Raw genomic sequence first — 57,671 nt, 5'->3', positions numbered from 1 at the left:
ATGGGGCATTCGACTATCTGGTCAAACAGATTGATGCTACCAAACTGGAAGAGGCTATCCATAGACTTACCGTAGAGATGAATAGAAAACGGGAGGCTTACGAGGAATATAATTTGTTGCAGGGAGACTTATTTGAGTGGCTGAATCCGGCGAATAAATTCACAATCGAGGATTTTCAGGTTAACCAGGAAGTCACCGGAATGCTTCCGGATTATCGCTTCATATGCTGCCTGTATCCCGCAGACTCTAGTCCTGGAATAGCGGAAGGGAGGCATCAATATCCCCATTTGAGTGTCACCTCCTTACGAACGGGTTATGATAAAATTTCGCTGCTGCTCAATTATGACGAGCATATGGAGCCTTTGGAGCTACTCGATTTTATTACCAATGAATTGTCCGATGCCAGGTATATCGGGATAAGCGCTATAGGGGGAGCTACCACGCCAATCTCCAGGCTGTATCAAGAATCGGAGATTGTGATGTTCAGCGCATGCTTTCATCAAACCGAACAACTCGCGCATTACAAACCACCTGTTATCTCCACGCTGATTAGAAAATGTCTATTAAAGCTGGAGCAATCCATTAAGGAAAAGGATAACATTCAAGTGGAGGTTCTGCTGGAGCAGATCAGCGAGGAATGCCGCCATTCCCTTATATACATTGATCAGATTGCAATCATCTATAATCAGGTGATCTCCATTATTCATAAGTATCATCATCAATTAAGCCCGGACAATGAGCTGGAATTCTTATCGTATGAACAGATTATTCGAATGTATCATACGCCGGAACAGCTGTTTACCAGAATGAAGTCGTTGCTGGAGCAGTTGAGTGAGCAAGATATCCACGTTTCCAATGAGGCTGTCGAGAAGATTATCGCCTATATCAACAGCAGGTATATGCATGATCTGTCGCTCAGTGAAATCGCCAAAATGTTTCATCTCAGCCTGGGCTACTTAAGCACGTTGATCAAGAAGGAGACGGGAGTCACCTATTCGGAATACATCATGCATAAGCGCTTGAGTATGGCTAAGGAACTACTTGGAGATTCCTCCCTGTCTGTGGCAGAGGTGGTCGAGCAAATTGGCTATAAGGATTATTACCATTTCAATAAGCTGTTTAAGAAGAACTTTGGAATCACGCCTAGCCAATACCGGAAAATATAACGTTGAAAGAAGAACAGAACACCAAAATAGAAAAATTCAGACATCTTCTTCCTCATGAATCTGAGCTACGATAAAGATGTTCCAAACACACAGATTAAGGGAGGTCACAAAAGGCTATGAAACTAAAGTATATGATGGCTCCGGTTCTGACCCTGGCTTTGGCACTAACGGGGTGTGGTTCAACGAGCAAAAATGAAACCGCTAACAAACCGGAAGGGACACAAAATTCGGCACCAGCTGTAAGCAAAGCAGTGTGGTTCTCGACAGTGGATTTCTGGAATCCTCCATCCACATGGAGCACCGATCCCGGCACTGTTCAAGGTATAATCACCGAGAAGACCGGTTTAACCTTTGATTTCAACATACCGGCACAAGACGGAGAGACGAAGTTGAATTTGATGCTGGTTTCCTCGGGTGAAAACTTCCCGGATTTGCTGACCATTACAAGTGATGTGCTGGGGAAAAAGCTGATTGAGGCTGATAAAGTGTGGAAACTGGATGAATTTTTGCAAAAATACGATCCGGATTCTCATCTGCTGAAGGATTTTCCGGCGGATGTGAAGCAGACGATCATTGACCGGGATGGCGGCTTCTATGCTTTCCCAAGCCATATCAACTCAGAGGATGCCAGAAAGCAATATCCTCCTTCCGGACAATTCTATATCGATACTATAGATTACGCAGATAACAATGGGATTGTGGTGAATGGAAATATTCTCAAAGAGGCAGGTTTGACCATTGATGACATCAAGACGGAATCCGGTCTGCTTGCCGCTTATCAAAAGATTAAAGATATGAATTTGAAGGTATCCGGGGCTGCGGTGATTCCGCTACTGGTCGATGGCAAAAGCTATCAGGAGCCTACATTCGACTTCCTGAAGAATACCTTCGGGGTCATGCCGGTAGATCAGAATGGTAACTATAGAGACCCGTTACTGGCACCGGAAACGAAAGAGGCCTTGAGCTTCTTGTATAAGGCTATGCAGGGAGGCTATTTTGAACCCGGACAAATGACGGTGGATAATGCTGCAGTGAAGGCCGATATGGCATCGGGCAGAGTCTTTACTTTTATCGGTAATATGGCCAATACTTCCTTCCAGCTCAATAATTACTGGACATCCTCCGGTCCTATTCTTTCGGATAAGGGAACGAAGCCTGTACTTGCGAAGAACCAGCGGGCAGGCGGTGGCTGGATGCATACCTTTGTCTCGAAATCTGCCAAAGAACCGGAGAAGCTGGCTAAATTCATAAGCTTCATGAGCAGTAAAGAAGGTATGCTATTGCACAACTACGGTATTGAAGGTGTTCATTATAATCTGGACGACCAGGGACATGTGGTTAAGACCGAGCAGGGGCTCAAGGATGCGACCCAGTATATGACAACGGGCGTGAGTGCATTCTGGCCATTTAATAATACCTCCTTCTCCTACAGTCTGGAGTCTGCTCCGACCGAAGAAACAGACATGGCGGCTGTAACTGCCAACCGGGTTGCTTCGGCTTATGGCAAATCTGAGGAAATCCAGATCTATAATAATGCGGCACTCAGTCTGCCGCAGGATCTATTCCCAGCCGACAGTCAATTTGCCAATGATGATTTGCAGATTAAGAACTACAAAACTGCCCAGATCGCTAAAATAATCATGTCGGAAAATGATGAGAAGTTTGAGCAGCAATATAATGAAATGATCGCACAATTAAAGAAGCTTGGTATTGAGGCTTTGGATAAAGAGCGGGATAAATATTTTAAGGAAAAGAGTAAGCAGTATGGAATAGAGATTAAAGGGATCAACTCCTGATTGCCAGAGGATGAAGGGTGCCAAAGCACGTGCAAAAACATGATGCTTTGGCATTCTTAATGTAGAGATAGGAGGGAAAGTATGCCATCCAAGCGTAGAAAAGGATACAGACTGGGATATGATTTCAAAACGCAGTTTGAACTCAAATTAATGCTGTTTCCAGCAGTGGTATTGATCTTTGTGTTTAACTTTACTCCGTTATTTGGTCTTCTGATGGCTTTTAAGAGCTACGAACCCGCTATGGGCATCAAGGGAATCTTTACAAGTGACTGGAATCATTTTCAGCATTTCACCAGGGTGTTTCATAATTTTCAATTCTGGCCGATGGTACGGAACACTTTGGGGATCAACCTGCTAAGCGGTTTAATAGGAATACCGGTAACGCTCTTTTTTGCCCTGATTCTCAATGAAATACAGTCTCCCAAGTTCAAATCCTTGGTTCAGACCATAACCTATTTACCCCATTTTCTCTCCTGGGTTATTTTTGGCGGACTTTTTATTACACTGTTGAATACTGACGGTATAGTTAATTACTTGCTGCTGGAGTTCCATCTTATTGACAAACCGCTGCAGTTTTTGGCGGAACCGAAATACTTCTGGGGTATAGCCATTGGAACCGGACTGCTGAAGGATCTCGGCTGGGGTGCCATTCTGTATCTTGCGGCCATTGCCGGTGTCGACCAGAGTCTATATGAATCGGCTGCCATCGACGGAGCGGGCCGTTTGAAAAGAATGCTTCATATTACGATTCCCGGAATCATGCCTACGTTGATGGTTTTGGTCATATTTGCCGTAAGCGGCATGCTAAACAATAATTTCACCCAGATTTATGTTTTACAGAATACATTGAATTTACCGGCAAGCCAGGTTATAGATACTTATGTTTATCAAACGGGAATGCTGCAATTCCAATTTGCCTCGGCGACGGCAATAGGGTTGATGAAGACTGTGTTTGCCCTGTTGCTTCTGGTTGGTGCAAATACTGTCTCCAATAAATTGACTAAGACAGGGTTGTTTTAAGGAGGACGTTGTATGGTTGGAGGGAAAAGTTTAGGAGAACGTACGTTTAATTTGTCTACAATCATCATTATGGTGATTCTTATGGCTGTAACTATCTACCCGTTCTGGTTCTCCCTCATCAGTTCCCTGAACAGTGGAGAGGATCTGCTTCGCGGTCCAATCTTCTTATGGCCGAGAGAATGGACATGGGCCAGCTGGGAAAAGGTGTTGATTGATCCGGGAATCCTTCAGGCAGCTTGGATTACGGCGTCGCGGACGATTATTGTTACGGTTGTATCCATGCTCTATACATCGATGTTCGCGTATGCATTCTCCAGGTCTTATCTAAAAGGGAAACAGTTCTACGTGGTGATTGGCTTTGCCAGCATGTATTTCAGTGGCGGATTGATTCCATCCTTTATGCTGATGAACTGGCTGGGCTTATACGATCATTACCTCGTCTACATTTTGCCGAGTATTTTTGGAGGCTTCTATAACGTCATCATCTTTAATGCGAATTACAAGGGCATCCCGGACTCTTTATTTGAGTCGGCGAAGATGGATGGAGCCAGTGAGTTCAGAATCTTTTTCCGGATTGTCTTACCGCTATCGAAACCGGTCATGGCAGCACTGTCCGTATTTACAGCAGTGAATATATGGAATGATTACGGTACAACACTTTATTTCACACAATCCAACCATTTGCAGACTTTACAGTATGTCATCCTCAGATTAATTCAGTCGAATCGCGCGGTTGAGAACATGATGAATACGGTGGACGGCTCCAACCTTGCGGTAGCACAATTACTGAATAATACCGGAGGACAAGGCTTGGTCACGGCTCATACCATTGAGCTTGCCGCTATGGTCATTGCGTCCATTCCGATGATCATCTTATATCCGTTCGCGCAGCGCTTTTTCATTAAAGGAGTGTTGTTGGGATCAGTTAAAGGATGAATGGATATTGACTGGATAAGACAACAAGTAGGGTGCAGGAGCGCTCTTCTTGTTCTTGGGGGGTTCTTATGGATACACTAGCTTTTTTGCCAGGCAAGCAAGCTTTACATGCTTATCTGTTTGCCCATTTCATTGGAGAACAAGAGGACGGCGAGCAGATCTACTTTGCGGTTAGCCAGGACGGTCTGCATTGGCAGGATTTAAATCACAAACAACCCGTACTGTACTCTACCGTTGGAGAACGGGGGGTACGGGACCCATTTTTACTTCGGAGTGCGGATGGCAGCTGCTTTTATTTGTTAGCAACCGATCTTAGCATTTATCACCGGGGAGGGTGGACAGATTCGAATGCAACGGTTACTGGAAGCCGCTCTATTATAGTCTGGGAATCTCCCGATTTAGTGAATTGGTCGGAGCCCCGGAGGGTGGAGATTGCTCCTAAGGAAGCAGGCTGCGCCTGGGCTCCAGAAGCGATCTATGATGAGGAAGCAGAGGATTATCTGGTGTTTTGGGCTTCCAGCAGAGAGGCTGCTGACGGTATGGGCAGGGGGCTGCATATTTACGCCAGCAAAACACAAGATTTCCGCACGTTCACGGAGGCAGAGCTGTTTATCACCCGGGGGGAACATCAGACTGTTATCGATACGACAATCATCAGAGCCGAGGGCAGATATTACCGTGCTTCTGGCGATGGTCATATCACGATTGAGTCGAGCGATCATCTTTTGGGAGAATGGAAGATCATCTCAACTTTGGAGTCACTAGGGCTTGGTTTGACCGGCAAAGATGTGGAAGGACCGGAGTTCTTCAAGTTCAACCACGATGAGCAATGGGGGCTGCTTGTAGATCAATACGCCACAGAACAGGGCTATCTGCCGATTCTTACATCGAATATCGGTGACACTACCGGAGACTGCTGGCGCATACCTGCACCGGAAGAGTATTCCTTCGGCCAGCTGAAGAAACGGCATGGCACAATTCTGCCCATTACCCAATCGGAGTACGAGGCAATATTGGACAGGTGGGGGAAAGAGTTCCCTCCTGTCCGTTCTGTGAAATCATGAATCCATCCTAGTGAAAGGCGGCTATCTGCTATGAATCATCCTCACATTCGAAATTGGGGTTTCAGCGACACTCCCTTATTGCTGCCCTACTATCTGCCTCCCGGCACGGTGCTTCCCTCCACCATTAGCGGACAAGCTGTGGAATGGAAGTCTTCGCAGCCGGATGTATGGGCCGGGCCGGGGAGACTCGTCTCACCTGTAGATGAGCTGGGTCCGGAAATACAGCTGACCGCAGTTACATTGAAGGAGTCTTACACTTACAAGGTGCGCATGCTGGGAGAACGCAGTTGCTGGCTGGCCGGTTACACACGTGAGCCGGATGAGAATGCCAATGTATACAGCCTTTTTGTTGCGAATAGCCTTCATCTGGCGCTTGACATGACAGGGGAAGGCTATGAAGCTCTTAACGATAACTATGGCGTACTATTCGCCAAAGCCGATTATTATCATTCAGTACAGGGGGAAACCAGGCTCCTAGGTATGCCGCGGTGCTTCCGGCTTACCGATGGGGGTTTTGGAATTTTAGCGACTCCGCTTAATCATGAAGGGAAGGGAGATCGGCCAGGAGAGCTGCTCTACTTTGAAACCAAAGACTTCGTTCATTATAAAGAGAAGGAACACATAGTTTTAAGCTCCAAGGTTATCCTGGATTATTCTTGTGAACTGGATGCTGCTACTAGGTTATACCGGATTGGATGGAAAGATGAAGGCGGCGAATCTTATTTTGGAATGACGAAGGATTTTATCACCCTAGTTGATTGTCAGCCGGGAGAGAGGTTTCCGGTGCTGCTGCAGGAACTGAGTATGAAGGGTGCGCTAACAGGACAACGGATTGCACTGACTCGATCAGAAGCGATCTATCTTAAAAACAAGCTGGGACGGGTATGCAATGTATCGGTGAGTGTGCCGGTTATTGAATTGCAGGCGGGAGATCCGCTGCCGGACCATTGGCGTGTGACAACCGTATATTCCGACGGCAGTGTCAATGAGAAGCGGCTCATCATTGATCCTGCTGCACTTGCCACCGTAAATTTGTCACAGCCCGGTACTTACAAGCTGGATGGAGAAGTGCTTCGTCACCGCTTCCCGTACCCCATGATGATGACACGGCCAGATCCGCAGATCATCAGGCTGAATAACCGGTATTACTTCATTTCTACGGATGATGACGGACAGCGAAGAATCTATATCCGCTCCGCAGACACCCTTGAAGGGCTTCAGGATGGACAGGCTGCAGAAACTCTATTATGGGATGGAACCCTTCCAGACGGCGAGCGGAGAGGGGAACACTGGGCGCCTGAATTGCATCTTATTCATGGAAGATTGTATTGTTTTTTGGCGATAAGTGTCAATAACAGCTGGACAGGTGTTCAGGCGCATGTAGCGGTGCTTACCGGGAATGATCCGCTAAACAGAGACCATTGGGAGACACCGTTACGAGTGCTGGACCGACATGGAAGGGTATTAGGTGATTTGGCGGAACGGGAACGCAACATTAATCTGGACATGACTTATTTTGAATATGGCGGACAATCTTATGTCTGCTGGTCGCAGCCGAAGTGGCACAAGGAAGTTCAAGAGCTGGCCTCTCTGTATATCGCCACAGTGGACCCGGACATGCCATGGCGGTTGACCAGTAATCCCGTGAAAATATGTCAAAATGAATATGGCTGGGATCGTAACGGTAAGGTAGCCTCTGGTGTAGCGGAAGGGCCCTATGTGCTGAAACACGAGGATGCCGTATATATGGTATATTCCGGATCAAGTGTAGGGCCTACCTATACGGTCGGCATGCTGGAACTGATGAAGGCTGGCGATCCGCTGAATCCGGCAGCCTGGCGGAAGTCTAATTATCCATGGATGCATTCACTGAGCCACCCGGGCCAGTATGGCCCGGGGCATAATTCGTTCGTACAGGACGAGGATGGTAATTGGTTCAACGTGTACCATGCTTGTGAGGTTAACGGCGGGTTCCGGCATGCAAGCATACGTCCTGTACATTTCCGCTCTGACGGTTCACCGGTGCTTGATATGACAGAAGAAGAGGAATTGCTTCCGGAGTATGAACGGTTAACCATAATTGTTGTTGTACAGTAACACGGGATGATGACAGACCCACAAGCAGAGTGAAAATAAAGCTTATATTGGTACTTCGCTCTTAAATGCCAAAAAATCGCGGCCCCAAAGCCGCGAATCTTAATTAGTTATGGTCGAGACGACAGGATTCGAACCTGCGGCCTCTTACTCCCGAAGCAAGCGCTCTACCAAGCTGAGCTACGTCTCGACGCTATGAATAATTAAATTATACGCCTGAGTGTAAGCGCTGTAAATAACCTTTTTCATAGCGATTATGGGCTTCTGTTGCGGCAAATTGCGGCCTGTGATTGACAGATATCCACCCGCTGGCTATACTTGAAATGTTAAAAAGCAAATCGGACAAAGCGTTGATGAAAACAAGTACGCCGGAGAATGCTTCATCAGAGAACAGGTTCCTTTGCGGATGGTCCGCATCGGGTGTGAGAACCTGGGAGACAGACCGGCCGAAAGCTGATTTCGGAGTGCGGGGACAATCCCGCCGGGGGCACCCGTTAACAGCCGCACAAGGCGATCGTCTGCAGTTGTCCGTGTTCACGGATTAAGGCGATAACCAGGGTGGTACCGCGATAATCATCGTCCCTGAATTTCATTCAGGGGCGTTTTTTGTTTTTGATTTTTCGTGTAACGGTTACGGCAACAATGTGTTTTCCGGCCAGCGTGCCGCATTTTAATGAAGAGACGGGAGCTGTACATGATGAAAGCAAGTGAAATCCGTTCCAAATGGCTGCAGTTTTTTGAGAGCAAGAACCACCGTATTGAGCCGAGCGCCTCGCTCGTTCCGCACAATGACCCTTCGCTGCTGTGGATTAACGCAGGCATGGCGCCGCTGAAGGCCTACTTCGACGGCCGGGAGATTCCAGAGAATCCCCGCCTGACCAATTCGCAGAAATGTATCCGCACCAATGATATTGAGAACGTGGGCAAGACGCGCCGTCACCATACGTTCTTTGAGATGCTGGGTAACTTCTCCATCGGCGATTACTTCAAGGAAGAGGCCATTACCTGGGCCTGGGAATTCCTGACCGGCAAGGAGTGGATCGGCTTCGACGGCGACCGGATTTCCGTTACCGTGTATGCCGAGGACGAAGAAGCGTTCAAGCTGTGGAATGAGAAGGTCGGCCTGCCCGCAGAACGCATCATCAAGCTTGGCGACGAGAACTTCTGGGATATCGGCGAAGGCCCGTGCGGCCCGTGCTCGGAGATTTTCTATGACCGCGGTGAAGCGTACGGCAGTGATATGAGTGATCCGGAGATGTATCCGGGCGGCGAGAATGAGCGTTGGCTGGAGGTATGGAACCTCGTATTCTCACAGTTCAACCATAATAAGGACGGCAGCTATACGCCGCTTCCCAACAAGAATATTGATACCGGCGCAGGTCTGGAGCGCTTCGCTTCGATTCTGCAGGATGTTGACTCCAACTTCGATACCGATCTGTTCCAACCGATTATCCAGAAGACCGCCGGGCTTGCCGGTGTAACCTACAAGGATAATGTTGAACAGGATATCGCGCTAAAAGTCATTGCTGACCATGTACGTACCGTTACATTTGCTGTGGGGGACGGCGTGCTTCCTTCCAATGAAGGACGCGGCTATATTATCCGCCGTCTGCTCCGCCGCGCCGTACGCTACGGCAAGACGCTGGGACTGGACCGTCCGTTCCTGCATGAGCTGACTGAGACCGTTGGAGAGATTATGGGAGTCTATTATCCTTCCGTGGTCGAGAACCGCGATTATATCGCCAAAATCATCCGTCTGGAAGAGGAACGCTTCCACGAGACGCTGTCCGATGGTCTGGCGATCCTCGGGGAGATCAGCGCCAAAGCCAAAGCGGACGGCCTGAGCACCATTGCCGGTGCCGATGCATTCAAGCTCTATGACACGTATGGCTTCCCGTTTGACCTGACTGAGGACTTTGCATCCGAGCAGGGGCTTGCCGTTGACCGCGCCGGCTTCGATGCCGCGATGCAGGAGCAGCGTGACCGGGCGAGAGCTGCCCGTCAGGACAGCGCCAGCATGAAGATTCAGGGCGGTGCCCTGGCCGAGCTGACGGTTAAAAGTGAATTTGTTGGATATAATGACACGGTAACAGAGTCCAAGGTGCTGGCAATTGTGGTAGACGGTGCGCTTCAGGATACAGTAAGCGAAGGCGCTGAGTGCCAGGTCATCCTGGAGTCAACACCGTTCTATGCAGAGAGCGGCGGCCAAGTCAGCGACACCGGCGTTCTGAGCGGCGGATCGGTGACAGCTAAGGTAACTGGGCTATTCAAAGCACCGCACGGACAGCATGTTCATCTGGTTACGGTGGAAGCAGGCGATCTGAAGGTAGGCGATACCGTCCGTGCCGAAGTGAACCGGGCGGAGCGCGAGGATATCGTGAAGAACCATACGGCTACCCACTTGCTGCACAAGGCGCTGAAGGAAGTGCTGGGCAGCCATGTGAATCAGGCAGGCTCTTTAGTAGAAGGCTCACGCCTGCGGTTCGACTTCTCGCATTTTGGAGCCATCACTCCAGAGGAGCTAAGCGATATCGAGCAGCGCGTGAACGCCCAGATCTGGCGCAGCCTTCCTGTAGTCATTGAGAATAAGCCGATAGATGAAGCCAAAGCCATGGGAGCGATGGCCCTCTTCGGAGAGAAATACGGCAATGTTGTCCGTGTCGTTCAAGTCGGCGACTACAGCCTGGAGCTGTGCGGCGGATGCCATGTGTCTAATACAGCGCAGATCGGAATCTTCAAGCTGCTCAGCGAGAGCGGCATCGGTTCCGGGGTGCGCCGGATTGAAGCTGTGACTGGCCGTTATGCCTATCAGTTCACGGAGAGTCAGCTGGACCTGCTGAAGCAATCGGCAGCCCTGCTGAAATCGTCGCTGACCGATGTGCCGAAGCGGATCGAGGCGCTGCATGCCCAGGTACGCGAGCTGGGCCGTGAGAATGAATCGCTTCAGTCCAAGCTGAGCGCAACCTTCGCAGCAGAGCTGACCAGCAGTGTAGTCACAGTAGGCGGAGGAACGCAGCTTCTTGCGGTCTCTGTGCAAGCCGGCAATATCGATGCTTTGCGCTCGACAGCGGACGAACTGAAGTCCAAGCTCCCGGAGGCCATATTGGTGCTCGGTGCTGCAATGGAGGACAAGGTGAACTTCGTGGTCGCCGTGCCTCAGGAGCTGGTGAAGAAGGGCTTCCACGCCGGCAAGCTGGTGAAAGAGATCGCTGCCGTCTGCGGCGGCGGCGGCGGCGGACGTCCGGATATGGCGCAGGCCGGAGGCAAGGACGCTTCCAAGCTGGGCGAAGCCCTGAAGAAGGCAGAGGAACTGGTAGCCGCACAGGCTTAAGCAGTATGCAGTGATTCTTGTCTGTAAGAAACTGTGGATTTCTATCAAGGGTTGGGAAGCAGCGGTACTGAGGGCATTTCCTCGGTGCCGCTGCTTTATTCACACAATGTATATTTTTTGGGGTTATTCATTATTGACCCAGGGCTTGCAATAGCTTAAAACCCAAAAAAACATCTGGTTTTGTAGACAAAATGCCAAAAAAAGCGCTTTAACCATGGCAGGATTTCCTCGTTGGGGCATGAATATGTTATGATGAGGGCAGCAAGTGAGCTGTACAGCAGCAACTTTGCGAAGCCGCCCGAATCAGGGTGATTTTGCAGAAGGAAGGTGTCACCACATGGACTCCATGGACAAAACGGTCAAATTCAATGTGAAGGGCGACGAAAAGGAAGCCTCTCCCCAGGAAATACTGCTCGCCGTGTACGACGCGCTGGTGGAGAAAGAATATCATCCGATCAATCAGATCGTAGGATATCTTCTTTCAGGAGATCCGGCTTACATTCCACGCCACAACAATGCGAGAAGTTTGGTCCGGAGGAAAGAGCGTGATGAGCTGATCGAAGAACTGGTCCGTTTCTATCTGGCCAATCATCGGGTGGACCAGCCCAAATGATGAAGAAGCTGGGACTGGATTACGGCGACCGCAGAATCGGTGTCGCCACAAGCGATATTTTCGGATGGACAGCACAATCTCTGGAGACTATTGAGCGGCGTGGAAACGGCAATGAATTCGAACGTATCCGTGAACTGGTCAAGGAGTACGAAATCGGCGAGATTGTTGTCGGGCTGCCGAAGAACATGAACGGCTCCGTAGGACCCCGTGGTGAAATTTGCATCGAATTCGCAGATAAGCTTCGGGAGCAACTCGATTTACCCGTACACCTTTGGGATGAGCGTCTGACGACGGTATCTGCTGAGCGGGTGCTGATAGACGGGGACGTCAGCCGGAAGAAACGCAAGGGGCTGGTGGACAAAATGGCCGCAGCGCTGATTTTGCAAAATTTTTTGGATGCTAACAGTAAAAGGTGAGGGGTGTGCGGATATGACAAACGAACAGATCGGCCAAGAAGAGGAACCGGAAATTATCTATATTCCCGATGAGGAAGGTAATGAAGAGGAATTCGAGGTCATCATGAAGTTTGAAGTGGACGGATCGGATGCCAAGTATATGATGGTGGTTCCGCTTGATTCCGAGGATGAGGAGACAGATGAGGTCTACGCGTTCCGTTACGAGGAAGACGGCGACGATCTGCAGCTCTTCATGATTGAGAACGATGAGGAGTGGGCCATCGTAGAGGAGACCTTCAATACCTTGGTTGACGAGCTTGATGGAGGAGCAGAGAATGACTGAGTTTTCCGCTGATCAGGCGGTATGGACTTCTAAGCTCAAGGAAGTATATGGAGAAACAGTAGAACTGGAGGATGAGCAGGGCAAGTCTTCCGTTTACGATATTATTGCAGAATTTGCTGTGGGTGACCGTGCTTATGCCGTTCTGGCCGGATCGGGAAGAGCTGCGGAGCAGGAAATTCTGCGCATCGTAGTTTCTCCGGACGGACTTCCGGAACTGGAGAGCATTATGGACGATGAAGAGTGGGAGGATATTTCCGAGCTGTACGATGAGCTCACCTTCCCTGCGGATAGCGAATAGGCGTCTGTAGCAACTTCATGTATGGCAGATACGGAAGAGGGCGGAATTTTTCCGCGCTCTTTTTGCTTATGAGGAGCGAAAGGATCTTTCCGTTTGCCTGAAAAAAGCTTATGCTATAAAAATAGGTTGAATTTTGGACAATACAATTTTATACTTTATAGTCGGAAAGTGAGGCGTAACATTTGAAAGCCGTGATCCGCACTGTGCTTATCTTAATTCTGGTCCTGGCAGCAGCTGCAGGAGGAGGAGCATGGTACATCTGGAATGGAATGCAGCCGGTCAAGCCCGCAGGGCCGGCCGTAACGGTTACGATAGAGAAGGGTATGGGAAGCTCGCAAATCGCCGACCTGCTTGAGCAAGAGGGCATTATCAAGCACAGCCTGTTCTTCAAAGGCTATCTGAAATGGGTCCAGGAAGGCTCCAGCTTCAAGGCCGGCACGTATCAGGTAAGCCCCGGCGACTCCTACGATACGCTGATCAGCCGGTTGAATGCCGGAGATGTTGTGAAGGAAGCTACCGTTACTTTTACAATTCCTGAAGGGTATACTGCGGTCCAGGTGGCAGAGAAGCTGGCCGCTGCATGGAATCAGAAGCCGGAGGTCTTCCTTGCGCTGATTGATTCCGGTAAGGGCATGGAAGCCGTAAGCAAGCTGGAGATTCCGGACAATCCGCTGCTGCGCCACCGGCTGGAGGGGTATCTTTTCCCGGAGACCTATGAACTGGCTAAGGACAGCACCCCGCAGGAAGTCATCGGGGCGATGCTGGAGCAGCTGGTGAAGAAGCTGGATACGATTCCAGAGTGGAAGGCCAAGCTGGCGAACCGCGGGCTCTCCCTGCATGAGCTGCTGACCGTAGCTTCACTGGTGGAGCGTGAGGTGGTAGTAGACAAGGAACGTCCGCTGGTGGCCGGTATTATCTATAATAGACTGGATAAAGGGCAGAAGCTGGAGATCGACGCTACCGTCCAGTACTTACTGGACAAGCAGAAAGAGCGGTTGTATGAGAAGGATTTGAAGGTGGATAGTCCTTATAATACGTATAAGCAGGCAGGCTTGCCGCCTGGACCGATCAGCAGCCCCGGGCTGGCGTCGATTGAAGCAGCTATGACGCCGGAGGTCTCGGATTATTTCTTCTACGTCACTAAGAAGGACGGCTCACAGGGGCATTTATTTGCCAGAACCTACAAGGAACATTTAGCCAATATTCAAAAAAGTAAACAAAATCCGTAAGAACCCGCTACAATAGTAAGGATGAGCAACGCACAGGAGGTAACACAATGAATAACACACCGGAGCTGCTGGCGACAGCGGCTTCTCTGGAAGAAGCGACAGCGCTGCTGGATGCAGGAGCGAGTGCGCTGCTGGTAGGCGATGACCGCTTTGGTATGCGTCTTGCCGGACATTTTACACTTGAAGATACGGCCGAAGTAGTTAAGCTGGCACATGCCCGGGGCGGTAAGGTATATGTAAGCATCAATGGATTGATTCCAAATACCATGCTGGAGGAGCTTCCGGCTTATGTGAAGGCGATCGGCGAGCTGGGTGTGGATGGGGTAGAGTTCGGTGATCCCGCCGTACTGGCGGCCGTCAAAGCCGAAGCGCCGGGAATGAAGCTGCACTGGAATGCGGAAATGACCTCGACCAACTATGCTACAGCCAATTACTGGGGCCGTAAGGGAGCCACGCGGGTCGTTCTGGCACGCGAGCTGAATATGGATGAGATGACCGAAATGGTCCCTCATCTGGAAGTGGAAGCCCAGGTTCAGGTACATGGCATGACGAATATCTATCATTCCAAGCGCAAGCTGGTTGCAAGCTATATGTCCCACCAGGGCCGTCCAAGCGATGGCGGAAGCCTGGGCAAGGAGCGCGGGCTGTTCCTGATTGAAGCGGAGCGCCCGAATGAGAAGTTCCCGATCTATGAAGACGAGAACGGCACGCATATTATGAGCTCGGATGATATTTGCATTCTGGAGGATCTTCATTTCTTGTTAAAAGCTGGCGTACACAGCCTGAAGATCGAGGGTCTGCTGAAGCCGGTGGCTTATAATGTGGCTGTCGTCAAGGCTTACCGTCACGCCATGGACGTCTACGCCGCTGATCCGGCTGAATATGCATTCGAGGAGTCTTGGCTGGAGGAGGTCCGTGCCTTGCAGGACCCTGAGCGTGAACTGTCGTTCGGCTTCTTCTATAAAGAGCAGGTATATTAATATATAAATAAAAGGTATTGTCTCAGCTCTTGTAAGGTTTATCCCATCATCATTGGGTTCAGCGGCGGAGGGGAATTTGGAACTGCAGGAGCGGGTAGCGTCCGCCTTTAGGTTTGGATTTCAACTGCGGACCGCAGCTTAAATGAAGAAATCCAAACCTAACAGCGGCCGAAAGTCCAAATTCACCGCAGCAGCGTGTACCACCCGATGTATGCTTTAAAATCTTGCAGAAGATGAGACAACGAAAGGAGAACAGGAATGGGAACCATGACCAAGCCCCAGTTCAAGGGCAAGCGTTACCGTCTGGACAGACCGGAGCTCCTGGCTCCGGCAGGAAACTTAGAGAAATTGAAATTCGCCGTGCATTATGGCGCGGATGCAGTCTATATCGGAGGACAAAAGTACGGCCTGCGCTCAGGCGCAGATAATTTTACCTTCGAGGAAATGCGCGAGGGCGTTGAATTTGCCAAGAAATATGGTGCCAAAGTATTCGTAGCCACCAATATCTATGCTCACAATGAAGATGTCGCGGGGATTGAAGAATACCTGCGTAATTTATATGAGGCCGGAATTGCAGCGATTATCGTAGCCGATCCGGTGATTGTCGATACTGCCCTGCGCCTGGTGCCGGGTCTTGAGGTGCACCTAAGCACCCAGCAGTCCACGCTCAACTGGCAGGCAGTGTCCTATTGGAAGGAGGAAGGTCTGCCGCGCGTAGTATTGGGCCGGGAGACTAGCCTGGAGGAGATCGCCGAGATCAAGCAGCATGTGGATATTGAGATCGAGAGCTTCATCCATGGTGCGATGTGCTCCTCGTACTCCGGACGCTGTGTGTTATCCAACCACTTCACCGACCGTGACTCCAACCGCGGGGGCTGCTGCCAATCGTGCCGCTGGAAGTATGATCTGTTCGAAGATGCCCGTCCCGAAGGGAACTGGGTATCCGAAGAGGAACAAGCTGAAGCGCCTCAGGCCTTGCAGCCCGGAATTACCCAGCTGCCGCTGCATCAGCCCGAGGACAACCCGTTCACTATGGGATCGAAAGACCTGTGTATGCTGGAGAGTATTCCCGACCTGATTGAAGCCGGGATCGACAGCTTCAAGATTGAGGGCCGGATGAAATCGATTCACTATGTGGCGACCGTAGTGAATGCCTACCGCAAAGCCATAGATGCTTACATGGCCGACCCGGAAGGGTATGTACTGAAGCCCGAATGGCTGGAGGAGCTGCAGAAGGCGGCTAACCGTCCGCTGAATACTGGCTTCTTCTACGACACACCGGACCATGAGGACCATATCTATGAACCGGAAGAGAAGGCGGCTCCGTATGATTTCGCGGGATTGGTGCTGGAGTATGACGCAGAGAGCGGGATGGCGCTCGTTCAGCAGCGCAATAACTTCAAGCCGGGACAGGAAGTTGAATTCTTCGGCCCGGATGACACCTTCTTCAAGCAGACTGTTGGAGAGCTGTGGGATGAGGCCGGCAATCCGCTGGATGTGGCCCGTCACCCGCTTCAGCGTGTGCGGATGAAAGTAGATCAGCCTGTTGCTTATTTCGATATGATGCGCAAGCGAAAATAATGGCTTTACAAACTAAGGGATGCCCGTTTACACAAGGGCATTTCTTTTTTTTGCGTGCTAAAAAAGGAGGTGTTTTGGGGCCCCCGCAAAGTATCTGATTAAGCATCGAAGCTAAAGCTCCACTTTGTGGGGTTATTTTGCATCAAATTGCCTATGCAATTCGACAAAAATATATGAGTATTGAAGCAATTTGCAAATAATGCTAAGAAAAATGAGACTTTGTGCCGATATATAGGGCAGGTAACGCTTACATATATCTTCCATTCTAGGCGATAGGCAGGTGATGGTTATGGGAGCTCCCAATCCGGACAAAAAGACAGATAAAACGAAGGAGAGTAGGGTAAAAGTGGCGAAAAACAGTAAAAAGCCAAAGAGCACACAAAAGGCTAAGGCCCAGAAGACAGAAGCTTCACAGACAACAAGTACTATGGCAGAGAAGAGAAATTACAAGACAGTATTGAACGGCTCACTACGCCAGGTAAAGAGGGTGAACCCGACCAAATCCGTTGGGGTGAAGCTGTTCCTGATCTTCTTATCTTCTATCGTGGTGGTGGTCCTGTTCTTAGGACTTCTGTCTTACAACAAAGCGAAGAATACAATTAAAGATAATGTGTCTGAAGCGAACCGGCAGACGATTATTCAGACCTCAGAGAAGCTGGACATTACCTTGAAGCAGTATGAGAGTCTCGCACTTCAGTTATATTTTGATACACAGATGCAGGCGAATCTGACAGAGCTGTCTTCGGCGAAGAGCAGCTATGATAAGTTCGTGGCTACGGATGCGATCAGCAAGAAGCTGTCCAGCCAGACTACAACAGATGCCAATATCGTCGCCATATCACTTATTCCGGAGGACCCTGAGATGGGGATCGTCTCCAGCGGAAGCACCGGTCTCGCAGGCGATGATGTGAGAGCACAGGAATGGTACAAGACCGTGGTCAAGAATTCAAGCTCTTATGAGCCTTATTATACGGCAGAAGCCAAATCCGCCCAGAACTACTGGTTCCCTACAGCCGTTGAAGGCAGCGGCGGCAAGAATCTGGCCATGGTCAGAACGCTTAAGAATCTGGGCTCCAATGCCTCATATGTAGTCATGCTGGAGCTGAAGAGCACCCTCCTGGAAGAAGCCTTCAAGAGCGTAGAGCTTGGCGATGGCTCGCGGATTCAACTCGTTGCCCCGGATGGAACGGTAGTAGCTTCCTCACAGCCTGAAGAGGACGGCAAAGCCACCGTACTGAATTTCATCAAGGACAGCAAGGTGAACAATGAAAGCACGGAAGCGAAGGATGAGAACGGCCAGGATATCCTTGCTGTATACAACCCGATGCAGAAGGCAGACTGGAAGCTTGCCGGTGTAGTTCCTACCGGAGAACTGGTTCAAGCTGCCACGCCGATTCTGTTTACCACCTTCCTTGCTGCCGGAGCGGCAGCCCTGCTTGCTATGGTTGTCGGCTTCTGGATGGTCCAGATGATCGCCAAGCCGCTGGCACGCTTGAAGGACCTGATGCTGGAGGGAGCCGAAGGTAACCTGAGTGTCCGCACGCAGTATGTCTCGAAGGATGAGATCGGCCAGCTGTCGGCCTCCTTCAATATGATGATGGGTAAGATTACGGAGCTGGTCGCCCAGACTACAGATACAGCCCGCGAAGTCCTTGAGACTGCGGGTGAGCTGGGGGATGCCTCGCGCAAGACGGCGATCTCCGCCAAGGAGATTGCTGCGGCCACGGAAGAGATTGCCGGTGGTGCGGGAAGTCTGGCCCAGGAAGCCGAGCGCGGCAATGAGCTGACTGACCTGATTGCTACGCAGATGCAGAGTGTTATTGCAGCCAACTCTGAGATGGATCAGGCAGCCCGTGGAGTTGGGGAAGCCAGCGGACAGGGTGCTGTACAGTTGGAAGAGCTGCTGGATCAGACCGGACGCACAGGTGAAATGACCTCTGCTCTGGTGGATAGAGTCAATAACCTCAAGGAAACGGTATATTCCGTAATCAAGGTGCTGGATGTGATGAAGAATATTACCCAGCAGACGAACATTCTGTCTCTCAATGCAACGATTGAAGCAGCGAGAGCAGGCGAAGCCGGCCGTGGCTTCATGGTAGTCGCAGGGGAGGTCCGGCAGCTTGCCGACCAATCCAAGCAATCCATTGCTCTGGTCGCCGGAATTACAGATAAGATCGTAGCTGAGATGGATGAGACGGTTGCTGTCCTGTCTGAAGTGGCTCCGCTGTTCAAGCAGCAGATGGTGTCCGTGAAGAGTACCAGTGAGATCTTCGTGTCCGTGAAGGGTCAGATGGAAGACTTCATTATGAGTCTGGAGTCTGTAACAGGGGCCATCGACAGTCTGAACCATTCACAGGGTGTGCTGTCCGATGCTATGGGGAATGTGAGTGCGGTAGCGCAGCAATCCTCGGCAACCTCGGAAGAGGTAGCATCCCTCAGCAGTGAGCAGCAGAATGTCAGTGATCATCTGGTAGCCTTGTCGAACAAGCTGCAAGGGGCTTCCACCCAGCTGGAGAGCAAGCTGTCGCTGTTTACGATCAAATAAACATCAGAACCGTTCCGGATCTGAAGCAAGGGCGTCACGCAAGCCGATATTTGGCTGCGTGACGCCCTTTTCTGTATATTGGCCTTGCAGGGTTATAGGTCCTTGTACATCCTTAAGCGAATGCGTATAATGGTTTTGTTAGGGTTTTGTTATTGTTGTTTGCTGGATTAGTTATGTAATTTGAACCTGGGAGAAGGCCGAATGAGAGCAGCACGCAATCACAACTGGTGGTCTTATATCGAGGACATGTCCATGGAGCGCAAGCTGTTCCTGGTATTTCTGGTCATTATTACGCTCCCGCTGTCCTTCATCAGTGTGATCAGCTTCAAGAGCTATTCCGAATCCATCCAGGCGAACACGATCGCCTATTCCGAGAAGCTGATTGATCAAATGATGGATTCCATCGATGATTACATAGAAGATATGAAACGGATTTCATCCATGCCCGCCTACGTCAATGAGATTAAGCAGAACCTGATCCGCTCGAATCGCTATTATGAGCAAAAGCAGATGATGGAAGGCAAGCAGGACACGGCTCAGGTGGCTCCCGGTGATTTGGATCTCCTGCTGTCCATTCAGCGCGGCATCGAAGAGAATATATCATTTATTAACAATATTAAGCGGGGAACCAATTCGGTCTATATTTTTGATGCCTACGGGAATGGTTATTATTCTGCCAAGGATGGGGGAGTCCGGCTGGATCTTCAGCAGAGCTACAGGTTCTGGAGCGAGCAGGTAAAGGGCTCCGGCGGAGAAGCGACCCTGCTGGGAACACAGGCATATACAAGCAATTTGCAGAGTACCCGATATGCTTTTACGGTGGTGCGTCCCATTCTGGACGGGCTATGGAAGCCAGCCGGCCTGATCGCAGTGGAGGCTAACTTCAGTAATCTGGAGAATCAGGTGGCGGAGCTGGACAAGGTGACCCGGGGGAAATCTATCCTTGTGGATCAAGCGGGCAAAGTCATCTATGACAGTGAGCAGAAGCTGCTGACTGCGGATATTTCCCGGTCCTCCTTATTCCGTGCTGCGGAAGGGAGCTCCGGGAGCTTTTATGACACCGTATCCGGCAAAGACCGGCTTAATATTTATTCAAGCTCAACCAAGACGAATTGGAAGGTGATTATTTCCATACCGGTGGACGAATTGACCCGTGGAGTGAAGCTGACCCGCAATGCAACTATAGGTGCTACTCTAATCATCATTGTGCTGGCCCTGATCATCTCGCTCATTCTGTCGTTTGCCCTGACCAAGCCGCTAACCCAGATGATCCAGCTTATGAAAAAGGTACAGAACGGCGACCTTGATGTGACCTTCCGCATTAAACGCCGTGACGAGATTGGTCTCCTGGGGCATCAATTCAACCGGATGCTGGCCCGTATTCGTCAATTGATTCAGGATATTTATCAGATTGAGGAGCAGAAGAAGGAGGCGGAGCTGCAGGCGCTTCAGAGCCAGATCAATCCGCATTTTATCTATAACACGCTTGAAACCATCCGGATGACCGCAGAGATTAATGATGATGTGGAAGCCGCTGACATGATCTCCATTCTGGGGAAGCTTCTGCGCTATAGCACCAGTGACTTGAGCGGCTGGGCGACGATGAAGCAAGAGCTGCTGTATGTGCGTAACTACGTGGAGCTGCTGGGCAGCCGGTATCCTGGCAGATTTGAGCTGACGATTGATGTTCCAGAGGCGCTTGACAGCTATTCCATGATTAAGCTGGTGTTTCAGCCGATTATTGAGAATGCTGCTTATCACGGGCTGGATGATACCAAATCCCGGATGCAGCTGAGCATCAAGTGTGAGTATACAGAGCAGAAGCTTCTGTTCCATATCCGTGATAACGGCTGCGGAATGGATCAGGTTACACTAGATAAGCTAAGGGAGCGGCTCCGGCACGAGCTACCCCCGAAGAAGAGCATTAATGGAGGGATTGGCATGGCCAATGTACACCAGCGCCTTCAGCTTCATTACGGTCCGGCCTATGGGATTGAGGTGTTCAGCAAGTCGGGCGAGGGGACGGATGTAATCTTGTCATTACCGCTGCCGGGGCTTGCCGCCGGGAATGGAAGGGAAGATCCTTTTAAGGAGGAATGAGCTTGAGATGGAGGATTGTACGCTTTCCGGTGTATACTGTACTGCTGCTGATGCTGCTCCTGCTGGCAAGCGGCTGTAGCAGTAGAGGGTCGGCATCGGTCCCGGCGGCTTCTGCCGGAGAGGAAGCGGCTTCGGGGCTGTCCGGGACCATCGTGATGCTGACGAACCGGATTGACCTGATTGAGAATGGGACCTTCAGGGACTACGCGGATGAATTCAGGAAGCGGTATCCTGAGGCGCATGTGGAATTCGAGGGGCTTTCTAACTATGCCACGGATATCCTGGTCCGCTTGTCCACCAAGGATACAGGGGATGTGCTGTTGCTGCCGGTCAATCTGCCTGCGAAGGAGCTGGAGCTTTTCTTCGAGCCTTTGAGCGGGGAGCTCGCGGCGCAGGAGCGATTCACGACCTTTGCAACCTTTGGCGGCAAGCGGTACGGTCTGTCTACAGGTACGACTACGAGCGGAATCGTCTACAACAAAAAGGCTTTTGAGCAGGCGGGAATTGAGCAGGTACCGCAGACGCTGGATGAGTTCTACGCGGCCTGTGCCAAGCTGAAGCAGGCGGGCATTATCCCGCTGTATATGAATTACGGGGCAGTCTGGCCGCTGCGGGAGTGGGGCAATAACCTGGTTAATTATATGACGGGTAACCCTGATTATTTGAATGATATGGTCCATGAGGACAGCCCTTGGCAGATCGGTAACGAATGGGGGCAGGCTCTGGGAATTGCCAGGACGATGCTGGCCAAGGGCTATGTCGAGGAACAGCTATTCTCCAACAGCTGGGAGATCTCCAAAGCCAGGCTGGCCAAAGGAGAAGCGGGCATGTATCTCCAGGGGAACTGGACCATCCGGCAGATTATGGATGCAGGTGCTTCACCGGAGGATATCGGCTTCTTTCCTTTTCCCTATGATAATCACCAGGTCCACTATGCTGCGCTGAATCCCGACTGGTTCATGGGGGTTAGCAGGTACAGCCGCAATAAAGAGCTTGCGATGGCTTGGCTGGAGTATTTCATTACAGAAACGTCGTATGCGAGAGATTGGGGATTTCTTCCGGCGAAGGGTTCGGACGAACCCGCTTTACAGCAATACAGCGAGTTCCTCTCCTATCACCCAAAGCTGGTTGAGGCTACGGTGCAGACGGATGCTTTCATTGATCTGGCGAACCGGACGAAGCTGAGCTTCTGGTCGGGCGATTATATTCAGGATGTGCTCGCGGCACCGGATCTGCAGAAGTCCTTTGACCAGTTGAATGCGAAATGGAAGGAAGCGCGCATGAGTCAGCAGTCTGTCCCGTAACCGCCGGGGTCTGCACAGTAAGCAAGATCAAATTCTGGAGGTAGTGTTGTGGCCAAAAAAGTAACGATGCAAAAAATAGCCGATCATCTTGGGGTCTCCAAGTTCGTCGTATCCAAATCGCTCTCCGGCAAGGAGGGGGTCAATGAGACCACCCGTGAGCGGGTGATTCAAGCTGCCTCTCAGCTTGGATATTTCACCCAAAAAAACGCCTATGTGCAAAGTCCCAAGCGCCGTTCTCTGTCTGGAGAGCAAGACCGCAATAAGCAGTCCGTGCTGGTGCTGATGCCCAATATCCGCTCTCAGACCCAGGATTCACTATATTGGGGCAAAATCGTAGATGGCATTGCGCTGGCGCTGGATCAGGAGGGGCTGGGCATGGTGATCATCTCAGAGCACCGGGCCGATAATTTCGTAAATGTCCTTAATCCGGACGGCCTGCTCGGTCTGATCGGAGTTGGGCAGATCTCCACCTCACTGCTGCTAGAGGTGCATCGGATCGGGCTTCCGCTGGTCATGATCGACCATGAGGATGCTTTAATTCCGTGTGATACGGTATTTGCGAATAACATCGATTCGATGACCCGGCTCGTCAATCATCTGATTGGCACCGGACATACGTTATTTCACTTTGTCGGCAGTATCCGTTACTCCTGCAGCTTCCGTGACCGCTGGATAGGGTTCCGCAGCGCGCTGGAGGAGAGTCAGCTGAAGCCCCCGGCTATCGATGATGAGCTGCTGCTGGAAGGGATGTATGACGAAGCGCTCCGTGAAGAATTCAGACGCTGGGTCGCCGCACGACAAGAGTCGGATACCTTGCCCACTGCGCTCGTATGCGCGAACGACTTCACCGCTCTTGCTGTTAGCGAAGTGTTGCGGGAAGCCGGGCTTGCTATTCCCGCTGACATTTCGGTCACAGGCTTTGACAATATCGAGGATTCCCTGCGGGGGGTTACTCCGCTTACAACCGTGCATGTTCCTAAGGAGGCTATGGGCCGGGCAGCTGTAGAGAAGCTGCTGAACCGTATCCAGAATCCCGCTGTACCGCTGGAGAAAATTCTGATCTCCGCAGATATCGTCCACCGCGACTCTGTGGGAAATCCCCGGGCTTGAAGCAGCAAAATAACCCCACAAAGTGGAGCTTTAGCTTAAATATAAGAATTTATATGTTGCACACGATAACTTATCCTTCTATTTCTCGCTAAAACGGTACCGTCCTCTAAAAGGACGGTACCGTTTCCGCTTGTTTGCGTTATTTCAATTGCAGGTTCCGTTCGATCAAAGCGATACGCTGCTGTACGCAAGCATAGGAACGAAGCGGATCTTCAGGAGTATTCACGACATAATCCAGCAGTTGATCTATGGTAGTGGTGGCTACATGGATGCGGGTATCGGAGGAAGCGTAATAGATGAAGACCTCGCCGTTATCACGGGCGATTATACCGTTGCAGAAGACAACGTTAGATACGTCACCGACGCGTTCTTCGCCGTCCGGAGCAATGAAATGCCCGCCTGGGGCATGAGTTACGCGGTTAGGCTCTGCAAGATCAGACAAGAAGGCATACAGCACATAGCGCAGTCCGGCAGCGGTGCCCCGGACACCATGGGCGATGTGCAGCCAGCCGAGCGGTGTTTTGATCGGGGCCGGCCCTTGGCCGTTTTTGACCTCTTTGATGGTATGGTAGTAGCGCTGGTCTATAATCGTCTCACGGGTGATAACAGCGTTCTCAATCTGCTCCGATAAGCCCCAGCCGATGCCGCCGCCGGAACCGGCGTCGATGAACCCGTCCTGCGGGCGCGTGTAGAAGGCATACTTGCCGTCAACGAACTCTGGATGCAGGACCACGTTGCGCTGCTGGGCGGAGCTGGTCTTAAGATCGGCGAGACGCTCCCAGGTCTTGAGATCCTTGGTGCGGGCAATGCCGCACTGGGCAACTGCGCTGGACAAATCACCAGGGGGAGCGTCCGGGTCCTTGCGTTCGCTGCAGAACAGGCCGTAGATCCAGCCGTCTTCATGCTGCACAAGGCGCATATCGTAGACGTTAATATCCGGGTCTGCGGTCTCGGGAAGCACTACCGGGTGATCCCAGAAGCGGAAGCCGTCCACCCCGCTGCTGCTCTCGGCAACAGCGAAGAAGGATTTGCGGTCATGGCCTTCCACACGGGCAATGATGTAGAATTTGCCGTTCAGCTCAATGGCGCCGGGATTGAATACGCCGTTCACTCCGATTCTCTCTGCGAAATAAGGGTTGCTCTCTTCATTGAAGTCGTAACGCCAGATCAGGGGGGCGTGCTCCGCAGTGAGCAGGGGATACTTGTAGCGGTCATAAATACCGTTGCCGTAAGGCAGCTTCTCATTGGTGCGGCCGATGAGAGCTTCATAGCGCTGCGTCAACGCCTGCTTCCGTTGTTCAAAGATTGTGCTCATTAAATAATCTCCTCTACATGTAATGGTTCGCCAAGCCGTCTAATCATCTCGAAGCAGGCCCGGCTGTTATGATAGGGACATTTCCAGGCGCTCACCTTGGGAGTATGAGCCAGCGGCTGCAGGGATTCATCTACACCCCAGTGCCATTCGCCCAGCTTATGATCAATAATATATTTCTCTGTGAAGCTCCATGAGTTCTCAGCGGCTTCCAGGAACCGCGAATCTCCGGTTAACTGATACGCATTGTAGAATCCGACCATGGCTTCAGCCTGCGGCCACCAGTCCCTGGACTCATGGGCTTTATCGATGAGTCCGCTACGATAGGCCTCATTCCAGATTCCGCCATCCACTTCAATCCCCTCTGCCAGCGCAGCTTCGGCCATCGACAGGGATGCCTTGCGCACACGCCCAAGCAGCTCCTCGTCCCCAAGGGTCTCCGCAGCTTCATAGAGCAGCCAGCTTCCTTCTATGTCGTGGCCGAAGGAGATAAGCTCTGACTTCACCCGCCACTCTTCATCCATGAACAGATGGAAGTGCTTGCCGTCCGAATCCAGAATATGCTCCAGCATGGTTTCGATCAGCTCAGCTAGCTTGTTACGAAGAAGCTCTGACTTCCACACCCGGTACAAGCCGGTGTACCCTTCCAGTACATGCAGATGCGTATTCATGGATTTCTTCTCATTCATATCCTTCGAACTGAGGCTTAGGGAGTCGGTCATCTCCCACTCCTGTGACAAGGCTTCGATATACCCTGTGTGAAGAGGGTCATAACCGTACTTCTCAATCAAATGGAACAATTGGGTTGCTTGGCGCAGGACGTCTTTCCGGCCGGTGGCATGATGGTACTCAGCCAAGGCATAGATGACAAAAGCGAGTCCGTAGATTTGCTTCTTAGGCTGGGAAGCAGCGCCGTGCTCATCCACCATCCAGAAGAATCCGCCAAATTCGGGATCTGTGAAATACTGAATGAGATAATCATAGGCGCGTTCCGCCATAGTCAAATATTCTGCCGTTCCATAGATTCTGTAAGCACTTGCAAATGTCCAGAGAATCCGTGCATTCAGTACAAGGCTTTTGTCTGCACCGGGTATCACCTGCAGCTGGTTGTTCATCTCACCGATAAAGCCGCCATGAGTTTCGTCGATGGTCTGCTTCATCCAGAAGCCGAGAATGTTGTCTAACAGCTCAGCTTCCAGCCGGGTGCGCCACACTTCGGTTGCATTGTTCATCCTGTTCTGTTCACTCCTTAATATTGCTTGCTGGTATGGGAGTTGTCTTTTTTATAATTGTTATTATTATGTTAGTGTATAATAATAACTATATATAACCATGTTATAACCCTTTTCGGGCTGGAATTCAAGCGGGAAATGGATGAAGTAAATTGAAGACTATAAAAGTGGATATGGACACATTTTCTATTGGATCTGTAAAGTTTATAATTATTGATAACGCTATCATAGCGGCTCAAATGACGGGGGCGATAAGGTGGTAATCCGGATCATGATTGCGGATGATGAGGAAGTGATCCGCCGCGGGCTTGAGAAGATTGCTTCCAGAATGGATGTGGAAGTCAGGGTAATCGGCTCATACGGCAACGGGCTTGAGGCCTGGAACCATCTGCAGGAGCTAAGCCTGGAAGAGATCGATCTTCTTATTACAGATATCAAGATGCCAAGAATGGATGGATTCAAGCTGATTGAAGAGGCGAGAGCGCATCTCAAGCAGTTGCCAATAGCTGTACTGAGCGGCTTCAGTGAATTCGACTACGCCCGTAAGGCGATGCGCTTCGGTGTGCTTGATTATTTGCTTAAGCCGATCGATAAGGCCCAATTATATGATCTGCTCAAAAGCGTAGAAGCGACTAAGCAGACGCCTGCGGCTGCTCTCCCGGATGAAGTACCGCATCAGCCTTCTGAAGGCGGGGAGCATTATGTGGTAGAGCAGATGAAGAGTATTCTTCAACTGGAATACGGGCTTAATTTCGAGCTTGAGCGGCTGGCTGAGGCCGTGGGAATGAATGCGAGTTATATCAGCAGGCTGTTCAGGCATAAGACAGGGCAGACCATTACGGACTACCTGATCGGCATCCGCATTGTGGAGGCCAAGAAGATGCTGCTCCATCATCCGGACCTGAAGAATTATGAGATTGCTGACAAAGTCGGCTACAGTGATCCGGTCTATTTCAATAAGCTGTTCAAAAAGATGTGCGGCATGACGCCCAAGGAGTATAAAGGCCGGTACAGATCATGATATGCGTCTCTTAGAATGATACGAACACATTTGCACTGCCCTTCATCTCCCCAGAGGTGATTGAGCAGTGTTTTTCTTTATTGTATTTTTTATATAACAAAAATAACAAATTGAAGACTAGAAAAAGCAATTGAAACCATCGTTTTGAGGGGTTATACGGTCTATAATTGCGATGTAAGCGATAACAACAGCGAATCCAAGGTGAATACAGGTTGATTTAAGTTCTGTTTATTGGAATGACGGATCGTATTGTTATTGTTTTGTTATTAACCTATTTCGTTCCAAATGAAGAGAGGGGTCAGAAATATGATGAAAAAAACCAAAGCAGTTACCGGGTTGGCAGCGCTGACACTGATGGCCGGGCTGTTCTCCGGCTGTGCATCTGACAACAATAACGCCACTAATGCGGCAGCAACCAATGCAGGCGGCAACACAGGTACCACTGCGGAGGCAACAGCCGCTCCAGAGGGAGATGCCGCCAAGGATCTCAAGGGTGATATTACGGTGATTACGCAGCGGACGGATATCGTGGATACCGTGTTCAAAGACTACGCCGCCAAGTTCAATGAAAAATATCCGAATATCAAAGTGAATTTCGAAGCCTTATCCAACTATGAGGATCAGATCAAAATCCGCATGAGCACCAGTGATTACGGGGATGTTCTGCTGCTGCCAACCAGCGTAGCGATTAAGGATCTGCCGGACTTCTTCGAGCCGCTGGGTAAAAAGTCTGACCTGGAACAGCAATATACAGGCCTGGAAGAGCGGACAGTAGACGGGATTTCCTACGGCATTCCAATTACGGTTAATTTCTCCGGCGTGATCTACAACAAACAGGTCTTCAAGGACGCCGGAGTGACCGAGGTTCCAAGAACCTTTGACCAGTTCTCTGCCGCTCTGAAGAGCATCAAGGAGAAGACGGATGCCGTCCCTCTCTACACGAACTATGCTGCGGGCTGGACGCTGACCCAGTGGGAAGCGGATCTGGCTACCGTTGCCGGAGACCGTGAATATGTCAATATCGGCCAGGTGGCCTCTGACGATAACTTCGTTCCAGGCCAGCCGCACTACGAGCTGTACAAGGTAATGTACGATGCGGCCAAAGACGGTCTGATTGAAGAGGACCCTACTACAACAGACTGGGAATCCTCCAAGGCAGATCTGGCAAACGGTAAAATCGGTACCATGATGCTTGGCTCCTGGGCGATCGGTCAGATCAAAGGGCTCGCTGCCAGCCCGGATGATATAGGCTTCATGCCATTCCCTACCAACGCCGACAAGATCCTGGTGCCTCTGTCTGACGACTATAATCTGGGGGTTAGCATTCACAGTAAAAACAAAGAGGCCGCCAGAGCCTGGGTAGACTGGTTCATCAATGAATCCGGTTACCCGACTACAGAAGGCGGGGGCATGAGTCCGGTAAAAGGAGCCGAATTGCCTGAAATTCTCAAGCAATTTGCAGGCACTGACATTACCTTTGACACGCTTGCTCCAGCCAAAGCCGGTGAAGAGGGCTGGGTGGATGCCATTGATAAAGAAGCTGAAATCGGTCTCTGGCAGCCTGACTTCAAGAAAGTAATCATCGAGGCGGCAATTGGCAACCGCAAGCAATCCTATGATGACATTATGAAAGAACTGAATGATAAATGGAAAGCAGCCAGAGCCAAAATTGTGACTGCCAAGTAAATTAAAGAACAAAAGAAAGGGGAGATGCCGGTAACGGCATAGTCCCCTTCACTTTTGCAGGGATGGAAGCGGACTTAAGAGCAGTAAGTTTTCTGGAGGTGTGGAGAGTGCCCAAATTGTCTAACATGAGCTATAAAAATCAACGGATTTTGATCATCTTTTTATTTTCGCTAGTACCCGTAGTTCTGCTGCTGACGTTCTCCTATTTACCTGTGTTTAAAATGTTTCAGTACAGCTTCACCAGCTGGAACGGGCTAAGCAAAAATATGGAGTATATCGGCTTTGACAACTACAAGACGATCTTTACCAAGCCGGAGTACTTCGCCGTATTCAAGGTCAGCTTGTATTACTTTTTTGCCACCTTTGTCCAGATGGGGCTGGCGCTTTATTTTGCCACGATTCTGAGCTTCAATGTCCGGATGAAGAACTGGTTCAAGGGGATTCTGTTCTTTCCGACCTTGCTGAATGGTGTGGCGATTGGGTTCATCTTCCTGTTCTTCTTCAAGCCGGAAGGCACTCTTAATACCATTCTTGATCTGCTTGGACTCGGGGCGCTGCAACAGAAATGGCTGCTGAATCCGCAGCTCATTAACATCTCTCTCGCTTTTGCCTCGGTATGGAGGTATATGGGGATGAACTTTATTATCTTCCTTGGCGCAATTTCCTCGATCGGCAGCGATATCTATGAAGCCTCGGAGATAGACGGCGCTAACCGCTGGCATCAGTTCCGGCATATTATCATCCCAAGCATCAAGCGCATCCTGCAGCTCAATCTGATCCTCGCAGTCAGCGGGGCCATCGGTGTGTTTGAGATTCCGTACGTGATGACCGGCGGCTCCAACGGCAGCGGCACTTTTGTCATCCAGACCGTCGATGTGGCCTTCAAATACAGCAAGCTGGGGCTGGCTTCTGCAATGGCTGTGGTACTGCTGGGCATCGTTGTTCTGGTTACCATTCTGCAGCGCATTCTGATCAAGGAGGAGAAATAGAGCGATGCATACTTTGAAATACAACGTGGCGGCTTTCTTCAAATATCTCTCCCTGGTGCTGGGTGCGCTGATGGCGCTGATCCCGATTGTCGTTGTCTTCTTCGCTTCCTTAAAGACCAATGCTGAGTACGCTTCAACCGGTCCGCTGACCCTGCCCGAGAACTGGCTGAATTTCACCAATTACACCAAAGCCTTCGTAGACGGAAACATGCTGCTCGGCTTCATGAACACACTTATTATCGTCCTGATCTCCATTGCGGGCGCTACGCTTACCGGTTCAATGATGGCTTATATTCTGGCCCGCTTCAAATTCAGAGGCAGTAAGGCGCTGATGGGGGCTTTTCTGCTGGCTACGCTGATTCCCGGAGTAACGACGCAAGTAGCGACTTTTCAGATCATCAATGCTCTGGATTTGTTCAATACCCGCTGGGCGCCGATTCTGATGTATCTGGGGACCGATATTATCGCTGTCTATATCTTCATGCAGTTCCTGGACTCGATCTCTGAATCGCTGGATGAATCCGCAATGCTGGATGGTGCCTCCTACTGGACGATCTACTGGAGAATCATTCTTCCGCTGCTGAGTCCGGCCATTGTGACGGTGATTATCGTGAAGGGTGTTAATATCTACAATGACTTCTATACCCCGTTCCTGTATATGCCAAAAAGCAGCCTGCAGGTCGTATCTACCGCATTGTTCAAATTCAAAGGACCCTACGGCTCCCAGTGGGAGGTTATCTGCGCCGCGATTATGATCGCCATCATTCCGACGCTGATTGCGTTCGTAGCGCTGCAAAAATACATTTATAACGGCTTCGCCCAAGGGTCGGTCAAATAAAGCGGCAAACCGGGGAGCAACACACCACCGCAGCGGCTGCTGCAACTATCATTGGAGGGATTCTATTATGAGAGAAGTTAAACTGACGGCCAGCCAGAGTCTGCCGAATATGCCTTGGCAGGACAGACCTGCCGGGAATGACAATCCGGTCTGGAGACATAGCGATAATCCGGTGATCAAGCGCAATCCGGCGAAGGGGGTCGCCCGTATCTTCAACAGCGCGGTGATCGCTTACGAGGGCAGCTTCCTGGGAGTCTTCCGTGTGGAGGATCACACGACCCGCCCCCATCTGCGGATGGGCCGCAGCGCGGACGGCTTGGACTGGATTATTGATGAGCAGCCGATCCAATTCAAGGACGAGGCGGGCCATCCGTATATGCCGCGTTACGCATATGATCCCCGTCTGGTGAAGGTGGAGGATACGTATTACATCATCTGGTGCACGGATTTCTACGGGGCAGCGATCGGCGTTGCCAAGACACAGGACTTCAAGCACTTCGTCAGTCTGGAGAATCCGTTCCTGCCGTTCAACCGTAACGGTGTACTGTTCCCGAAGAAAATAGGCGGCAATTTCGTCATGCTCTCCCGTCCAAGCGACAGCGGACATACGCCGTTCGGCGATGTCTTCCTCAGTGAGAGCCCGGACTTCGTGTATTGGGGCAAACACCGGCATGTTATGACCAAGGGCGGACAAGGCTGGTGGCAGAGCACCAAGATCGGCGGCGGACCTGCGCCCATTGAGACCTCGGAAGGCTGGCTGATGTTCTACCATGGGGTTACCGGGACCTGCAACGGTCTCGTCTACAGCATGGGCGCTGTGATTCTGGATGCAGATGAGCCTTCGAGAGTGAAATACCGCTCCCGGAACTTCGTGCTGACCCCGGAAGAATGGTATGAGGAAAGAGGCTTCGTCAACAATGTACTCTTCCCTTGTGCTGCGCTCAGCGATGCGGATACCGGCCGGATTGCCATCTATTACGGGGCTGCGGACACCTATGTCGGCGTTGCCTACACCACTGTCCAGGAAATCGTCAATTACGTTATCGAGACTCATGAAGAGGTTGGCGATGATGCCGGTCCTGGCAGAATCTAAGCCGGAATCCTCTGCCCGCCATCGGCGGCATTTGCCGCATACAACAAAATCACAGCCACCAAGGAGCTGATGGTATATCATGAATAGGGTCATGAATACCAAGAATACATAGAATCTGGCGGTGGTTTTTTGAGCAGGTCAACAGTTCGGAGTACCTCTATTCTTTCTCGGCTGCATCCCTCCAAGTCGCTGGGGATGCGGCTCTTTCTGGTTTTTTTCATCGCGACCATGGGAATTGTGCTGTCTCTGGGTTATATTTCTTACGCTGTGGCCAGACATACGATTGAGAACAATGCATTGTCTGCTAATCAGCAGACTGTGGAGCAGACGGCTGAGAAGCTGGATGTCGTCCTGCTGCGCTATGAAGATAATCTGGGTCAGCTGTTCTACAATGAGGATATTCAGCAGGCGGTCGCACTGGCAGTTCCTGCTGCAGCAGATCCTGCGAAGCGTACAGAGCTGTCCACGGCGATTAACGGGGAGCTCGATCAATGGCTCTCGGCTGTACCCGGCGTGCAGGCAGTGTATCTGGTTCCGCTGGATGAAGCGTTGCCCGCAGCCGGAGCTGGTGAAGTGGATAATGATTTCCTGGCGGCTATCCGTGATGCAGCATGGTACAAGCAGCTGCAGGAGAAGCCGCAGAGCCGGTGGATTACCGAAGCGTTGAAGCAGGGAGAGGCTGAAGGAGTGGTGCGTTTCGCTAAGTCTGTGGCGGCGGAAGCGGGTCACACCGGTTATCTGGCGGTCTGCGATATTAAGAGTACAGAGCTTGACAGCCAGCTGAAAATGGTTGATCTGGGTCAGGGTTCCTATATCCAGTTGCTGACTGCCACAGATGAGCTGATTGCCTCTTCCCAGCAAGAGGAGACGGACACCTATCTGCGCCTGGGGGGAACCCTGTTCAAGGGATTAAGCGACACCTCCGGCTCCCTGCCGACCAAGGATGAGAAGGGCAAATCCATTCTTGCGGTCTACGGTACGCTGCATACCTCCGGCTGGAGACTGCTCGGTGTGGTGCCTTCCGGCAATCTGACCAGGGATGCGGGACGGATCCTTAACACGACCTACATAGCGGTGGCCGCCGCTGCTGCCGTTGCCGTACTGATAGGACTCTGGATGGTACGGATGGTCTCACGTCCGCTCTCACGTCTGCGGGATCTGATGGTCAAGGGGGCAGATGGGGATCTGCGCGTACGCACCGATGTCGTCACCCGTGATGAGATAGGCCAGCTGTCCGGCTCCTTCAACCTGATGATGGAGCAGATTACAGAGCTGGTCGTCCACACCAATGAGACCGCGCGTGAGGTTACGGAAGCAGCGGAAGCCCTTGGCAATGCCTCGCGGGACACAGCGGTGGCAGCGAAGGATATTGCCGCAGCCACGGAAGAGATTGCCGGCGGTGCCGGCAGCCTCTCACTGGAGGCGGACCGGGGTAATGAGATGACGGCTCAGATCTCGGAGAAGATGGAAGCTGTCATTGCAGTAGCCCATGAGATTGGCGGAACTGCGCATAGCGTGGAGCAAGCCAGTGCGGAAGGGGTAGTCAAGCTGCAAGAGCTGCTGGGCAGAACGCAAGAGACTGGCGACAGGACAGGCAAGCTGGTCCTTAAGGTGAATGAGCTTAAGGATACCGCCTCATCGGTCATTCAGGTGCTGGAGGTCATGCAGAGCATCACCCAACAGACCAATATCCTGTCGCTGAACGCCACTATTGAAGCGGCGCGGGCAGGCGAAGCGGGCAAGGGCTTCACGGTTGTCGCCGATGAAATCCGCCAGCTGGCGGAGCAGTCCAAGCGTTCCATTGCCGTGGTGGGCGAGATCACGGACCGGATCATGAGGGATATGCATGAGACGGTAGACGCCTTGTCCGAGGTTGCGCCGCTGTTCGGGGAGCAGATGGACTATGTTCAGAACACCAGTGAGATCTTCATTAGTGTACAGGGGCAGATGCATCAGCTGATTACCAGGCTGGATTCGGTATCTTCTTCGATTGACGGCCTGAACCACTCGCAGCAGGTCCTGTCAGAGACGATAGGTAATGTCAGCTCATTCGCCGAAGAATCCTCGGCCGCCTCTGAAGAGGTAGCCTCCCTTACCGGAGAACAGGAGAATGTAAGCGAATATCTGGTTACCCTCTCCAGTAAGCTGGAGAATGCCTCCTCCAGACTGCGGGAGCGATTATCCAAGTTCAACGTATGAGCCTAACTTCTTCAGACCGCTTTCCTTTATGGGAAGCGGTTATTTTGCTTTTAGAGCTGGGTATACTAGTACAGCATCAGATTTAAAATGGAGGACTCGGTGTAACGAACGAGGGAGCTCATATTCTGGAAGGAAGCCACCTTTAGCAAGTAAAGAACCCCATGGATTAAACTAAATATTCAGTTTGTAACGAACCATGAGAGATAAGTGTATTCGGTGCAACTAAAAACAGTTAAAAGGAAGGCCTGCCTCTCCTAACTGTATTCCATACAACTAAATTTGCCCGAATGGGCGAAAATCCAGGTATAGAGGCATTTTAATTGCACGAAATACAACTAAACAGAGATTCGGCGGCATATCCGGCGATTTAGTTGTACAGATTGCAATTAAGCCTCCCCCTTGGACCCTAATCGGGGCGTTGCTAGCCCTCAGCAAGCAATTAGTTAAAGTGATTCTCACACTTTTAAATCTGATGAGCTGCTAGTAGCCAAGGTATTTCAGCCCATTGGATGGAGGAATAGCAATTTGCACAAGCTGATTCATACACGCATATTTTGGGGTTGCCTGATCCTGTGTATGCTGCTGGCGGGCCTGATGATCAGGCTGGCCTGGGTACAGCTGCTGCTGAAGGATAGTGTAGTAAGCGGCACCCGTTACACAGTAGCTCAGATGGCAGAGCTGCAAAGTGAGCGGGAGACGGTGCTGGACAGCGGAAGAGGACGGCTGTATGACAAACACGGAAGGGCGCTGGCTGGAGAGACGGTCTGGACCGCTGCACTGTTCCCGCCGGAGGAAGAGCTTCAACGGCATCATGGTGCAGGTGAATATAACGATGACCAGCAGCTTCACCGTCTGGCGGAGATTCTTGGCGTCAGCTACAGCCAGCTGCAGGCAAGACGGCTGGGGCTGAAGGAGCCGTTGCTCTGGCCTTCCGGCCAAGGCACGGGGCCGCTGGCCCTGACCCTGCCGCAGGCCAGAGAAGTGGAGGCGCTTGCGATTGAAGGTGTCCGGGCGCTGCCTTTTGCCCGCAGATATAACGGCTCTGCATCCGGCCGACAGTGGCTCGGTTATCTGTCTGAAGCTTCAGGCGAAGCTGTCACTCAATCCCCTACAGGGCTGAGAATTCCAAGAACCGGCACAGACGGGCTGGAGAAGACGCTGGAGCCGCTGCTGCAGGGCGTGGGGCACACGGAGGCCGTTGCCCAGGTTGATGCGCGCGGCAAACGGGTTCCGGGAAGCCCGATCACAGTCAAGGCGCCGGGTAACCCCTATTATCCGCTGTCACTATATACCACGATTGATCTGAAGCTTCAGGAGAGCATTGAGCAGCTGGCGGCGGAAGCCGGGGTGAAGGAAGGGGCGATTGTGGTAATGGACAGCCGGAGCGGTGATATCGCAGCGATGGTCTCCTTGCCGTTCTACAATCCGCAGCAGGTCTCACCGCAGGGTGGAGAATGGAACAACCGTGCTCTTCAAGCGGCCGCCCCGGGCTCCATCTTCAAAATTGTTACGGCCGCTGCCGCACTTGAAGCCGGGCTCACCACACCGGAGGAGCCTTTCTTCTGTGCTGGGGCATATGGGAAATACGGATTGTCATGTCCCCACGGCAAAGGACACGGCGCCCTTACGCTTAAGCAAGGGTTCGCCGTGTCCTGTAATACTGTATTTGCTACGCTGGCCGAGCGGCTGAGCGGTCTGAAGCTTCAAGCTACCGCCCTTGCCCTTGGACTGGGCCGGAGCATTGGGTGGCAGGCGGAGAATACACTCGGTCTGCCGCTGCTCCGGCCGCTGGCCGGAGAGCAGCCGGGAACCATTTTTACCACGCTCCTGCCGGATGACGGCGGGGCGAGAGTCCAGACGGCGATCGGCCAGCGCGATGTGCGAATCACTCCGCTGCAGGCGGCGAATCTGGTCGTCACACTGCTGCATGGCGGTGAGGTGAGAGCGCCGCGGATTCTGGAGCGGGTTGCTTTTGCCAATGGACAGACGCTTAAGGAGCTTCCGGGACATCTGGCGCCAGCGCCGGAGGGGCGGATCGCTCCGGCCACTGCCCGTGTGCTGCTGGGCATGATGCGCAGCGTAGTCACAGAGGGCACAGGCCGGATGCTGAAGCCTGCCGCTTGGCCGCTCGCCGGCAAATCAGGCACGGCCCAGACGCTGGTGCATGGCACGCCGCGCAACAATCAATGGTTCATCGGCTATGGTCCGGTTGACCATCCGAAATATGCGGTGTCTGTGGCGATAGAGAATGTGGCTCCAGACAGTCCGCAGGCCGCCACCCGCCTGTTCGGTCAGGTGTTCGAGCTGTTGTCGGGGCTGGAAGGCGGATCAACCGGGGCCTGAGGGCCTGGACCGGCAGGCTGCGCATTAGACTCGGCATTCCCGGCCGGACTGCTGCTTACGGAAGCGCCTGCCGTAGAGGTTCCCGAGGCCGCGAAGGGCGAGACGACGAACTCCTCCTGCGGCAGATAGATCCACTGCTGGAGATATCCCTGCTGGAGCAGCTCCTTGAGCAGAATCAGCAGAATCGGCGACAGAATGAGTCCTGCTATCCCGAACAGGGAGGAGGACAGAATCACGAAGGAGAGCATCAGGAAGGCAGAGGAGACACCGATCGAATTCCCTGTGATTTTGGGCTCCAGCAGCTGTCTAACCACCATTACTACAGCCAGCAGAACGATGAGCCCGATAGCAAGCGAAGTATTTCCAACAATGAACAGATAGATGATCCAAGGGATTAGCACCGCAGGTACCCCGAGCAGCGGCAGCAGATCGACCACGGCGCAGACCAGCGCGATGGTGAGTACATTGCCCGTCCGAAGAATCAGCAGGCCAGCAAGAATAATGACGAAGGTGATGCTGATCAGGATCATCTGTGCTTTGATATAAGAACCGATAGCCTTGAATACATTTCCCTGCAGGAAGGCGTAGGCCGTCTTGAACGTCTTGGGCAGCTTCTCGTGGGCAATTCGGCGCCAGTCCTTAATCTCCATGCTGAGGAAAAAGGCGAGAATGATCGCAATCCCGAAATTAGCCATAAAGGAAGAGAAAGAGCCAAGCACTCCGACCATATATTTGAAGAAGGCGACCATCCACTTCGAGAGAATATTGGTGGCATCTGTGAAATAACCGTTCAGCTTATCTGTCACATCGGATGGAAGCGAATCGATTTTGTGCTGAAGATAGGTCGTAGTCTCTGCGAAATGCTGCTGGACCACGTATGTATATTTGGGCAGATTATTCTGGAGGTGAATCGCCTGAGTCGTAATCAGCAGTCCGGCACCGAACAGGACGCCCAGCAGGATGATCAGGAAGAGCACCACGGAGATCGCAGAGGCGAAGGGCTTGGCCATTCCCTTGCGGTTCAGGAAGCGGGCCAGCGGCTCAATCAGCAGAAATACAAAAAAGGACAGGAACACCGGCGCAGCCAGCTGGTACAATTTACTGAAGCCGAGCATCACTAAATATACGGTTAGAACAAGCAGCCCAATGTCGAAAAAGGTGCGCCAATATTTTCTGTACAGCGGCAGCATAGATTTAAACGACCCCTTTGTGAAGATGAATTTGTAACCTGCACTTCAACTCATTGTACACGATTTTAATAAAAAACGTCTATTTCTTTGGCAGCTGTGTTAAACTAGGAGGTGATGTTTTTTAAAGCTGTCGCTTCTACTTACTCTACTTGGCCGTATCACATCTATCTCCTAACAGACGTAAGGCGAGCCAAAGTCAACTCTGGAAAAGCGGTGATTGTACATGCAGACTTTGCTGCTCTGGCTATTTTATATCTCTACCTTTTATGCTTTTATTCCCGGTATGATCAGCCGTTTATTTGGTTATCGTGTCTTCCGTAAAGGAATTGGGCGTACGGATTACGGCCTGACCTTTGATGACGGGCCAGACCCGCATTATACACCGCTGCTGCTCGATCTGCTTAAGCGCTACGATGCGAAGGCGACCTTTTTTGTCGTTGGCTCGCACGCGGAGCAGCACCCCGAGATCATCAAGCGAATGCATGACGAAGGGCATTTGATCGGAATTCATAATTATGTGCACAAGACGAACTGGCTGATGCGTCCCGCCACGGTGAGGAAGCAGATTGACCGGACGGACGAGATCATCTTCTCCATTACCGGCGAGCGCAGCACGTATTACCGTCCTCCTTGGGGAATCGTGAACCTGTTCGACTTCTCCAAACGCCGTCAGGTGCAGATTGTGCTGTGGTCGGCGATGTTCGGCGACTGGAAGGAGAAGCTTGGAGCGGAGAAGCTGACCGAGAAGCTCATTGCGAAGCTCGGCCCGGGGGAGGTGCTTCTGCTGCATGACTGCGGTACGACGATCGGCGCTGATCCGAATGCACCGGAGCATATGCTGATTGCGCTGGAGCGGATGCTGGCCGAGGCCGAGCGGCGCGGACTGCACAGCGTCCGGATTGACGAGATGATCAAGGCGGTGCAGCGCTCCCCGATCACGCATTTGTCCTTCGGCAAGCGGCTGCTTGTCGGTTTATGGCTGGGCTGGGAGAAGCTCTTTCAGCTGCTGTTCCAGATCAAGACAATCTCGCAGGAAGACCCGTTCCTGCATTACCGGCTGCGCAAGTACCAGGGCAGAACGGTCCACATGGATAATGGCGAGACCTTAAGCAAGGGCGACAAGGTGATCGAGCTGCATTTCGATAACAGGCAGCTATTCGAGCTGGGAGTTCATTCCCGTTCCACTGCCCAGCTTGCGATCCGCCTGATCCGCCGGATGGAGAAGGATCTGCCGGTGCTGGCCGAGCGGATTTGCGGTGATGTGGAGCTAGCTGAAGCCAAAGCGCTCTACGGAGTCAGCATGATCAACCGCGGGCCGGAGAAGTTCGGCTTCATCGTACTGGATCTGCCCAGCGGACTGTTCGCCAGCAGCACCAAGTTCTACCTTAGTATTCTCATGAGTGTGATTCATCCGTCAGGCGGCGCAAGACTTAAGGAACGGAGTGACCAACTGGTGCCTAAGATGATACTGATGCCGGTATCGCAGCTTCTGGACCAGATGAACCGTCAGCTTCCGCACAAGCATGTGGAGCGGGTACACGAAGAGGAACGGACGCTTGAAGCTGAGCTTCCCGGAGCAACGGTAGTTCATTGAAGACGAAGCATACGCAGTTTAATGCACTTATATTGATTACAATCTCCGCTGGCCTATTTTGGGCTGGCGGTTTTTTAGTTCCTGCACATGATGCAACATCCTTCTCCTCAAAGCTGCAATTCCTGCAGCAAAAAGAGCAGCTCCAACCGAATTTGCGGTTGGAGCTGCTCATATCATCATTACATTTGCTTAAGGCTGCGGCTCTAACGATTAGATCTTCAGCACGCCGCCCTTGCTTGCATTGGTAACCAGCTTGGAGTAACGGGCCAGATAACCGGTCTTCACCTTCGGCTCGAATTCTTTCCAGCCCTGGCGGCGGACCGCCAGCACTTCCTCGTCAACCAGCAGCTCGATCTTGCGGTTGTTGAGGTCCAGCTCAATGATATCGCCATCCTCTACAAAAGCGATCGGGCCGCCCTCAGCCGCTTCCGGCGAGATATGGCCGATGCTGATCCCGCGGGAGGCACCGGAGAACCGTCCGTCCGTGATCAGGCCGACCTTGGCGCCCAGGCCCATACCGACGATCTGCGAAGTCGGCGCCAGCATTTCCGGCATGCCCGGTCCGCCCTTCGGACCTTCATAACGGATAACGACTACATGGCCTTCTTTGACCTTGCCGTTCGCGATACCTTCCAGTGCTTCTTCCTGAGAGTCGAAGCAGATGGCAGGTCCTTTGTGATAGCCGCCAACAGAAGCATCCACGGCACCCACCTTGATGATGGAGCCTTCAGGAGCCAGGTTGCCGTAGAGTACAGCCAGTCCGCCAACTTGGGAATAGGGGTTGTCGATGGTATGAATAACAGATGTATCCTGGATCTCATGGCCGGTTACATTCTCGGCCAGTGTCTTGCCGGTAACCGTCATGCAATCGCCGAAGATTGCGCCCGGCTTCTTCAGTAATTCGTTCAGCACGGCGCTTACGCCGCCCGCCCGGTCCACATCTTCGATGAAGATATCGGAGGCCGGAGCCAGCTTGGCCAGGTAAGGAACCCGGTTGGCTACTTCGTTGATGCGTTCCAGCGGATAATCGATTTCGGCTTCCTGAGCCAGTGCCAGGGTATGCAATACGGTGTTGGTCGAGCCGCCCATTGCCATATCCAGCGCGAAGGCATTGTCCAGCGATTCCTGGGTTACGATATCACGCGGCTTCAGGTCCAGCTTGATCAGCTCCATGAGCTGGGTTGCTGACTTGCGGACGAAGTCTCTGCGTTCTTCGGCTACGGCCAGGATGGTGCCGTTGCCCGGAAGCGCAAGGCCCATAGCTTCAGCCAGACAGTTCATGGAGTTGGCAGTGAACATGCCGGAGCATGATCCGCAGGTAGGACAGCCGTATTGTTCGAGTTCGAGCAGCTCAGCATCGTTGATCTTGCCGACCTGATGCGCGCCAACGCCTTCAAATACAGAAGTGAGGGAGAGCTTCTTGCCTTTGCTGTCTACGCCGGCCTTCATCGGCCCGCCGCTGACGAAGATTGTCGGGATGTTGACGCGCAGTGCGCCCATCATCATGCCCGGGGTGATTTTATCACAGTTGGGAATGCACACCATACCGTCGAACCAGTGCGCGGATACTACCGTTTCCAGAGAGTCGGCAATGATCTCGCGGCTTGGCAGCGAATAACGCATACCGATATGACCCATGGCAATCCCGTCGTCAACGCCGATTGTGTTGAATTCGAATGGAACCCCGCCGGCTTCACGGATGGCTTCCTTCACGATTTTGCCGAATTCCTGCAGATGCACATGACCCGGAACAATATCGATATAGGAATTGCAGACCGCGATGAACGGTTTGCCGAAATCCTCTTCTTTAACGCCTGCTGCCCGCAAAAGGCTGCGGTGAGGAGCGCGGTCGAAGCCTTTTTTGATCATATCTGATCGCATTTTCTTGTTTGCCATGATGACTTTTCCCCCTAACAGTATTGGTGAAGCGAATATAGTGCCGCATTAACGCATTGCAATCCCGAAATATACGTATCTGCGGTGATTGGTTACGAACGTTAATAGAGAGTCTATCACAAAAATCCTGTTTTTTCTACCGGGCAGTGTGAAGTTTGTCGGGGGGGCACGCATGTAAAGTCTGGGCTAATATACAGAAAGAAGCCTATTCCGTATAGGATAGACTTCGGCAAATTGATATAGCATGGCAGCTTCATTCTATAGAGAGCGCCGGATGGCGGCACGCTGCAGGGAGATCATCCACTCTACGGACGGCTCCACGAGCGGGTTCAGCAGCCGTCTGACCGCAGGCTGGGCGAGCAGCACCGTACATCCTACTGCACTAGCGAGCAGCAGCGCTGCTCCGGCCGGGTTGCCGATATAAGTATACAATCCGGAAATCACCGCCGTGCGGACCACAAAGCCATGCAGCAGAAAAACATAGAGGGTCCGGCGTCCCAGGCCGGTCATGCGGCTTAACCCGTAAGGCACCAGGCCCAGAAATGCCAGAGAAGCGATGAATTGCAGGCCATAGACCGCGAGGCGGAACAGACCCGCGTACCATTCATGGGCGCCAAGCTGCATATAAGTCATACTGCCGTATAGCCAGCCTATGGGGAGATTACTGCCAAGCAGGCCGATAGCAAGGAGCAGCAGGAGAGAAGCGGCGGCGGCAATGCTTTTGACATACCGCTGATACAGCTTCACGAAAGCCCCGAAGGAGAAATGGTACCCGATCACAAAAAAAGGCAGATACACAAAGGTGCGGCTGATGCTGAACCAGATCCCGTCCAGTTGCAGATAACCTACGGCCACCCCTGCGGTAAGAGCGAAGGCCAGTTGGGCGCTGCGGGTCCAGCGGCTTATGCCCAGCATCAGCAGGCGCCAGCAGATGTGGCTGGCCAGGAACCAGAGCAGCAGATAAGGAGCGAAGAACGAATGCTGTATATTATTCACATGAAACAGGGAGGCGTCAAGTAGGGAGTAGAGGCTCTGAAAAATAACATATTGCAGGGCAAGCTGCAGGAGGATTTTGCGTCCTGGCGCTCCATGCAAGCTTGAACGGGCAAAGTATTCGGTCACCAGTACAAACAGCGGCATATGAAAACTGAAGATCCACTGGTAAAGCGTGTGAAGTCCGCTCATTTCTTGAATCAGGGGTTCGATCGCATTGGCCACAAAGACAGTTACAATAAGCATGAAGCGCAGATTAAGAAAAAAGGTCTCTCCGCGCGTGTTAAGCGGGCTTACCCGGGTCATGACGTAACCTCCAATGAAATTAGGGTTTGCGTAGGGTTCGATACTTTAATTTTAAAATACATGATTTCCGGACAATAAATTGTGAAATACATCACAATAGTAAGCGCTATCATTGGAAGTGGATAGGGCCAGATGTGGCGAAGTCTTGAAGGTTGTTTGAATTCACCGATTCCCTTATAATTTTCAGTATGCAGGAATCGGGAGTGAACACTAATGAAAAAGAATATAATCAGACGCCGTGTGCTTATTGGAGTGGTGTTGGTTCTACTGGTGGCGGGGGTGTTTATATGGAGATATCTGACCCCGTATAAGCCGGAGGCACGGGCTGAAACCGCTCTGATTTCTGCCGGGGGAGTCACTGTAGAGCAGAATGACAACTGGATCTCGTTCGAGCCCTCAGTGGTGCTCGGCACCGCCGTAATCTTTTATCCGGGAGCACTGGTCAAGGCAGAAGCATACGCGCCGCTGGCCCGTAAAGTTGCCGCTGCCGGTCACCCGTTCTACATTGCCAGAATGCCGCTTAATCTGGCTGTAATCAAAGGGGATGCCGCCGAAGAGATTATCCGCGTGCATCCGAAGCAGTCCTTCGTCCTGGGCGGACATTCGCTCGGCGGCGTAATGGCTTCACGCTTCGCTGCGGATCATGCCGGCCAGCTGGAAGGCGTTTTTTTTCTGGCCTCGTATCCCGATGAGAAAGGCAGCCTGAAGGACACCACGCTATCCGTCTTGTCTGTGCTTGGCACGCAGGATGAAGTCGTAGATCAGAAGAGCTATAACAAAGGGCGTTCCTATCTGCCGGGCAATACCGTATATGTGTCGGTTGACGGCGGTAACCATGCCCAATTCGGCAGCTATGGCGCGCAAAAGGGTGACGGGACCGCTACGATTACCGAAGATGAACAGCAGACCCGGACCGTCCGGGCGATGCTGGACTGGCTGGGGAATCTGCGCCAGAGTAAATGAACAACGAATACCTGAAGTAATATATCTTATGCAAAGGAGCGCTGGAATGCCTGTATTGCACATCAATGAACTCTCCGTTCCCGTAAGCGGCATCCTGTTCGATAAGGACGGCACGCTGCTTGATCTCCTGGCCACCTGGGGCAGCTGGGCCGAACTGGTGCTTGAGGGGCTGGGCAGCCAGCTGACTTTAATGGGCAGCAGACCCGTTACGGGAGCCGATCTGGCCCCGGTGCTGGGGACGACGCATGATGCTTCCGGACGAATTACCGGTTATGATCTCGCCGGTCCGCTCTCGATGGCAACGGCTGAGGAATCCACCGGAATTCTGGCCTGGCAGCTCTATACAGCAGGTCTCCCATGGAATGAGGCGGTGACGCGCGTGAATGCCATCTCCAAGGAGGCCATGAATGAGCTTCGCCGCCGCCGTACGGCTGTACCCATGCCGGGAGTATTGCCATTCCTGGAGCAGTGTGCCGCCGCTTCCCTGAAGCTTGGCGTTGTGACCTCTGACAATCTGTCCACTACCCGTGAGCATCTGGAATGGCTTGGCATCTCCGGGTACTTCGGGGCGGTGGTTACCCGCGACAGGGTAAAGTACGGCAAGCCTGCACCGGAGATGGCCGAGAAGGCCTGCCGGGAGCTGGAGCTGCGTCCCGAAGACACAGTGATTATCGGTGACAGCAATGCGGATATGCAGCTGGGCCGTGGGGCGGGACTGCGCCTTGCAGTCGGGATCTCACCGGACGGAAGGACAGACCATCTGCTGGATGCGGATATTGTGGTATCCGGCTATCCGGCGCTCCGCTTAACAATCTGAATGCATTACGAATGAGGTACAGAGAGGACAGGTGTAGATCATGGAACAATTACAGCTACTGGCTTCCTGGATTCAAAAAAGCAATAATATCGTCTTTTTCGGCGGTGCCGGAACATCGACGGAGAGCGGCATCCCGGACTTCCGTTCGGCAGCCGGTCTGTACCAGACACAGCACAACTCCCCTTATCCGCCTGAGGTGATGCTCAGCCGCAGCTTTTTTATGTCCTCGCCGGACATTTTTTTTGATTTCTACCGCAGCAAGATGATACATCCGGGAGCGAAGCCGAACGGGGCCCACCGGCTGCTTGCGGAGCTGGAGGAGAGCGGGAGGCTGAAGGCGGTCATTACGCAAAATATCGACGGCCTCCATCAGATTGCCGGCAGCCGCCGGGTTCTGGAGCTGCACGGTTCTATCCACCGCAATCACTGCATGGGGTGCCAACGCTATTACGGCCTGGAGGAATGGCTGGAGCAGGAAGGCTCTGTGCCGCGCTGTGAGGACTGCGGGGGCATCATTAAGCCGGATGTGGTGCTCTATGAGGAAGCGCTCGATCATGAAGTGCTGGTTGAAGCCGTGGATGCCATTGCAGCGGCGGATCTGCTGATCATCGGCGGTACCTCGCTTACGGTTCATCCTGCCGCAAGCCTGGTTACTTACTTCAGGGGACAGCATACTGTATTGCTTAACGGCGAGCCTACCCCGTATGACGATCAGGCAGATCTGATTATAACAGAGCGGATCGGAGAGGTGCTGGGTAGAGTGCAGGGACTGCTGGGCTAACGCCCAGTCAGTCTTTTTTTATAGAACAAGATTACTTATGAAGCCATGAGTTTAAAGAAGGGTATTCACAAAAGAGATACGAGAGGCAGGGATATAACATGGTATATGTGGCTAGTGATGAACGGTATGAAGGAATGCGTTACAACCGCGCCGGCAGGTCAGGTCTCAAGCTTCCAGCCATCTCACTGGGCCTGTGGCATAATTTCGGCGGCATTGATGCCTTTGAGAATGGCCGCGGGATGATTACCCGTGCCTTTGATCTTGGAATCACCCACTTCGACCTGGCGAATAACTACGGGCCTCCGGCCGGATCGGCGGAAGAGCTGTTCGGCAAAGTGCTGGCCCGGGATCTCGCGCCGTACCGTGACGAGCTGGTGATCTCGACCAAGGCGGGATATACGATGTGGCCCGGCCCTTACGGGGACTGGGGTTCACGTAAATATATCCTGTCCAGTCTGGACCAGAGCCTGAAGCGGCTGGGACTGGACTATGTGGATATCTTCTATTCCCACCGTCCGGACCCGGACACCCCCATGGAAGAAACGATGGGAGCGCTGGATCATGCTGTACGCTCCGGCAAGGCGTTGTACATCGGCTTGTCCAACTATACGGCGGAGCAGACGCAGCAGGCTATTGCGATCCTGAAGGAGCTGGGCACCCCGCTGCTGATTCATCAGCCGAGGTATTCCATGCTGGACCGCTGGATTGAAGGCGGGCTTCAGGATGTGCTGGAGGAGCATGGGGTGGGCAGTATTGCCTTCACTCCGCTGGCGCAAGGTCTGCTGACGAATAAATACCTAAACGGCATTCCCGGAGATTCCCGGGCAGCCGGACCTTCGGCTGCGCTGAATGAGAGCCGGATTACGCCGGAGGTGCTGCGCAGAATCCACGCGCTGAACCAGATGGCCGTAGCGCGCGGCCAGAGTCTGGCCCAGTTCGCCCTGCTCTGGACGCTGCGCGGCGGCCGGATCACCTCGGCGCTGATCGGCGCCAGCCGGGTCAGCCAGATCGAAGAGAATATCGCCGCGCTGTCCCACAGTGACTTCACTCAGGAGGAGCTGGACCGGATCGAAACGATCCTTAAGACAGAGGAGTGAAGCTTAAGGCGCTCAGCCTAAGAGTTGCCATAAGGTCCGGCTTCCATAAATAACAATGCAAGCAGCCCGCTTCCTGTTCAGGAGACGGGCTGTTGCTCTAGGTGATACAGCTATTTCTCTCCAGGGTTCACTGTGGCCTGGCGGTAAGCGGTGGGGGACTGGCGGTAGAAACGCTTGAATTGCCGGGAGAAATACAGGGCATCGGTCAGTCCGACCGATGCCGCTACCTGCTCCACGGACAGCTCGGGACGTTCACGCAGCAGCTGGCGCGATTTCTCCACCCGCAGCTTCAGCAGGTAAGTGACCGGAGAGAGCCCCGTCTCCTGCTTGAAGATGCGGGAGAGGTAAGCACGGTTATACCCCAGAGAGCCGCACATCTGTTCAATCGAGACCGGATGGGCATACTGAGAAGCCATGTAGTGAATCATCTGCTTCACCGTCCGCTTGATCTGTGATTCCGCACCCGGTAGCCGGGTGGAGGAGACCAGCAGCTCCGCCGCTTCGCCGGCGATAAGGTACAGATACCCCAGAGAGGTCAGGGCGGCACTCTCCTTATTGGCATAGAAGGCGGACATCATCCCGGCAAGCGCTCCGGGTATTACACTGCCGCCTGCGGTAGACAGCACCGGGGCGAGCGGCGCGAAGCCCGCCTGCTCCGCAAGCTGTTCGGCATCGGCGCCGGTGAAGGCAGCCCAGCGGTAGCGCCAGGGCTCCTGCTGATCCGAGATGTAGCTGACCAGCTGGCCCGGGTGGATCAGGAAGCAGTCTCCGGCTCCCAGCTCGTACGTATGCTCCTCTGTCCGGAAGACCCCGGAGCCTGATTCAATATAATGGAGCAGATAGTAATCGTAGATCTTGGGACCTGCCTGATGCAGCGGGAGGGTCTGGCTCTCTCCCGCAAAGAGTACATGCAGCAGCTGCTTATCGTAATAGACAGGATTTGATCCTACTGAATAGGTATGTTGCATTGCAAGCCGCCTTTCCTGAGCAGAACGCTTCTATAACTAAGTGTATAGGGAGCGCCGGTTCACTTTTCTTCTTACTGAGTATAGTCTCTTCAGGGACGAAAGTCACATTTGTCCATATATTGCACACATGATTGCATTATCAGGGCAAGTCTGATTTTATTATAATGTAAGCATGAAGGACGCAAGCTATAATCCACAGTCCCAGCACAAGCAGCGAAAGGATGGAGTGTCAATAATGAGCATACAGGAACTTAACAGTACATTTATCAAGAAGTACGGGGAGAGCGGGGAAGCCGCGCGGGTATTCTATGCACCGGGCCGCGTGAATCTGATCGGAGAGCATCTGGATTATAACGGAGGTTATGTTTTCCCGGCAGCCCTGGATTTCGGAACCACCCTGATCGTGCGCCCGCGTACAGACGGCAAGGTTCAATTCGCATCCACGAATTTCCCTTATGAAGCTTCCATCGTCTTCAGTGACATCGGCGCAGCCAAGACCGGCGAATGGGTGGACTATCCGGTCGGCGTAATGGTGGAGCTGGCTAAGAAGGGTCACCCGGTATCCGGGGGCTACGATCTTTTGTTCCATGGTGAGATTCCTAACGGCTCGGGCTTGTCCTCTTCCGCTTCGATCGAGGTAGTGACCGGCTTCGCCTTCCTGACGCTGCTTGGCGGTGACACAGATACGGTGGAGATCGCCCTGCTGTCCCAGCGCGCGGAGAACCAGTATGTCGGCGTGAATTCCGGGATCATGGACCAGTTCGCTGTAGCCAACGGCAAGCGCGACCAGGCCATCCTGCTGATGTGCGATACGCTGGAATACAGCCTGGTCCCATTCGTGACAGGCAGCTATAAGCTGGTCATCGGCAATACGAACAAGAAGCGCGGACTGGTGGACTCGAAGTATAATGAGCGCCGCAGCCAATGTGAAGAGGCACTCGCTATTCTGAAGCAGGAGGTTCCGTCCCTGTCCTATCTGGCTGAGGTGAAGCCTGAGCAGTTCGAGCTTCTGCAGGACAGAATTACGGACGAAACCGTCAGACGCCGGGCCCGCCATGTAGTGGAGGAGAATCAGCGTGTGCTTGACTCGGTGGAGGTGCTGAAGAACAATGATCTGAAGCAGTTCGGCCTGTACATGAATGACTCCCATGTCTCCCTCCGCGACCTGTATGAAGTAAGCTGCGAGGAGCTGGATGTGATGGTGGAAGAAGCGCAGCGCATTCCCGGCACACTGGGATCACGGATGACGGGGGCCGGATTCGGGGGATGTACGGTATCGCTGGTACACGAGGATGATGTGCAGCGGTTCATAACGGAAGTTGGAGAAGCCTACAAGAACAGAACCGGCCTGACCGGCGAATTCTATGTATGCGGCATCGGCAACGGCGTGGAAGAATTGAAAGGAGTGAAATAAGATGGCGATTCTGGTAACGGGCGGCGCAGGATACATCGGTTCACATACAGTAGCAGAGCTGCTGGACCGCGGGGAAGAGGTTGTGGTGATTGACAATCTGCTGACAGGGCACCGTGAGGCGCTGCTGGGCGGCAAGCTGTACGAGGGCGACCTGCGCGACAAGGCGCTGCTGGCGAAGCTGTTCGCCGAGAATGAGATCGAAGCGGTGATTCACTTCGCAGCCAGCTCCCTGGTGGGCGAGAGCATGAAGGACCCGGTTAAATACTACGACAACAATGTGTATGGAACGCAGTGTCTTCTAGAAGCCATGCAGCATGCCGGTGTGGATAAAATCGTCTTCTCCTCCACTGCCGCCACCTACGGCGAACCGGAAAAGGTGCCTATCGAAGAGACCGACCGCACCGAGCCTGCGAATGTCTACGGCGAGACCAAGCTGACCATGGAACGCATGATGGCCTGGTTCGACAAAGTGCTCGGCATCAAATACGTAGCGCTGCGCTACTTCAATGCCGCAGGCGCACACGCCAGCGGCAAGATCGGCGAAGACCACCGTCCGGAGAGCCATCTGATTCCGCTGGTGCTCCAGGCTGCGCTGAAGCAGCGCGAGAATATTGCAGTGTTCGGGGAAGACTATCCGACAGAGGACGGAACCTGCGTACGCGACTACATCCATGTCAGCGATCTGGCGGATGCGCATGTCCGTGCAGTCACTTATCTGCGCAGCGGCAGTGCAAGCAATATCTTCAACCTAGGCAACGGTCTGGGCTTCTCTGTGAAGCAGGTCATTGAGACTGCGAAGAAGGTTACCGGCCTGGACATTCCGGTTGTGGTTCAGGACCGCCGCGCCGGAGATCCGGCAGTACTCGTCGCTTCCTCTGACAAAGCCCGCAAGGTTCTGGGCTGGGACCCGCAGCATGCCGATCTGGAAGGCATTATTCAGAGCGCCTGGAGCTGGCACTCTGCCAATCCGCAAGGATACGGGGAGTAAGAAGCAATTCTGCTTGTTGCCCGAAGGTGAAATAGACAGAATGCAAAGCGCCGCATAAGGCACCATAGAAGGAGAAATGAAATGCAGAACGATAATAGTACGGCTGCTGCCGCTGAGAAGGCGCTGTATGCGATTGAACAGCTGGTTCTGTTTGCCGGACATACGGGACTTATTCAGCCAGCAGATGTGGATTACAGCCGCAATGAACTCCTGGACCAGTTCGGCTTCAGCGAGCCGTATCCCGGCGAGTTCACTGAAGGTCCGCTGGACAGCCCGCAGGCCCCGCTGGACCAGCTGATTGATTACGGGTTCAGTCTCGGGCTGATCCCGGAGAATACGGATACGTACCGCGACCTGCTGGATGCGAAGATTATGGGCCTTCTGATGGCCCGCCCGTCTGAGGTGAATGCGGGGTTCGCCGCGATCCAGGCGGCACAGGGCATTCAGGCGGCAACGGACCGCTTTTATAAGCTGAGCATTGATTCCAACTATATCCGTATGGATCGTGTCGCGAAGAATGTGTATTGGCTTCAGGAGTCGCCGTACGGGGATATTGAGATGACGATCAACCTATCCAAGCCGGAGAAAAGTCCGAAGGAAATCGCCATGGCCCGGCTGCTTCCGCCTCCGGTCTATCCGAAGTGCCAGCTCTGCCGCGAGAATGTCGGCTATGCCGGCCGGGTCAATCACCCGCCGCGTCAGAACCTGCGCGTGATCCCGCTCTCGATGAACAGCGAGAAGTGGTTCTTCCAGTACTCGCCTTATGTCTACTATAACGAGCATTGCATCGTGTTCCACCACGATCATGTGCCGATGAAGCTGACGAAGGATACGCTGAAGCGTCTGCTTAGCTTCGTGGAAGCCTTCCCGCATTATTTCATCGGCTCGAATGCCGATCTGCCGATTGTCGGCGGCTCCATTCTGACGCATGACCACTTCCAGGGCGGACGGCATACGTTCCCGATCCAGAAGGCACCCAAAGAGGATACCTTCACGCATGCCTCGTATCCCGGCGTCAGCTTAAGCACTGTGAAATGGCCGATGTCCGTGCTGCGGATGCATGCCGAAGATCCGGCGGTGCTGCTGGAGGCAGGCAACCATATCTACGAGTCCTGGAAGACTTACAGCGATCCGGCCGCCGAAGTGCTGGCGTTCAGTGAAGAGGACGGCGGGAGCGTGCCGCATAATACCGTTACCCCTATCGTGCGCCGGGCAGAGGACGGCGGCTATGAGATGGATCTGGTGCTGCGCAACAACCGGACCAGCGAAGAATATCCCGAAGGGATTTTCCACCCGCACCGGGAGATGCACCATATCAAGAAGGAGAACATCGGCCTGATTGAGGTAATGGGCCTGGCGATTCTGCCGGGGCGGCTCAAGGAAGAGCTTGACGCCATCGCTGGCATATTGGCGGGCGACACTGCGCTTCTCGGAGATGTCCAGAGCCAAGGCCAGGAGCATCCGCTGGCGCTGCACACTTCATGGATTACCGAACTGGTAAGCCGCTTCGGCACCTCCTTGAACCGAGAAGAAGCGGTGAAGACCATCCAGAATGAGGTGGGTACGAAGTTCACTCACATTCTGGAGCATGCCGGAGTCTACAAACGCACGCCGGAAGGGCAGGCGGCCTTCCGCCGGTTCCTGAACAGCAGCGGCTTTAACTAAGTCTGGATAGGTTTTGAGCCCGTTTCATAAGTTATCGCCCTGCCGGAGTACCGGCGGGGCATTTCTGCGTGCCCTGCTGTGGAGAAATCAGCGATTTGAATGCGCCAAGCTGGAGGACTATAATAGACAGTGCTTCACATTCACATACTCATGGAGGTTTACCCATATGCGCAAGTTTGAATTTTATAACCCGACCAAGCTTATTTTCGGACAGGGAACATTGCAGGCACTCCGTACCGAGGTGCCAAAATACGGTAAGAATGTACTGCTGATGTACGGCGGCGGCAGCATTAAGCGCAGCGGCTTGTACGATAACGTCATTGCCGAGCTGGCTGCGGTTGGTGCCGTAGTTACCGAGCTTGCCGGAGTGGAGCCGAATCCTCGTCTCTCAACGGTACATAAAGGTGTAGCGTTGTGCCGTGAGAATCAGATTGACCTGATTCTTGCCGTCGGCGGCGGCAGTGTGCTCGATTGTGCCAAGGCGGTGGCCGTCGGAGCGAAATATGAAGGGGATATGTGGGACTTCGTAGAACGCAAGGCCGCACCTCAAGGTGCGCTTCCGCTGGGAACCGTGCTGACAATGGCAGCCACCGGCTCCGAAATGAACAACGGCTCGGTCATCACCAACGAAGTGACCCAGGAGAAAATGGGCTGGGGCAGCATCCATGCCTATCCGGCCTTCTCGATCCTTGACCCGGAGAACACCTTCTCCCTGCCGCGCGACCAGACGGTGTACGGTATGGTGGACATCATGTCCCATACGCTGGAGCATTATTTCCATACAGACAGCAATACGCCTTTACAGGACGGCTTCTTGGAGACTCTGCTTCGTACCGTGATTGAGACGGCTCCTAAGCTGATTGAGGATCTGAACAACTACGAGCTTCGCGAGACTATTATGTACTGCGGGACGATGGCGCTGAACGGAATGGTCAGCATGGGCTTTGCCGGTGACTGGGCTACGCACAACATTGAGCATGCTGTATCCGCTGTGTATGATATTCCCCACGGCGGCGGCCTGGCAATTCTCTTCCCGCAGTGGATGAGATATAACCTCAGCACGAATCCTGCCCGCTTCCGTCAGCTGGCTGTGAACGTGTTCGGCATTGACCCTTCCGGCAAAACCGATGAACAGACCGGCCTCGAAGGCATTGAAGCGCTCCGCCGCTTCTGGGATTCCATTGGCGCTCCGAAGACGCTCGGCGATTACGATATCGACGACAGCGAAATCGGCAGCATGGCCGACAAGGCGGTCCGCTTCGGTCCGTTCGGCAACTTCCGCAAGCTGGAGCGTCAGGACGTAGTTGAAATTTATAAGCTGGCTTTGTAAGTCAGCCATCGACAGTACAGCCGCTTCCCGTCTACGGGGGCGGCTTCTTTGGTCTGTTAATTTTCCCGCTTCCGGCATACATTAATGAGAGCAATACCCAACTTTGTGAAACCAAGGGCATGACAGTTGCGTTTATACTAGTATGACAGTCCGGAAGTATCGACGGGAGGAGACTATAATGCAAACGCTGTATTTGGGCTGTTTGGCGCTGGGTATTTTATTTGCCTTAGTGAGTGTAGTGTTGGGCGACCTGATCGGGAGCGCTTTGGACGGGATTTTTGACATCGTATCTTTTGATTTCCTAAATCCTACCCTATTGGCAGGAGGGATCACTGTATTCGGTGGAGCAGGCATGCTGCTAGGCCGCTACAGCGGACTGGAAGATGGCGTGATTCTTGCCTTGTCCCTGCTGGTTGCGGCATTCATGGGCGTATTGATGCATTTGGTGGTAGTGAAGCCAATGAGGAACAGCGAAATGTCGAACGGCTTCTCCATGAATGAACTGCCGGGTAAGATCGGTGAGGTTACCGTCCCGGTCCCCGGCACAGGCTACGGTGAGATTATGGTGAAGTTCGGTGCAGGCAACAGCCTGCATACGGCGGCCAGCTTCGAGCAGCATGCACTGCCGGCCGGAATCAAGGTTGTAGTAGTTGAGGTACGTGAGGGTGTAGCACTTGTGTCTGAATTCGAAGAGAGAAAAGGAGTGGACTTATGATGCTAGAAAATATTCCTGAATCCCTGTTTATACCTGCGATAGTAATCGCTGTACTGCTTGTCCTCGGACTCGCCTTCTGGGCGCGTTACAAGACGGTTGGCCCGGATGAAGGCATGATCGTCACCGGTTCCTTCCTGGGCAACAATCATATATCGGATGATGGCTCCGGCCGCAAAATCAAAATCGTCCGCGGCGGCGGTGCGTTCATTCTGCCTGTCTTCCAGAAAGCGGAGTTCATGTCTCTGCTCTCCCATAAGCTCGATGTGACGACCCCGGAGGTCTATACGGAGCAAGGCGTGCCGGTCATTGCCGACGGGGTCGCCATCATCAAGGTAGGCAGCTCCACGGAAGATGTGGCAACAGCAGCCGAGCAGTTCATGGGCAAGCCGATTGAATCCCTGAAGAGTGAAGCGCAGGAAGTTTTGGAAGGACATCTGCGGGCGATTCTTGGTACGATGACTGTAGAAGAGGTCTACCGCAACCGGGACCGCTTCGCCCAGGAGGTTCAGGGGGTTGCCGCCCGTGACCTCAAGAAGATGGGACTCCAGATTGTCTCATTTACCATCAAGGACGTACGCGATAAGCACGGATACCTGGAAGCGCTGGGTAAACCGCGGATTGCCGCAGTGAAGCGGGATGCGGAGATTGCGGAAGCGGAAGCTGTCCGTGACGCGCGGATTCAGAAGGCCAATGCCGAGGAGCAGGGGCAGAAGGCGGAGCTGCTGCGGGATACCAACATCGCCGAAGCATCGAAGGAGAACCAGCTCAAGGTTGCAGCGTTCAAACGCGATCAGGATACTGCCAAAGCGGAAGCCGACCAGGCGTACCACATTCAGGAGGCGCGTGCCAAGCAGACCGTGGTGGAAGAGCAGATGAAGGTTGAGCTGGTCCGCAAGGAACGCGAAATCGATATTCAGGCGAAGGAAATCCAGGTGCGTGAGAAGCAGTATGATGCAGAAGTGAAGAAGAAAGCGGAAGCAGACCGTTATGCGGTCGAGCAGGCGGCGGAAGCCGACAAGGCCAAGCGCATGCGTGAAGCTGATGCTGTGCAGTACAGCATTGAGACTCAGGCAAAGGCAACCTCCGAGCAGAAGCGGCTGGAAGGTCAGGCGGTTGCGGATGCAGAGCTGGCCAAAGGTAAAGCAGAGTCTGAAGTTATCCGTCTGCGCGGTCTGGCGGAAGCGGAAGCCAAGGAGAAGCTGGCAGAAGCCTTCCAGAAATTCGGCGAAGCGGCGGTTCTCGATATTATCGTCAAAATGCTGCCTGAGCTGGCCGGGAAGATTGCCGAGCCGCTGGCGTCTATCGATAAGCTGACTGTGGTGGATACCGGCAACGGTGAAGGAGCTGCGCGTGTGAGTAATTATGTGACCCAACTGATGTCCACAGCCCCTGAGATGCTCAAAAGCGTGTCCGGCATTGATGTCGAGGCGCTGATCAAAGGGCTGACCAAGGGCAAGACGGAGCCTAAGGACGTGGTGAGACATACAGCGGCGCCCATAACCTCTGTCGTCACCAGACCGGCCCCGGCTGCTCCGGTCACTCCGGCACAACCGGTGGAACCTTCAGAACACCCTGAAGGATAAGAGCAGAGCAAGCCACCAAGGTATGGCAGGCAGCAGTAACGCCAGCCATACCTTTTTTGTAAGTGATCCGCGAAACAGAGATTCCTTATCTTTTACGCTGAAACGGAGGCAGAGGCATGGAGCTTATACTGGATAATATACGCAAGAGCTTTGACGGCAGAGAGGTGCTTAAGGGGATTGATTTTACCTTTGAGCAAGGCAAGATATACGGCTTGCTCGGCCGTAACGGCGCGGGGAAGACCTCGTTGTTCAACTGCCTGAGCGGGGAGATCCAAATGGATAGCGGCGGGGCTTTTCTGCGGAGAGATGAGGTGAGTCTTCCGCTGCTTGAGGAGGAGATCGGCTACGTCTTCTCCTTGCCGATTCTGCCGGACTTCCTGACCGGTTATGAGTTTGTGAAGTTCTACATGGTCATCAATAAGGGTAAGATACAAGCGGACCGGACCATCGAGGAATATTTCGATATCATCCGTTTCGAGGAGGCGGACAGGCACCGTCTGATCAAAGGCTATTCCCACGGGATGAAGAACAAAATTCAGATGCTGTGCTTTATCATCTCCCGTCCGCCGCTGATCCTGCTGGATGAGCCGTTAACCTCGTTCGATGTGGTAGTGGCACTGGAGATCAAGAAGCTGTTGCGGGAGATGAAGCAGGATCATATCATTATTTTCTCCACTCATATTCTGCAGCTGGCCGCCGATCTCTGCGATGAGCTGGTTATTCTGAATAACGGTACACTGCGGGAGATTCCGGCGGAGACCCTGCACAGTCCGGAATTTGAAGAGCAGATTATTGCCCTGCTGAAGGATGAGGATCATGATTAGGACGTTGAAGGCGATTCTGGAAGTGCGGGGGATGTCCGGCGCTAACCGGCTGATGTTCTATATCCGTAAGCTCCCGGTGCTGGGTAAGCTGATCCCGGCCTCGGTCTACTCGGAAACCACGCTGAAGCGGACCTTATCTGTTATCGTGCATATCCTCAAGGTACTTATGGCCTTTGTGACGAAGTTCGCTTATCTTGGGATCATGATCTATCTGCCGGTGAAGTTCATCGGTAATGATATCAGCTTATCCCTTTCTGTTCAGTACCAGCTCTATTTGCAGATGCTGCTGTGTATAAGCTTCCTTACGGCCGGGGTTTCCAGCGCGGTTATTCTGGAGCCGAAGCGGGATAAATACATATTCGTGAAGCTGATGAGGCTGCCGGCAGAGCGGTATATGCGGACCACACTGACCTTGCGCGGGATCAGCTTCCTGGTTACTTTTATTCCGGCTATGCTGGTCTTCGGGAGTCTTCTCGGTGCTCCGCTGTGGCATGGGGCAGTTCTTACGCTGCTGCTGACGTTCTGGCGTACGGCTTGCGAGGCGCTGCATCTGTGGGTGTTTGACCGCTACGGCATGGTTATTGTCAAAAAAACAAGCTGGATCTGGACCGCCATCGGCGCTGGCTATCTGCTGGCCTATCTTCCGCTGCTCCTTGGATATGCGGTAGTAGAGAGCGGAATGCTGTTCAATCTGCCTGTGGTGCTTGGCGTGCTGGTGCTGGGAACCTTAAGTGCGGTCTATATCGCCCGTTATAAGGACTATACGAATGCCGTCGATGCCGTCACCAAAATCGATGATCCGCTGCTCGACATGGGACGGATGATGAAAGAAGCACGGGTGAAAGATGTGGCCACCCAAGATCAGCACTACTCGGCGGAACAACAGAATCAAGAGAAGTTCGAGGGGAAAGACGGGTACGCTTACCTGAATGCAATCTTTTTCTCACGTCACCGGCGGCTGATCACCAGTCCGATTCAACGGCGGCTGGTTATTATTGGATCGCTCTTTGCCGCTGCTTTGCTGACGATGCTGTTGTCGCAATCCGCTTTTACCAAACTGACTCATTATCTGATTACCGCGTTGCCGACCTTCCTGATCATTATGAACTACACGTCCATTGGCGAACGCCTCTGCAAGGCGATGTTCTATAACTGTGATCTCAGCCTGCTGCGCTACGGATTCTACCGTGAACAATCGGCGATTCTAAGCAACTTCCGTATCCGGCTGCTGCGTATCAGCGTGCTTAATCTGATCCCGGCTGCCGCGATCTGCCTGGCGGTGAACCTGCTATTGGTGCTGTCAGCGGAGAGTTGGGGCGCGGGGGATGCCGTACTCTTTTGCGTGACTATTGTGGCGCTGTCCCTGTTCTTCTCGGTGCATCATCTGTTCATGTACTACATCTTCCAGCCCTACAGCACGGAGCTGAATGTGAAGAATCCGTTCTTTACGATTGTGAACAGTGTGGTGCTGGGGGTCGGATTCATCGCGATGCAGTTCAAGAGTGAGCCTGGAATGTTTGCCGTGATCGTAGTGCTTTCTGCTGTGGTGTATATGCTGGCTGCGCTTATCATGGTATACAGGTTCTCAGGCCGGACGTTTCGGGTGAAATGAACGGAGCCCGCGGGCGGTTTGCGGCACCCTTCTAATTTGGGATTCTTGATGTTATGATAGGAGCTTAAGGTAACGAATCACACGTTGAAACATGTATCGTGCTGCTGGAATAGATCAGGATTCAGAAGTAAAAGAGGTGTCGCAAGTGAGCAGCATTACCGTGGGCAAGGTGCTTAATAATAACGTTATCATTGCCGAGCATCCCCAATATGCCGAGGTTGTGGTGATTGGCAAGGGGATCGGCTTCAACCGTAAAACGAGGGACCGGATCAATCTGTCCTCCGTAGAGAAGATGTTCATTCTGCGCAGCCAGGAGG

The 57,671-nt window shown here is 52.8% G+C and carries 46 protein-coding genes and 1 tRNA gene (2 of these 47 running past the window's edge); 40 read left to right on the top strand and 7 right to left on the bottom strand.

The features are described 5' to 3' along the window. The 6 genes from C173_RS03905 to C173_RS03880 all read left to right on the top strand — a co-directional run. Positions 1-1,166: the 3' portion of a response regulator transcription factor gene (locus C173_RS03905; RefSeq protein ID WP_036722613.1), read on the top strand. The gene continues 289 nt to the left of window position 1, outside the view; 1,166 of the gene's 1,455 nt are visible here — the last part of the coding sequence; the start codon falls outside the window, past its left edge; its stop codon occupies positions 1,164-1,166. Between the two features lie 116 nt (positions 1,167-1,282). Beyond that, positions 1,283-2,962 carry a hypothetical protein gene (locus C173_RS03900; RefSeq protein WP_036722610.1) on the top strand — a complete coding sequence of 560 codons (1,680 nt, stop codon included), beginning with the start codon at positions 1,283-1,285 and terminating at the stop codon, positions 2,960-2,962. A gap of 81 nt (positions 2,963-3,043) precedes the next feature. Next, positions 3,044-3,982, top strand: coding sequence for an ABC transporter permease (locus C173_RS03895; protein WP_036722608.1), 939 nt, complete (start codon positions 3,044-3,046; stop codon positions 3,980-3,982). A 12-nt stretch (positions 3,983-3,994) separates the two neighbouring features. Further along, the gene (locus C173_RS03890; protein WP_036722606.1) at positions 3,995-4,918 is read left to right on the top strand and encodes a carbohydrate ABC transporter permease; all 924 of its coding nucleotides are present in this window, start codon (positions 3,995-3,997) and stop codon (positions 4,916-4,918) included. 68 nt (positions 4,919-4,986) lie between these two features. Continuing rightward, on the top strand, positions 4,987-5,982 hold the full coding sequence (locus C173_RS03885; RefSeq protein ID WP_051477800.1) for a glycoside hydrolase family 43 protein: 996 nt from the start codon (positions 4,987-4,989) through the stop codon (positions 5,980-5,982). Between the two features lie 30 nt (positions 5,983-6,012). Continuing rightward, entirely contained in the window at positions 6,013-8,079 is a 2,067-nt protein-coding gene (locus C173_RS03880; protein WP_081750994.1) for a family 43 glycosylhydrolase, read from the top strand. 110 nt (positions 8,080-8,189) lie between these two features. On the opposite strand, the gene C173_RS03875 is transcribed toward C173_RS03880, so the two are convergent. Continuing rightward, positions 8,190-8,266 (bottom strand) — tRNA-Pro (locus C173_RS03875). A gap of 507 nt (positions 8,267-8,773) precedes the next feature. Between C173_RS03875 and alaS the strand changes: the two genes are divergently transcribed. The 12 genes from alaS to C173_RS03815 all read left to right on the top strand — a co-directional run bounded on the left by alaS (position 8,774) and on the right by C173_RS03815 (position 23,905). After that, the gene (gene alaS, locus C173_RS03870; protein ID WP_036722604.1) at positions 8,774-11,407 is read left to right on the top strand and encodes an alanine--tRNA ligase; all 2,634 of its coding nucleotides are present in this window, start codon (positions 8,774-8,776) and stop codon (positions 11,405-11,407) included. A 337-nt stretch (positions 11,408-11,744) separates the two neighbouring features. Then, positions 11,745-12,020, top strand: a complete 276-nt coding sequence (locus tag C173_RS03865) for an IreB family regulatory phosphoprotein (RefSeq protein ID WP_036696603.1) — start codon at positions 11,745-11,747, stop codon at positions 12,018-12,020. Then, entirely contained in the window at positions 12,020-12,436 is a 417-nt protein-coding gene (gene ruvX, locus C173_RS03860; RefSeq protein WP_200869510.1) for a Holliday junction resolvase RuvX, read from the top strand. The genes C173_RS03865 and ruvX overlap by 1 nt, the downstream gene beginning before the upstream one ends. Before the next feature lie 13 nt (positions 12,437-12,449). Next, positions 12,450-12,758: a DUF1292 domain-containing protein gene (locus C173_RS03855; protein ID WP_036696606.1), complete on the top strand. Its 309-nt coding sequence runs from the start codon at positions 12,450-12,452 to the stop codon at positions 12,756-12,758. After that, on the top strand, positions 12,751-13,056 hold the full coding sequence (locus C173_RS03850; protein ID WP_036722601.1) for a DUF1292 domain-containing protein: 306 nt from the start codon (positions 12,751-12,753) through the stop codon (positions 13,054-13,056). Before C173_RS03855 ends, C173_RS03850 begins: the two co-directional genes overlap by 8 nt. 182 nt (positions 13,057-13,238) lie before the next feature. Beyond that, positions 13,239-14,285: an endolytic transglycosylase MltG gene (mltG, locus tag C173_RS03845; protein WP_200869505.1), complete on the top strand. Its 1,047-nt coding sequence runs from the start codon at positions 13,239-13,241 to the stop codon at positions 14,283-14,285. A gap of 47 nt (positions 14,286-14,332) precedes the next feature. Then, positions 14,333-15,265 (top strand): peptidase U32 family protein, encoded by a 933-nt coding sequence (locus C173_RS03840; RefSeq protein ID WP_036722599.1) that lies wholly within the window; start codon positions 14,333-14,335, stop codon positions 15,263-15,265. Between the two features lie 258 nt (positions 15,266-15,523). After that, positions 15,524-16,846: a peptidase U32 family protein gene (locus C173_RS03835; RefSeq protein WP_036722597.1), complete on the top strand. Its 1,323-nt coding sequence runs from the start codon at positions 15,524-15,526 to the stop codon at positions 16,844-16,846. 427 nt (positions 16,847-17,273) lie between these two features. Next, the gene (locus tag C173_RS03830; RefSeq protein WP_235191751.1) at positions 17,274-19,391 is read left to right on the top strand and encodes a methyl-accepting chemotaxis protein; all 2,118 of its coding nucleotides are present in this window, start codon (positions 17,274-17,276) and stop codon (positions 19,389-19,391) included. 201 nt (positions 19,392-19,592) lie between these two features. Next, the gene (locus C173_RS03825) at positions 19,593-21,491 is read left to right on the top strand and encodes a cache domain-containing sensor histidine kinase (RefSeq protein WP_051477798.1); all 1,899 of its coding nucleotides are present in this window, start codon (positions 19,593-19,595) and stop codon (positions 21,489-21,491) included. 2 nt (positions 21,492-21,493) lie between these two features. Then, positions 21,494-22,795, top strand: a complete 1,302-nt coding sequence (locus tag C173_RS03820; RefSeq protein WP_051477797.1) for an ABC transporter substrate-binding protein — start codon at positions 21,494-21,496, stop codon at positions 22,793-22,795. A 48-nt stretch (positions 22,796-22,843) separates the two neighbouring features. Further along, a complete protein-coding gene (locus tag C173_RS03815) occupies positions 22,844-23,905 on the top strand; it encodes a LacI family DNA-binding transcriptional regulator (RefSeq protein ID WP_036722594.1) in 1,062 nt (353 codons plus the stop codon). A 139-nt stretch (positions 23,906-24,044) separates the two neighbouring features. On the opposite strand, the gene C173_RS03810 is transcribed toward C173_RS03815, so the two are convergent. Both C173_RS03810 and C173_RS03805 read right to left on the bottom strand, forming a co-directional pair. Then, positions 24,045-25,220 carry a glycoside hydrolase family 130 protein gene (locus C173_RS03810; RefSeq protein ID WP_036722592.1) on the bottom strand — a complete coding sequence of 392 codons (1,176 nt, stop codon included), beginning with the start codon at positions 25,218-25,220 and terminating at the stop codon, positions 24,045-24,047. After that, entirely contained in the window at positions 25,220-26,449 is a 1,230-nt protein-coding gene (locus C173_RS03805) for an AGE family epimerase/isomerase (RefSeq protein ID WP_036722591.1), read from the bottom strand. The genes C173_RS03810 and C173_RS03805 overlap by 1 nt, the downstream gene beginning before the upstream one ends. Before the next feature lie 256 nt (positions 26,450-26,705). On the opposite strand from C173_RS03805, the gene C173_RS03800 reads away from it, so the two are divergent. From C173_RS03800 to C173_RS03770, 8 genes are all read left to right on the top strand, one after another. Continuing rightward, on the top strand, positions 26,706-27,470 hold the full coding sequence (locus C173_RS03800) for a response regulator (RefSeq protein ID WP_235191750.1): 765 nt from the start codon (positions 26,706-26,708) through the stop codon (positions 27,468-27,470). A 309-nt stretch (positions 27,471-27,779) separates the two neighbouring features. Next, positions 27,780-29,156 carry an ABC transporter substrate-binding protein gene (locus tag C173_RS03795; RefSeq protein WP_036722681.1) on the top strand — a complete coding sequence of 459 codons (1,377 nt, stop codon included), beginning with the start codon at positions 27,780-27,782 and terminating at the stop codon, positions 29,154-29,156. A gap of 107 nt (positions 29,157-29,263) precedes the next feature. Next, the gene (locus C173_RS03790; protein WP_036722590.1) at positions 29,264-30,145 is read left to right on the top strand and encodes a carbohydrate ABC transporter permease; all 882 of its coding nucleotides are present in this window, start codon (positions 29,264-29,266) and stop codon (positions 30,143-30,145) included. Between the two features lie 4 nt (positions 30,146-30,149). Further along, positions 30,150-30,983 (top strand): carbohydrate ABC transporter permease, encoded by an 834-nt coding sequence (locus C173_RS03785; protein ID WP_036722587.1) that lies wholly within the window; start codon positions 30,150-30,152, stop codon positions 30,981-30,983. Positions 30,984-31,050: 67 nt separating this feature from the next. Beyond that, positions 31,051-32,076: a glycoside hydrolase family 130 protein gene (locus C173_RS03780; protein ID WP_036722586.1), complete on the top strand. Its 1,026-nt coding sequence runs from the start codon at positions 31,051-31,053 to the stop codon at positions 32,074-32,076. 6 nt (positions 32,077-32,082) lie between these two features. Then, the gene (locus tag C173_RS34130) at positions 32,083-32,163 is read left to right on the top strand and encodes an acetylxylan esterase (RefSeq protein ID WP_155991228.1); all 81 of its coding nucleotides are present in this window, start codon (positions 32,083-32,085) and stop codon (positions 32,161-32,163) included. Between the two features lie 141 nt (positions 32,164-32,304). Continuing rightward, entirely contained in the window at positions 32,305-34,275 is a 1,971-nt protein-coding gene (locus C173_RS03775) for a methyl-accepting chemotaxis protein (RefSeq protein ID WP_051477796.1), read from the top strand. 525 nt (positions 34,276-34,800) lie between these two features. Further along, positions 34,801-36,618 carry a peptidoglycan D,D-transpeptidase FtsI family protein gene (locus tag C173_RS03770; protein WP_036722584.1) on the top strand — a complete coding sequence of 606 codons (1,818 nt, stop codon included), beginning with the start codon at positions 34,801-34,803 and terminating at the stop codon, positions 36,616-36,618. On the opposite strand, the gene C173_RS03765 is transcribed toward C173_RS03770, so the two are convergent. Next, positions 36,567-37,808, bottom strand: a complete 1,242-nt coding sequence (locus C173_RS03765) for an AI-2E family transporter (protein WP_081750992.1) — start codon at positions 37,806-37,808, stop codon at positions 36,567-36,569. The two genes, C173_RS03770 and C173_RS03765, sit on opposite strands and share 52 nt — an antisense overlap. Positions 37,809-38,031: 223 nt before the next feature. Between C173_RS03765 and C173_RS03760 the strand changes: the two genes are divergently transcribed. Further along, positions 38,032-39,402: a polysaccharide deacetylase family protein gene (locus C173_RS03760; RefSeq protein WP_036722582.1), complete on the top strand. Its 1,371-nt coding sequence runs from the start codon at positions 38,032-38,034 to the stop codon at positions 39,400-39,402. Positions 39,403-39,612: 210 nt separating this feature from the next. On the opposite strand, the gene ilvD is transcribed toward C173_RS03760, so the two are convergent. Then, on the bottom strand, positions 39,613-41,298 hold the full coding sequence (ilvD, locus tag C173_RS03755; RefSeq protein ID WP_036722581.1) for a dihydroxy-acid dehydratase: 1,686 nt from the start codon (positions 41,296-41,298) through the stop codon (positions 39,613-39,615). A 258-nt stretch (positions 41,299-41,556) separates the two neighbouring features. Continuing rightward, positions 41,557-42,597 (bottom strand): acyltransferase family protein, encoded by a 1,041-nt coding sequence (locus tag C173_RS03750; RefSeq protein ID WP_036722579.1) that lies wholly within the window; start codon positions 42,595-42,597, stop codon positions 41,557-41,559. Between the two features lie 213 nt (positions 42,598-42,810). Between C173_RS03750 and C173_RS03745 the strand changes: the two genes are divergently transcribed. The 4 genes from C173_RS03745 to mgrA all read left to right on the top strand — a co-directional run bounded on the left by C173_RS03745 (position 42,811) and on the right by mgrA (position 46,255). Next, positions 42,811-43,560 carry an alpha/beta hydrolase gene (locus tag C173_RS03745; RefSeq protein WP_036722576.1) on the top strand — a complete coding sequence of 250 codons (750 nt, stop codon included), beginning with the start codon at positions 42,811-42,813 and terminating at the stop codon, positions 43,558-43,560. A gap of 46 nt (positions 43,561-43,606) precedes the next feature. Further along, on the top strand, positions 43,607-44,377 hold the full coding sequence (locus C173_RS03740; protein WP_036722575.1) for an HAD family hydrolase: 771 nt from the start codon (positions 43,607-43,609) through the stop codon (positions 44,375-44,377). A gap of 40 nt (positions 44,378-44,417) precedes the next feature. Beyond that, a complete protein-coding gene (locus tag C173_RS03735; protein ID WP_036722574.1) occupies positions 44,418-45,158 on the top strand; it encodes an NAD-dependent protein deacylase in 741 nt (246 codons plus the stop codon). A 98-nt stretch (positions 45,159-45,256) separates the two neighbouring features. Then, a complete protein-coding gene (gene mgrA / locus C173_RS03730; RefSeq protein ID WP_036722573.1) occupies positions 45,257-46,255 on the top strand; it encodes an L-glyceraldehyde 3-phosphate reductase in 999 nt (332 codons plus the stop codon). Positions 46,256-46,365: 110 nt separating this feature from the next. On the opposite strand, the gene C173_RS03725 is transcribed toward mgrA, so the two are convergent. Continuing rightward, positions 46,366-47,223: an AraC family transcriptional regulator gene (locus C173_RS03725; protein ID WP_036722572.1), complete on the bottom strand. Its 858-nt coding sequence runs from the start codon at positions 47,221-47,223 to the stop codon at positions 46,366-46,368. Between the two features lie 235 nt (positions 47,224-47,458). On the opposite strand from C173_RS03725, the gene C173_RS03720 reads away from it, so the two are divergent. From C173_RS03720 to glcT, 9 genes are all read left to right on the top strand, one after another. Further along, positions 47,459-48,637, top strand: a complete 1,179-nt coding sequence (locus C173_RS03720) for a galactokinase (RefSeq protein WP_036722571.1) — start codon at positions 47,459-47,461, stop codon at positions 48,635-48,637. 1 nt (position 48,638) lies between these two features. Beyond that, a complete protein-coding gene (gene galE / locus C173_RS03715; protein WP_036722570.1) occupies positions 48,639-49,625 on the top strand; it encodes a UDP-glucose 4-epimerase GalE in 987 nt (328 codons plus the stop codon). A gap of 81 nt (positions 49,626-49,706) precedes the next feature. After that, positions 49,707-51,290, top strand: coding sequence for a UDP-glucose--hexose-1-phosphate uridylyltransferase (locus C173_RS03710; RefSeq protein ID WP_036722566.1), 1,584 nt, complete (start codon positions 49,707-49,709; stop codon positions 51,288-51,290). A gap of 166 nt (positions 51,291-51,456) precedes the next feature. After that, positions 51,457-52,620 (top strand): iron-containing alcohol dehydrogenase, encoded by a 1,164-nt coding sequence (locus tag C173_RS03705; protein ID WP_036722565.1) that lies wholly within the window; start codon positions 51,457-51,459, stop codon positions 52,618-52,620. A gap of 178 nt (positions 52,621-52,798) precedes the next feature. Beyond that, a complete protein-coding gene (locus C173_RS03700) occupies positions 52,799-53,335 on the top strand; it encodes a hypothetical protein (RefSeq protein WP_036722562.1) in 537 nt (178 codons plus the stop codon). Then, a complete protein-coding gene (locus tag C173_RS03695; RefSeq protein ID WP_051477807.1) occupies positions 53,335-54,918 on the top strand; it encodes a flotillin family protein in 1,584 nt (527 codons plus the stop codon). The genes C173_RS03700 and C173_RS03695 overlap by 1 nt, the downstream gene beginning before the upstream one ends. A 116-nt stretch (positions 54,919-55,034) precedes the next feature. Continuing rightward, positions 55,035-55,742: an ABC transporter ATP-binding protein gene (locus C173_RS03690; RefSeq protein ID WP_036722561.1), complete on the top strand. Its 708-nt coding sequence runs from the start codon at positions 55,035-55,037 to the stop codon at positions 55,740-55,742. After that, positions 55,735-57,354 (top strand): hypothetical protein, encoded by a 1,620-nt coding sequence (locus tag C173_RS03685; protein WP_036722558.1) that lies wholly within the window; start codon positions 55,735-55,737, stop codon positions 57,352-57,354. Before C173_RS03690 ends, C173_RS03685 begins: the two co-directional genes overlap by 8 nt. Positions 57,355-57,499: 145 nt before the next feature. Next, positions 57,500-57,671, top strand: partial view of a glucose PTS transporter transcription antiterminator GlcT gene (glcT, locus tag C173_RS03680; protein WP_036722556.1) — the beginning only. Its footprint extends 692 nt past the window's final position; only the first 172 of its 864 coding nucleotides appear in the window; its start codon is at positions 57,500-57,502; its stop codon lies beyond the right edge, outside the window.

The organism is Paenibacillus sp. FSL R7-277 (assembly GCF_000517965.1).
In the GTDB taxonomy this organism is placed as follows: domain Bacteria; phylum Bacillota; class Bacilli; order Paenibacillales; family Paenibacillaceae; genus Paenibacillus_AQ; species Paenibacillus_AQ silagei.
Note: the sequence above shows the minus strand (reverse complement) of the source record. Positions and strands in the feature narration are given on the sequence as shown.

Bases quoted from the DNA above. Each gene is read 5' to 3' on its own strand.
- alaS (WP_036722604.1), top strand. From the start codon at position 8,774: ATGAAAGCAAGTGAAATCCGTTCCAAATGGCTGCAGTTTTTTGAGAGC.
- C173_RS03830 (WP_235191751.1), top strand. From the start codon at position 17,274: ATGGCAGAGAAGAGAAATTACAAGACAGTATTGAACGGCTCACTACGC.
- C173_RS03885 (WP_051477800.1), top strand. From the start codon at position 4,987: ATGGATACACTAGCTTTTTTGCCAGGCAAGCAAGCTTTACATGCTTAT.
- C173_RS03685 (WP_036722558.1), top strand. From the start codon at position 55,735: ATGATTAGGACGTTGAAGGCGATTCTGGAAGTGCGGGGGATGTCCGGC.
- C173_RS03865 (WP_036696603.1), top strand. From the start codon at position 11,745: ATGGACTCCATGGACAAAACGGTCAAATTCAATGTGAAGGGCGACGAA.
- C173_RS03850 (WP_036722601.1), top strand. From the start codon at position 12,751: ATGACTGAGTTTTCCGCTGATCAGGCGGTATGGACTTCTAAGCTCAAG.
- C173_RS03720 (WP_036722571.1), top strand. From the start codon at position 47,459: ATGAGCATACAGGAACTTAACAGTACATTTATCAAGAAGTACGGGGAG.
- C173_RS03855 (WP_036696606.1), top strand. From the start codon at position 12,450: ATGACAAACGAACAGATCGGCCAAGAAGAGGAACCGGAAATTATCTAT.
- C173_RS03735 (WP_036722574.1), top strand. From the start codon at position 44,418: ATGGAACAATTACAGCTACTGGCTTCCTGGATTCAAAAAAGCAATAAT.
- C173_RS03835 (WP_036722597.1), top strand. From the start codon at position 15,524: ATGGGAACCATGACCAAGCCCCAGTTCAAGGGCAAGCGTTACCGTCTG.
- C173_RS03785 (WP_036722587.1), top strand. From the start codon at position 30,150: ATGCATACTTTGAAATACAACGTGGCGGCTTTCTTCAAATATCTCTCC.
- C173_RS03725 (WP_036722572.1), bottom strand. From the start codon at position 47,223: ATGCAACATACCTATTCAGTAGGATCAAATCCTGTCTATTACGATAAG.
- C173_RS03900 (WP_036722610.1), top strand. From the start codon at position 1,283: ATGAAACTAAAGTATATGATGGCTCCGGTTCTGACCCTGGCTTTGGCA.
- C173_RS03795 (WP_036722681.1), top strand. From the start codon at position 27,780: ATGAAAAAAACCAAAGCAGTTACCGGGTTGGCAGCGCTGACACTGATG.
- C173_RS03740 (WP_036722575.1), top strand. From the start codon at position 43,607: ATGCCTGTATTGCACATCAATGAACTCTCCGTTCCCGTAAGCGGCATC.
- C173_RS03695 (WP_051477807.1), top strand. From the start codon at position 53,335: ATGCTAGAAAATATTCCTGAATCCCTGTTTATACCTGCGATAGTAATC.
- C173_RS03775 (WP_051477796.1), top strand. From the start codon at position 32,305: ATGGGAATTGTGCTGTCTCTGGGTTATATTTCTTACGCTGTGGCCAGA.
- C173_RS03760 (WP_036722582.1), top strand. From the start codon at position 38,032: ATGCAGACTTTGCTGCTCTGGCTATTTTATATCTCTACCTTTTATGCT.
- C173_RS03805 (WP_036722591.1), bottom strand. From the start codon at position 26,449: ATGAACAATGCAACCGAAGTGTGGCGCACCCGGCTGGAAGCTGAGCTG.
- ruvX (WP_200869510.1), top strand. From the start codon at position 12,020: ATGAAGAAGCTGGGACTGGATTACGGCGACCGCAGAATCGGTGTCGCC.
- galE (WP_036722570.1), top strand. From the start codon at position 48,639: ATGGCGATTCTGGTAACGGGCGGCGCAGGATACATCGGTTCACATACA.
- C173_RS03700 (WP_036722562.1), top strand. From the start codon at position 52,799: ATGCAAACGCTGTATTTGGGCTGTTTGGCGCTGGGTATTTTATTTGCC.
- C173_RS03880 (WP_081750994.1), top strand. From the start codon at position 6,013: ATGAATCATCCTCACATTCGAAATTGGGGTTTCAGCGACACTCCCTTA.
- C173_RS03765 (WP_081750992.1), bottom strand. From the start codon at position 37,808: ATGCTGCCGCTGTACAGAAAATATTGGCGCACCTTTTTCGACATTGGG.
- C173_RS03840 (WP_036722599.1), top strand. From the start codon at position 14,333: ATGAATAACACACCGGAGCTGCTGGCGACAGCGGCTTCTCTGGAAGAA.
- C173_RS03710 (WP_036722566.1), top strand. From the start codon at position 49,707: ATGCAGAACGATAATAGTACGGCTGCTGCCGCTGAGAAGGCGCTGTAT.
- C173_RS03705 (WP_036722565.1), top strand. From the start codon at position 51,457: ATGCGCAAGTTTGAATTTTATAACCCGACCAAGCTTATTTTCGGACAG.
- mgrA (WP_036722573.1), top strand. From the start codon at position 45,257: ATGGTATATGTGGCTAGTGATGAACGGTATGAAGGAATGCGTTACAAC.
- C173_RS03895 (WP_036722608.1), top strand. From the start codon at position 3,044: ATGCCATCCAAGCGTAGAAAAGGATACAGACTGGGATATGATTTCAAA.
- C173_RS03825 (WP_051477798.1), top strand. From the start codon at position 19,593: ATGAGAGCAGCACGCAATCACAACTGGTGGTCTTATATCGAGGACATG.
- C173_RS03750 (WP_036722579.1), bottom strand. From the start codon at position 42,597: ATGACCCGGGTAAGCCCGCTTAACACGCGCGGAGAGACCTTTTTTCTT.
- C173_RS03745 (WP_036722576.1), top strand. From the start codon at position 42,811: ATGAAAAAGAATATAATCAGACGCCGTGTGCTTATTGGAGTGGTGTTG.
- C173_RS03810 (WP_036722592.1), bottom strand. From the start codon at position 25,220: ATGAGCACAATCTTTGAACAACGGAAGCAGGCGTTGACGCAGCGCTAT.
- C173_RS03780 (WP_036722586.1), top strand. From the start codon at position 31,051: ATGAGAGAAGTTAAACTGACGGCCAGCCAGAGTCTGCCGAATATGCCT.
- ilvD (WP_036722581.1), bottom strand. From the start codon at position 41,298: ATGGCAAACAAGAAAATGCGATCAGATATGATCAAAAAAGGCTTCGAC.
- C173_RS03890 (WP_036722606.1), top strand. From the start codon at position 3,995: ATGGTTGGAGGGAAAAGTTTAGGAGAACGTACGTTTAATTTGTCTACA.
- C173_RS03690 (WP_036722561.1), top strand. From the start codon at position 55,035: ATGGAGCTTATACTGGATAATATACGCAAGAGCTTTGACGGCAGAGAG.